At 70.3% G+C, this 57,671-nt stretch carries 46 protein-coding genes and 4 pseudogenes (1 of these 50 running past the window's edge); 30 read left to right on the top strand and 20 right to left on the bottom strand.

The annotated features are described in order from the left end of the window. Positions 1-227: pseudogene (locus ACGFYN_RS12760) on the top strand (IS5/IS1182 family transposase); the annotation flags it as partial. Positions 228-1,306: 1,079 nt separating this feature from the next. On the opposite strand, the pseudogene ACGFYN_RS12765 reads toward ACGFYN_RS12760, so the two are convergent. The 3 genes and pseudogenes from ACGFYN_RS12765 to ACGFYN_RS12775 all read right to left on the bottom strand — a co-directional run. Next, positions 1,307-1,604 (bottom strand): annotated as a pseudogene (locus tag ACGFYN_RS12765) (transposase); the annotation flags it as partial. A 43-nt stretch (positions 1,605-1,647) separates the two neighbouring features. After that, entirely contained in the window at positions 1,648-2,673 is a 1,026-nt protein-coding gene (locus ACGFYN_RS12770; RefSeq protein WP_393865827.1) for a hypothetical protein, read from the bottom strand. A 184-nt stretch (positions 2,674-2,857) separates the two neighbouring features. After that, entirely contained in the window at positions 2,858-4,918 is a 2,061-nt protein-coding gene (locus tag ACGFYN_RS12775) for a hypothetical protein (protein WP_393865828.1), read from the bottom strand. A gap of 634 nt (positions 4,919-5,552) precedes the next feature. On the opposite strand from ACGFYN_RS12775, the pseudogene ACGFYN_RS12780 reads away from it, so the two are divergent. Together ACGFYN_RS12780 and ACGFYN_RS12785 are read left to right on the top strand one after the other, a co-directional pair. Continuing rightward, positions 5,553-6,079 (top strand): annotated as a pseudogene (locus ACGFYN_RS12780) (RNA polymerase sigma factor); the annotation flags it as partial. Between the two features lie 590 nt (positions 6,080-6,669). After that, a pseudogene (locus ACGFYN_RS12785) lies at positions 6,670-7,917 on the top strand (hypothetical protein). An 89-nt stretch (positions 7,918-8,006) separates the two neighbouring features. Here the strand turns inward: ACGFYN_RS12785 and ACGFYN_RS12790 are convergent. Both ACGFYN_RS12790 and ACGFYN_RS12795 read right to left on the bottom strand, forming a co-directional pair. Beyond that, on the bottom strand, positions 8,007-8,762 hold the full coding sequence (locus ACGFYN_RS12790; protein WP_393865829.1) for an aminoglycoside phosphotransferase family protein: 756 nt from the start codon (positions 8,760-8,762) through the stop codon (positions 8,007-8,009). Between the two features lie 293 nt (positions 8,763-9,055). Beyond that, positions 9,056-9,976: an MBL fold metallo-hydrolase gene (locus ACGFYN_RS12795; protein WP_393865830.1), complete on the bottom strand. Its 921-nt coding sequence runs from the start codon at positions 9,974-9,976 to the stop codon at positions 9,056-9,058. Between the two features lie 225 nt (positions 9,977-10,201). Between ACGFYN_RS12795 and ACGFYN_RS12800 the strand changes: the two genes are divergently transcribed. From ACGFYN_RS12800 to ACGFYN_RS12820, 5 genes are all read left to right on the top strand, one after another. Next, positions 10,202-12,004: a methylmalonyl-CoA mutase family protein gene (locus ACGFYN_RS12800; RefSeq protein ID WP_393865831.1), complete on the top strand. Its 1,803-nt coding sequence runs from the start codon at positions 10,202-10,204 to the stop codon at positions 12,002-12,004. Then, positions 12,004-14,187, top strand: a complete 2,184-nt coding sequence (gene scpA / locus ACGFYN_RS12805; protein WP_393865832.1) for a methylmalonyl-CoA mutase — start codon at positions 12,004-12,006, stop codon at positions 14,185-14,187. Before ACGFYN_RS12800 ends, scpA begins: the two co-directional genes overlap by 1 nt. Then, the gene (gene meaB / locus ACGFYN_RS12810) at positions 14,184-15,182 is read left to right on the top strand and encodes a methylmalonyl Co-A mutase-associated GTPase MeaB (protein WP_393865833.1); all 999 of its coding nucleotides are present in this window, start codon (positions 14,184-14,186) and stop codon (positions 15,180-15,182) included. Before scpA ends, meaB begins: the two co-directional genes overlap by 4 nt. A 184-nt stretch (positions 15,183-15,366) precedes the next feature. Then, on the top strand, positions 15,367-15,831 hold the full coding sequence (locus ACGFYN_RS12815) for a hypothetical protein (protein WP_393865834.1): 465 nt from the start codon (positions 15,367-15,369) through the stop codon (positions 15,829-15,831). An 8-nt stretch (positions 15,832-15,839) separates the two neighbouring features. Then, positions 15,840-16,094, top strand: coding sequence for a hypothetical protein (locus ACGFYN_RS12820; RefSeq protein ID WP_393865835.1), 255 nt, complete (start codon positions 15,840-15,842; stop codon positions 16,092-16,094). Positions 16,095-16,103: 9 nt separating this feature from the next. On the opposite strand, the gene ACGFYN_RS12825 is transcribed toward ACGFYN_RS12820, so the two are convergent. Further along, positions 16,104-17,081, bottom strand: a complete 978-nt coding sequence (locus tag ACGFYN_RS12825; RefSeq protein WP_393865836.1) for a Ku protein — start codon at positions 17,079-17,081, stop codon at positions 16,104-16,106. Between the two features lie 53 nt (positions 17,082-17,134). Here ACGFYN_RS12825 and ligD point away from each other — a divergent pair, with 53 nt between their 5' ends. After that, positions 17,135-18,016, top strand: coding sequence for a non-homologous end-joining DNA ligase (ligD, locus tag ACGFYN_RS12830; protein ID WP_393865837.1), 882 nt, complete (start codon positions 17,135-17,137; stop codon positions 18,014-18,016). Between the two features lie 6 nt (positions 18,017-18,022). Here ligD and ACGFYN_RS12835 read toward each other — a convergent pair whose 3' ends face one another. Then, entirely contained in the window at positions 18,023-18,826 is an 804-nt protein-coding gene (locus ACGFYN_RS12835; protein WP_393865838.1) for a nuclease-related domain-containing protein, read from the bottom strand. 100 nt (positions 18,827-18,926) lie between these two features. Between ACGFYN_RS12835 and ACGFYN_RS12840 the strand changes: the two genes are divergently transcribed. From ACGFYN_RS12840 to ACGFYN_RS12870, 7 genes are all read left to right on the top strand, one after another. After that, positions 18,927-19,433 (top strand): dual specificity protein phosphatase family protein, encoded by a 507-nt coding sequence (locus ACGFYN_RS12840; RefSeq protein WP_393865839.1) that lies wholly within the window; start codon positions 18,927-18,929, stop codon positions 19,431-19,433. A gap of 69 nt (positions 19,434-19,502) precedes the next feature. Then, positions 19,503-20,243 carry a hypothetical protein gene (locus ACGFYN_RS12845; protein ID WP_393865840.1) on the top strand — a complete coding sequence of 247 codons (741 nt, stop codon included), beginning with the start codon at positions 19,503-19,505 and terminating at the stop codon, positions 20,241-20,243. Next, a complete protein-coding gene (locus ACGFYN_RS12850; RefSeq protein WP_393865841.1) occupies positions 20,240-21,478 on the top strand; it encodes an ATP-binding protein in 1,239 nt (412 codons plus the stop codon). The genes ACGFYN_RS12845 and ACGFYN_RS12850 overlap by 4 nt, the downstream gene beginning before the upstream one ends. A gap of 126 nt (positions 21,479-21,604) precedes the next feature. Continuing rightward, positions 21,605-22,015: an SH3 domain-containing protein gene (locus tag ACGFYN_RS12855; RefSeq protein WP_393865842.1), complete on the top strand. Its 411-nt coding sequence runs from the start codon at positions 21,605-21,607 to the stop codon at positions 22,013-22,015. Next, positions 21,961-23,379 (top strand): FtsW/RodA/SpoVE family cell cycle protein, encoded by a 1,419-nt coding sequence (locus ACGFYN_RS12860; protein WP_393865843.1) that lies wholly within the window; start codon positions 21,961-21,963, stop codon positions 23,377-23,379. Before ACGFYN_RS12855 ends, ACGFYN_RS12860 begins: the two co-directional genes overlap by 55 nt. Continuing rightward, entirely contained in the window at positions 23,379-24,839 is a 1,461-nt protein-coding gene (locus ACGFYN_RS12865) for a peptidoglycan D,D-transpeptidase FtsI family protein (RefSeq protein WP_393865844.1), read from the top strand. The genes ACGFYN_RS12860 and ACGFYN_RS12865 overlap by 1 nt, the downstream gene beginning before the upstream one ends. A gap of 48 nt (positions 24,840-24,887) precedes the next feature. Further along, entirely contained in the window at positions 24,888-25,394 is a 507-nt protein-coding gene (locus ACGFYN_RS12870; RefSeq protein WP_393865845.1) for a DUF3291 domain-containing protein, read from the top strand. On the opposite strand, the gene ACGFYN_RS12875 is transcribed toward ACGFYN_RS12870, so the two are convergent. Continuing rightward, the gene (locus ACGFYN_RS12875; RefSeq protein WP_393865846.1) at positions 25,391-26,491 is read right to left on the bottom strand and encodes a ferritin-like domain-containing protein; all 1,101 of its coding nucleotides are present in this window, start codon (positions 26,489-26,491) and stop codon (positions 25,391-25,393) included. The two genes, ACGFYN_RS12870 and ACGFYN_RS12875, sit on opposite strands and share 4 nt — an antisense overlap. A 125-nt stretch (positions 26,492-26,616) precedes the next feature. Here ACGFYN_RS12875 and ACGFYN_RS12880 point away from each other — a divergent pair, with 125 nt between their 5' ends. From ACGFYN_RS12880 to ACGFYN_RS12895, 4 genes are all read left to right on the top strand, one after another. Then, complete coding sequence (locus ACGFYN_RS12880) at positions 26,617-27,555, top strand: diiron oxygenase (RefSeq protein WP_393865847.1); 939 nt, start codon at positions 26,617-26,619, stop codon at positions 27,553-27,555. A 33-nt stretch (positions 27,556-27,588) separates the two neighbouring features. Next, on the top strand, positions 27,589-28,275 hold the full coding sequence (locus tag ACGFYN_RS12885; RefSeq protein WP_393865848.1) for a TetR/AcrR family transcriptional regulator: 687 nt from the start codon (positions 27,589-27,591) through the stop codon (positions 28,273-28,275). Positions 28,276-28,441: 166 nt separating this feature from the next. Further along, on the top strand, positions 28,442-28,753 hold the full coding sequence (locus ACGFYN_RS12890; RefSeq protein WP_393865849.1) for a hypothetical protein: 312 nt from the start codon (positions 28,442-28,444) through the stop codon (positions 28,751-28,753). A 103-nt stretch (positions 28,754-28,856) separates the two neighbouring features. Continuing rightward, positions 28,857-29,921 carry an NlpC/P60 family protein gene (locus ACGFYN_RS12895; RefSeq protein ID WP_393865850.1) on the top strand — a complete coding sequence of 355 codons (1,065 nt, stop codon included), beginning with the start codon at positions 28,857-28,859 and terminating at the stop codon, positions 29,919-29,921. Here ACGFYN_RS12895 and ACGFYN_RS12900 read toward each other — a convergent pair. Genes ACGFYN_RS12900 through ACGFYN_RS12920 form a run of 5 tightly spaced genes read right to left on the bottom strand, consistent with a single transcriptional unit; the run spans position 29,894 to position 35,401 of the window. Next, the gene (locus ACGFYN_RS12900; protein WP_393865851.1) at positions 29,894-31,147 is read right to left on the bottom strand and encodes a styrene monooxygenase/indole monooxygenase family protein; all 1,254 of its coding nucleotides are present in this window, start codon (positions 31,145-31,147) and stop codon (positions 29,894-29,896) included. The two genes, ACGFYN_RS12895 and ACGFYN_RS12900, sit on opposite strands and share 28 nt — an antisense overlap. A gap of 25 nt (positions 31,148-31,172) precedes the next feature. Then, the gene (locus ACGFYN_RS12905) at positions 31,173-31,817 is read right to left on the bottom strand and encodes an ATP/GTP-binding protein (protein ID WP_393865852.1); all 645 of its coding nucleotides are present in this window, start codon (positions 31,815-31,817) and stop codon (positions 31,173-31,175) included. Continuing rightward, entirely contained in the window at positions 31,798-32,208 is a 411-nt protein-coding gene (locus ACGFYN_RS12910) for a DUF742 domain-containing protein (protein WP_393865853.1), read from the bottom strand. Before ACGFYN_RS12910 ends, ACGFYN_RS12905 begins: the two co-directional genes overlap by 20 nt. Further along, a complete protein-coding gene (locus ACGFYN_RS12915) occupies positions 32,205-32,708 on the bottom strand; it encodes a roadblock/LC7 domain-containing protein (protein WP_393865854.1) in 504 nt (167 codons plus the stop codon). The genes ACGFYN_RS12910 and ACGFYN_RS12915 overlap by 4 nt, the downstream gene beginning before the upstream one ends. Then, positions 32,705-35,401, bottom strand: coding sequence for a nitrate- and nitrite sensing domain-containing protein (locus ACGFYN_RS12920; protein WP_393865855.1), 2,697 nt, complete (start codon positions 35,399-35,401; stop codon positions 32,705-32,707). The genes ACGFYN_RS12915 and ACGFYN_RS12920 overlap by 4 nt, the downstream gene beginning before the upstream one ends. A 378-nt stretch (positions 35,402-35,779) precedes the next feature. Here ACGFYN_RS12920 and ACGFYN_RS12925 point away from each other — a divergent pair, with 378 nt between their 5' ends. Beyond that, positions 35,780-36,565, top strand: a complete 786-nt coding sequence (locus ACGFYN_RS12925; RefSeq protein WP_393865856.1) for a protein phosphatase 2C domain-containing protein — start codon at positions 35,780-35,782, stop codon at positions 36,563-36,565. Positions 36,566-37,837: 1,272 nt separating this feature from the next. Here ACGFYN_RS12925 and ACGFYN_RS12930 read toward each other — a convergent pair. Continuing rightward, positions 37,838-38,329, bottom strand: a complete 492-nt coding sequence (locus ACGFYN_RS12930) for a MarR family winged helix-turn-helix transcriptional regulator (protein ID WP_393865857.1) — start codon at positions 38,327-38,329, stop codon at positions 37,838-37,840. Positions 38,330-38,602: 273 nt separating this feature from the next. Here ACGFYN_RS12930 and ACGFYN_RS12935 point away from each other — a divergent pair, with 273 nt between their 5' ends. Beyond that, complete coding sequence (locus ACGFYN_RS12935; RefSeq protein ID WP_393865858.1) at positions 38,603-39,430, top strand: lysozyme; 828 nt, start codon at positions 38,603-38,605, stop codon at positions 39,428-39,430. An 81-nt stretch (positions 39,431-39,511) separates the two neighbouring features. Here ACGFYN_RS12935 and lon read toward each other — a convergent pair whose 3' ends face one another. Further along, a complete protein-coding gene (lon, locus tag ACGFYN_RS12940; RefSeq protein WP_393865859.1) occupies positions 39,512-41,932 on the bottom strand; it encodes an endopeptidase La in 2,421 nt (806 codons plus the stop codon). Positions 41,933-42,299: 367 nt separating this feature from the next. Between lon and ACGFYN_RS12945 the strand changes: the two genes are divergently transcribed. Beyond that, positions 42,300-42,695, top strand: a complete 396-nt coding sequence (locus tag ACGFYN_RS12945; protein WP_393865860.1) for a sulfatase-like hydrolase/transferase — start codon at positions 42,300-42,302, stop codon at positions 42,693-42,695. Here the strand turns inward: ACGFYN_RS12945 and ACGFYN_RS12950 are convergent. The 4 genes from ACGFYN_RS12950 to ACGFYN_RS12965 all read right to left on the bottom strand — a co-directional run bounded on the left by ACGFYN_RS12950 (position 42,670) and on the right by ACGFYN_RS12965 (position 47,655). After that, on the bottom strand, positions 42,670-43,425 hold the full coding sequence (locus ACGFYN_RS12950; RefSeq protein ID WP_393865861.1) for a rhomboid-like protein: 756 nt from the start codon (positions 43,423-43,425) through the stop codon (positions 42,670-42,672). The genes ACGFYN_RS12945 and ACGFYN_RS12950 overlap by 26 nt on opposite strands. Before the next feature lie 156 nt (positions 43,426-43,581). After that, positions 43,582-43,995 carry a hypothetical protein gene (locus tag ACGFYN_RS12955; protein WP_393865862.1) on the bottom strand — a complete coding sequence of 138 codons (414 nt, stop codon included), beginning with the start codon at positions 43,993-43,995 and terminating at the stop codon, positions 43,582-43,584. Beyond that, on the bottom strand, positions 43,992-44,366 hold the full coding sequence (locus tag ACGFYN_RS12960) for a hypothetical protein (protein WP_393865863.1): 375 nt from the start codon (positions 44,364-44,366) through the stop codon (positions 43,992-43,994). Before ACGFYN_RS12960 ends, ACGFYN_RS12955 begins: the two co-directional genes overlap by 4 nt. Positions 44,367-44,451: 85 nt before the next feature. After that, positions 44,452-47,655, bottom strand: a complete 3,204-nt coding sequence (locus tag ACGFYN_RS12965) for an ATP-binding protein (protein ID WP_393865864.1) — start codon at positions 47,653-47,655, stop codon at positions 44,452-44,454. Positions 47,656-47,808: 153 nt separating this feature from the next. On the opposite strand from ACGFYN_RS12965, the gene ACGFYN_RS12970 reads away from it, so the two are divergent. From ACGFYN_RS12970 to ACGFYN_RS12990, 5 genes are all read left to right on the top strand, one after another. Further along, entirely contained in the window at positions 47,809-48,486 is a 678-nt protein-coding gene (locus ACGFYN_RS12970; protein WP_393865865.1) for a spermidine synthase, read from the top strand. A gap of 133 nt (positions 48,487-48,619) precedes the next feature. After that, complete coding sequence (locus ACGFYN_RS12975) at positions 48,620-49,357, top strand: response regulator transcription factor (protein WP_393865866.1); 738 nt, start codon at positions 48,620-48,622, stop codon at positions 49,355-49,357. After that, entirely contained in the window at positions 49,354-50,460 is a 1,107-nt protein-coding gene (locus ACGFYN_RS12980) for an ATP-binding protein (RefSeq protein ID WP_393865867.1), read from the top strand. Before ACGFYN_RS12975 ends, ACGFYN_RS12980 begins: the two co-directional genes overlap by 4 nt. Positions 50,461-50,751: 291 nt before the next feature. Beyond that, positions 50,752-54,558, top strand: a complete 3,807-nt coding sequence (locus ACGFYN_RS12985; protein WP_393865868.1) for a multifunctional oxoglutarate decarboxylase/oxoglutarate dehydrogenase thiamine pyrophosphate-binding subunit/dihydrolipoyllysine-residue succinyltransferase subunit — start codon at positions 50,752-50,754, stop codon at positions 54,556-54,558. Positions 54,559-54,643: 85 nt separating this feature from the next. Then, positions 54,644-54,823, top strand: a complete 180-nt coding sequence (locus tag ACGFYN_RS12990; RefSeq protein WP_003992906.1) for a DUF6104 family protein — start codon at positions 54,644-54,646, stop codon at positions 54,821-54,823. A gap of 51 nt (positions 54,824-54,874) precedes the next feature. On the opposite strand, the gene ACGFYN_RS12995 is transcribed toward ACGFYN_RS12990, so the two are convergent. Beyond that, positions 54,875-55,726, bottom strand: a complete 852-nt coding sequence (locus ACGFYN_RS12995) for a hypothetical protein (protein ID WP_393865869.1) — start codon at positions 55,724-55,726, stop codon at positions 54,875-54,877. Positions 55,727-55,872: 146 nt separating this feature from the next. On the opposite strand from ACGFYN_RS12995, the gene ACGFYN_RS13000 reads away from it, so the two are divergent. Both ACGFYN_RS13000 and ACGFYN_RS13005 read left to right on the top strand, forming a co-directional pair. Then, entirely contained in the window at positions 55,873-56,913 is a 1,041-nt protein-coding gene (locus ACGFYN_RS13000) for a DUF4097 domain-containing protein (RefSeq protein ID WP_393866254.1), read from the top strand. 1 nt (position 56,914) lies between these two features. Then, a protein-coding gene (locus ACGFYN_RS13005) for a helix-turn-helix transcriptional regulator (RefSeq protein ID WP_393865870.1) crosses the window boundary here: on the top strand, positions 56,915-57,671 show its 5' portion. Its footprint extends 299 nt past the window's final position; only the first 757 of its 1,056 coding nucleotides appear in the window; it begins with the start codon at positions 56,915-56,917; the stop codon falls past the right edge of the window.

The following is a 57,671-nucleotide window of genomic DNA, read 5'->3' on the forward strand; positions in this document are numbered from 1 at the left end:
AGGGTGCCGGCGCCACCGTCCGCACCCCCTACTACCACCATCACGAACAGCCCGAGCACTACCAGCAGTTCAACCGCGACCATGCCCGGCTGCGGACTCCCGGCGAGCCCGCCTTCGCACAGCTGAAGTCCTGGCGACTGTTACGGCGAGCCCGATGCTCAACCCGACGTATCGGCACCGCCGTCCAAGCCATCCACACCCTCTTGACCTGCGACTATTTAGGATGAAAGAGGTTCAGTGCCTCTTTGTAATGGAATGTAAGTATGGCCATCGTCGTGGTTCTCGGCATGCTGGAAATGGCCAGGCCGATACGAACAGGGTGCGGAGAGGGTAACGGTCAGCCTGGCCCGCTCAAGAGTCCCAGTGACTGGCCGGTGGCCGGCCTCATCTCGCATACAGGCGCCGCCACGAACAACGGCTCGCTCGACGTGGACGGAGTCCGAGGAGAAAATCCAGGAGTTCAGCGAGATTCTCCTCCCTATAGTGCGAGAAGTCGGTCTACCGGATGCGCAACCGCCGATATGCCCCGCTTTTCAACGTAGTCACCCGCTAGAGATCTTTAACCTCGATCTTTCGTGACGGTCTGCTGACGTAGTCGGCGGACCGTTTCGCGTTCCGTGGCTTTTGGCGGGCAGGCTGGTGGCCCGACTGACGTGTCGGGTGGGCGCGGGGTACCACTGCTCCGGAGACGTGGTGCTGCTCGCAGGGACGGGAAACTACTGGTCAGACTGGGTGGGCAATTGGTCGAGGCGTCCGAGGGCGCTGGTGATGATACGGGTCCATGGCCAGTGGTGAGCGGGGCGGAGGATCTGGCGGCGGCCGGTGGCGACGAGCTGGCCGGCCGGGCTGAACAGGCGGAGCCGCTGGCGGCGGGGCTCCCAGAGCCGGGCCCGGGGTGAGTCCGTGTCCGTGGTGAGCGCTCTTCCCGACATCCAGGCCCAGAAAGACGCCTATCTCGTCGTGCTCGTTCAAGCCGTCCTCCCGAACGGGGCATACGGTGCTGGCCTGGGCGTTGGCGTCGTGCGCGCATCCACGTTATGCAGACCTGTCGCCCGTGTGCGGCCGGGCATTGCACTCGGCCGGGCGGTAGTCGGACCTCTCATCAGCGTCTCCAACGGCGCCTCTCGGGCCCGGTGGCACCTCCCCCAGGTCATCGGTTCGATAGGGGGGACCAGCCATGCCGGGCCCGGAGGCCAGCGGCCCTCTTGCAGGACCGCGGAAAACATAACTCGGGGGAGAGAGGCGCGGTCGTGGCAGGTGTCGTCGTGGGTAGTGTCCTGGATAGGGCGCGCTCCGGGCAGGCAGGCTTCATGATCTTCGGTTCGAATGTTCCGTCCCGGTCCCGGGGCACGGCGATCTCGACCGGCCCGACCTCGGTCAGCACCGTTTTGGAGCGTGTTCCATTGCGGGAGTTGTCGCCGTTCTTGCCTACCGGATCATGCCGGTTATAGCCAAGGTGATCGGTGACCTCGCCCTCCAGAGGGTTTGGTGAGTTGCTGCAGGAGACCTCCCTGACCGGTCAGCTGCAGGCCCTCGGCCTGGGCCCGGCCCACCGACTCCTCGATCAGCTGGTCATCCACCGCCGCTTTCGCCGACTGCGGCACGGCTGCCTCTGAACTCTGGTCCACAGGGCGGTCGTTACTCGTCTCAATGCATGGAGGCCGCGCTGGCGGCGATGGCTTCCATGAGTGTGATCATGTCGTCGGGGGTGAGCTTGGCTGCCTCTTCAGGGTGTTGTCTCAGTTGCTCCGACAGGATGTCGGCCAGCGTGTCTGTAGCCTCGTCGAGGCTCCCCGCGTTGGATTGAGGCGGAGTGGGGGCGGGTTCGTTTCCGACTGGTTGTGTGGTGGTTTCCAACGGGGGTGCGGGTGGGACATCGGACCAGCCGGCTGTGTGCGGGCTGGGCGGGGTGGCGGAGTGCAGGTAGGTGTAGGTGCCGTCGGCGGCAGGCAGGGCGTGCCAGTTCTGGGCCCATGTCTGGTCGGCGAGTGATTCCCAGCCTGGGATTCGGTAGATGGGGATGACCTGGCCGGCCACGGGCGTAGGGATTTGACTTGCCTGGGGCTGCTGGTCTGGGTGTTGTGACCCCCAGGGGCCGCTGTCGCCCTTCCGGTACTCGTAGGCAGTGCGGGCGTCGCCGGTGGTGACGCGGTAGAACCAGTTCGGGTGGCCGTCCAGGGCATAGGCCTTGGTCTGTGTCGTGCTCACGTCCGCACGCGGGCTGCGGGGATCGTGGTCCTGCACCTCGCCCCAGGCCCCGTCCCGGTAGGGCCGGTACCGGAAGGTGTCCTTGTCCAGCTGGTAGTACCAGCGCGTAGAGCCGATGGCTTCCAGGAGGGACCAGCCTTCCCCGGCTTCCGGCTCGGCAGTCGGCCGGTCTTCCTCGGCGGGGGTGATGACCTCGAGGAGCCAATCGATCTGCTCGTCCTCGGGAAGTTCCGTCTTGGCAAAGTCGCTGACGAGGGAATGCACACTGTCTTGCATTGGCGCGTCCTTGAGGAACTGCTCCCGGTCAAGATTGTCCTCGCACCATTGCAGGACTACTTTCCACGTACGCTCCGTCTCGACCAGGCCCTCGAGAAGTTCGTGGTGCTTTTGCAGTTCCAGCAGGAGCCTGGGGTAATTGTCCCGGTCCATGTACCGGGCCAGGCCTTCGGGGATGTTGGTACTCATCTTCCGCCTCCGGGTGCCCCTTCAATGTGGTTGCCCGCAACGGTCGCCCTGTGTGACCATGCCGCGCGGCCACGCACGTCTCCTTGAACAGGACCTGCGGGCTCGTGAGCCGCGTTCGCCTGTGCCCATCATGCGTGAACTGGCCCGGTCCCCTCGGGGCTCAACGGAAGCCGCTGAGCAGTGGTCACAAGAATTCCCTGAGGGGCAGGCCTTGAGGGCTCAGAATTTCGTGAGCAGATTGTCCGGTTCGCGTCTTGATCGCCCCCTTTATGAAGTCCATCCGGCCGCTGCTCGCGTGGATCAGGACAAATGTATTCGGATCCTGGGTTCGATACCATTTCCCCTGGGTTCCCGTAGTGCTGCCGCTGCTGTAGTCCGTGTAGCCTTCCATGGCCAGCACACAGTTGGCCCAATTGGGTGCCGTGACGGGGTATATCCTGATGTCGGAAAAGTCGGGAAATTCCGCGAGCGCTGCTTCCCCTTCCTTTTCGGCTTTCCTTTTCTTCGTTTGCTTCGCAGTGACCGAAATCCTCACCCCCATCGTGGGCACATTGAAGGTGATGCGGTTCTCGACTATCACGGATTCTTTCGTTCTTTCATCGATACCGGTGTAGTCCATCCGTGCAACGTCCCAACCTTGATGCGCTTCCAAAAAGCCTGTGAGGATTACCTGCCTCTCGAGACTGATGCTCTTCTCCTCCGGCGGCTCGTCGGGTATCGAGGGCACCCCACTCACCGAAACTGCTTTTTCCTCGGCTTGAAGAACAAGGGTCAGGTCCTTGCCCGTCACTATTTGCGCGGCTGTTACAGGTAGCCGTTTGACCAGTTCTCGGGCGAGGGGACGTATGAGGACGTTTGGGAGTTTTTCGGCCCACGCTGATGCAACCGACCCGCCTTCTGCGAGAATTCCGAGAGTTTTACCATAATTCGCTGAAGTCAAGAACTCTTCCTCGAAGTCGCTAACTTTGATCGGAAAGGCACCTTCAACGTCCACACTCTTCGATTCTTGCATCATTAGGCTTATCTTCTCATTCCACCACTCCTCCGCAAATTTCTTCACAAAGGATATGACGGGTGCGGATACTTTCGTGAACCCGCCAGCCGCCATCATTGGAGATAGGACTCGATCCGCGATAATCGCGACTCTCCTGTTGAAGACTGCGCCCTGGATCTGCGCCATCAGCGTGGGATCCTTGTCGAGGCCCTTGACCCACTCTCTGGAAAGCTGGCCCTCCTCCGCCTTCTTCATCAGCCCCTCAACCAGGCGACCGTCGATAATGTCACCAACCACTCCCCTGCAGACATTTGCCACCTCCATGAAGACGTCCCATGGGGGTGGAATGAATGTTTGAGCAAACTTGGTGACGCCTTCGATTACGCTGCTGATGGTTTGAACGTAAACCCGGCTCTGATCTTCTTTGGTCTGGAAGGAGATGAGCTCGCGGAAATAACTGGTCCACTGTCCGTCGACCAGTGCTTGGATCGCTCTGCTCGCCCCAGCGTAATCTTCCTCGCCGGCCCTGACCAGTGCTGCGCTCGCCACCCGGGACTCATGAATGCCCTTGTGCAGATCATGCCTACGCCGCAATTTTGGTACCGCGGAGTCCCGGGCTTCTGCGGCCTGAAGGTGGATCTTTTGTATTTCTGTCCGCACCAGCACTTTTCGATCCGCTATTTTACTCCGCGCGTCACGTACCGCTGCTAGTGCCACAGCGGTACGTCCGCCGTCGTTCACTGTTGTCGCGAATTCCCAGACTTTCTGAATGCGGGTGAGGACGTCCGCTGCCCGGTCGAGTCGAACACTCCATTCGTCGATAGCCTTGAGAGCATTCTCGAGAACCTTCGCGTTATCTTCCAGCATGTCCGCGGCCGCCGAGTAGGCCACATGCTTTGCCGCCTTGCGCGCCTCGACTTTCACAGACGGCGCTCGTTCAATTTTTTCTCCGAGTTTCACGATGGCCGATTCGTAGAACTCCTGCCCCCTGAAATGGTGAATCGGTGCTTCTGAGGCCGGCGCGTCCCGCCATGCCCGCATGACACTGTCGTAGAGAGTGCGCAGGTCACCATGCAGTATGTCAGGGATTTCCTTCACCGCCGCATCGAACCCCTGAATTGTTTTGGTTTCCCCAAACCGGGGCGGGCCCGACAGGGACTCAGGGGAAACCTTTTTCTTTTCACGTTCACCTTCAACTTCAGGTCGAAGTTCTTTCTTCTCGACTTTTTCAACTCCGCTGTCTTCGCTCATGATCCGAATCTCCAGTAGCTGGACGGAATGTTCCGGACACCGTTCGCTCCGACACACCCAGTTTTCTTGAGCATTGACACTGATCGCGCTGCGTTGCCACAGATCTTCTCAAGGTCAGCATGCCCGATATGTCGGGCATGCGCGCTCGCTGGCATTGGTGCAGCGGTGAATCTGCTCGCGTGGGCAAGCAGACGTGCAACAGGGCCTGCCCAGCCCCGTCTCGGGGCAGAGGTGATCGGCGCTGCTCGGGGCTATGGGAGCGAGCCGTGCGAGGGGCCGGACGAGGCCACCAACGGCGAACTCGCGCACTAACGAGCACTGCGCGACGGACGCCAACGTGGGATCCAGGTAGCTAAGACACCGCCGGCTCCTGGCACCACTGGAGCTTCCGCGGCGGACTGTGCTGCCGCCCGGCGGCACCGCCTGACAGTAGCTATGACCTTCGCCACACCTCCACACTTTCGTTGCACTGCGGCATCACACGTTCCACACACATGTGTCTGTGGCGCACCTGTCCGAAGAACTTTTATCCAGGGCCCTCCGAACCATCTCCGAGGTGTCGGGGCAGGATCGTTCGGCGTCGAGGACGGGAAGTTTTCATGAGAATAAGCGCGCGGGGGAGGCGACGGCCCTGGTGGCCGCCGCCCGAGAAGGCGATGCGGAGGCTCAGGACGCTCTGGTCGGTGCGTGTCTCCCACTCGTCTGCAACGTCGTGGGGCGGGCGCTGAACGGTTTCGGTGGACGTCGAGGACGTGGTCCAGGAGACCATGCTGCGGGCCCTGGACGGCCTCGGTGGACTGCGTACTCCGGAGAGCTTCCATACCTGGCTCGTCGCGATTGCCATGACCGAGGTTTGCAGGCACTGCAGGACCGGCAGCTCGCGGCGGGCGGGGTGGAGGAGGCCACGGACCTCGCCGATCCCGGCGCCGACTTCGTCGACCTGGCCCTGATGCAGCTCCAGCTGTCCGGCCAGCGCCGTCGCCGCAGCACACGGCGGTACGGGTGCAGCGGATGAAGGCGCAGCTGGAGGCGGCCCGCGTGGTCGTGCGGGCACTCGACGCGCAGCCGCGATGCGGGGAACTGTGCGTCGTGCTCGCCACCTGGGACGGCCAGCCCTCGGCGCTGTGGCGCACCGGCCCCAGCCGGTGCGAACGGCATGCCACTTCGCCGAAGGCGGTCGAACATCTCCATCCCGAGACGTTGCTCCACGCTCACTACGTCGAAGAAGCGGCCGGTCGACAGTAGGCAGGGCCTGCGGGGATCGTCAGCCCAGACTTGCCGACAATCGGCGGGGTTGTCCGCCGACGCACACAGCCACTCCATGCCGCTCCTGGTCATCCTCTGCACGTCATCTCACCTCGGTCGGACTCAGTTGCGGCCGCAATGCCGCCCTGTGTCCAGACTCAGGGGCGCCACCCTGGCCGGGGCAGATGACGAGGGGTGACGGGGGATGACGTGGCCCGCACGGACTCGTCATCCCCCGTCACGGGTCAACGGCCCCCGATCTTTGGTTACTTGCAGTGCACGGCAGGGAACAACGCGTACATTCGGTCCCGAGGCCGAAGAGTCATGAACCTCAGGCGTCGTACCAACGCCCAGGTGGGGAGGGAACGGTCACGTCTTCGCTGGAGCCGATCAGTGTTCACTTACGGCAAGCCCGTGTGGGCCGAGGCTGGAGTCAGCCGCGGTTGGTGCGCGAGCTGCGTCAGGCTGCGTTGCGTCGCGGCCATCAACTGCCGTCGGACGCCAGCGTGAAGCGACGTATCGCCAGTTGGGAGAACGGGCACAGCGCACCGGACGACTTCTACGTCCCGTTGCTGTGCGAGGCGTACGACCTGAGTGCCGTGAGCTGGGGCTGAACCACGAGGGTCAGCGGGACACGGGCCTCTTGGACGCCAGCTATCCAGTGAGCCCCGAAGGCGCGATCGATACAGTCGGCCAACTGTGGCGTGCTGATCTCAACCGGTACGAACCCCTCTTGCAGGCCGAGCCGTCCGAGCCCGCGTGGAACGAAGCCTCGCTTCGGTGGCTGGTCGCACCCGAGCCAGCCGTACCTCGGCAACGCCGGAACGGAATGCGCGTCGGTTTCGTGGACGTAGCCGCCATCAAGACCACCGCGGACATGTTCGCCGAGTTGGACGACCGGTTCGGCGGCGACCACGCTCGGCACTCGGCCGTCCAGTACCTCAGCACCGAGGTGACGCCGCTCCTTCGAGGCCAATACAGCGAGCAGGTTGGACGGGCCCTGTTCTCCACCGTGGCAGAGGCAACCCTCCTGGCCGGTTGGATGTCCTACGACGCCTGCCGTCACGGCTTGGCACAGCGCTACTTCCTTCAGGCTCTCCGGCTGGCTCAGGATGCCAATGACCGTCGGCTCGCTGGAAGCATCCTGTCCGCCATGAGCCATCATGGCGACGTTCCTCGGCCGCTATACGCAAGCCGCAACGCTCGCCCGCGCGGCTCTCATGGGTATCTCCCCTGTGGCCACCCCAACGCTCCGCGCTCAGTTCCACGTCATGGAGGCCCGCGCTCTGGCCCGCACTGGTGACGTACGGGCCTGCGAAGCCGCTCTCACAGCAGCCACGAAAGCGCTGGAGAGCAGGAACAACGACGACGAGCCCGAGTGGATCAGTTACTTCGACGAAGCTGAGTCGGCCGCTGAGGCAGCTCACTGCTTCCGAGACGTCAACAGCGCCCGAAAGGCCGTCGCCCACGCCGAGAACGCCATGAGCGGCACCCACGTACGAAGCGACTTCTTCGCGACCATGGTGCTGGCCGACGCTCACCTACGTGTCGGCGACGTCGAGGAAGCGTGCCGCGTGGCGCTGGATGCACTCGACCTGGGCGAGCAACTCAAGTCAGCCCGTTGTGTCAGCTACCTTGCCGAGTTCAGGCAGGACCTTGCAGGGGTCGGCGACAACAAGGACGTACTGATCTTCACTGAACAGGTCAGAGAACACAGACTGTGGATCGCCTCGGATGATCATGTCGACGCCTGAGCGGTACCGATTGGCGCGTGATCAACCATCATCAGTTCGCGCAGGTCCGCCAGGGTCTCGTACCCAGGCCAGTTCATGACGTCGAAGCCCTACCGGTGCACGAACTCTGCGTACTCCGCCTCGGTGTGCCAGGCGTACCGGTCGTAGAACATCGCCGTCTGGATCAGGTCCCACTCACGTGGGGCGAGAGTGAAGCCGTCCAGGTCGATGAGCACCGCGTGACCGTCTCGGTGGCGGAGGATGTTCCCGATGCTGGCATCTCCGTGGATCATGCCGAAGGGGAGGACGAAGTCCAGCCGGTCGTAGTCCTTACCGAGGCTGGCTGCTCGCTCCTCCAGGAATGTTCGGTCCTCCGTCGAGACGCCGCCATCAAGCCCTTCGAGGGACGCCGCCACTTTGGCCAGCGGGTCGAAATACGGCAGGCGCAGAGACTCGGGTTCTTCGAGCCAGTGCAAGCGGCGCAGAAGGTCGGCGAGTTCCGCGACCGTCGCATACTCCTCGCGCTCCTGGACGCTCTCCCAGAAGGTCACCACGAGGCCGCCGACGACGAGCGGTTGGGCGACCGACGCCGGCACGCGCATGGCCGGGAAGTCCTGCGTCTCAAGCCACCGGGCCACGCTCACAGCCCGTTCCATCTCGGCGAGCACTGACGGATCACGCGCGATGCGGACGATGACCGGTAACGACGTCAGGCGATAGACCGCGTTCGAGCCGAGCCGCAGCAACTCGGCGCCACGGGAGTCGAGTTCGACCGTCGTACATGCCTCCCGGAGGACAGGCTCCAGGCCCGCCGCCGTGAACTCTGCGCCGCCGCCGTCCGGTCCCCCGCTGCTGCCCGAGATCATGCTTCGACCATACGGGCCGCACCGACCGCTCAACAGGCCGCCCACGCAATAGGGGCGTAATGATCTTCGTCAACGATGACTGCGATCACCCCTCCCTCGCAGGTCAGCTCCCCAAAAGCGCAACGGTCTCCCCTGGCCTCCGGAGCCGTGTGCGCAGGTTCGAATCCTGCCGGGGGCACCCTGTATGAGGTGCCCGAAGACCCCGTCACCAGCGGAGACGCTGAGGCCGGGGTCTTCGCGTATGTGCAGGGGGCGCGTCTTGCCGGGACTCGTCGGATCCGCCGCGTAATGGCTCACGCGATGCCCGCAAGCGGAGCGGTGGGTTGCCAGGCGACGGGCAGGACGACGTCGACGTCGTCGCGGTGGGCCAGGGGGAGTAGTCGGCTCATGGTGGTGGCGAGGTCGTCGAAGAGGTAGGGCATCGGGCGCAGTGGACGGTCCAGGCTCAGGAAGAAGTCGTCCCAGTGCACCAGGACGACCCGCCTGGCCCCGGTGGTGACCACGACCTCGTCCCAGTAGGCGTGGAGGAACTCCGCGGGCAGTTTGCCCAGCATGCCGACGCCCAGGTAGACGACGTCGGCGCGGTGACCGCGCAGTGCGCCGGGCCGGTAGTTGGCGCTGGCTTGCAGTAGTACGCGGCCCTGGGGGTGGGAGACGAGCACGGAGTAGGCGGTGCCGGTCTTCCAGGCGGCGGCGCGGGCCGGCGGGGTCAAGGGCTGATCGACGGTGCCCGGGTAGTGGTCGCCCGGGCTGTGCACGGAGTCCAGGAAGGTCAGGGTGAAGCTGCCGTACGTCGCCGTGTCGCCGTCGCCGACCACCCGCAGGGACGACTCGGGGACCCCAAGGCCGCGCCCGATGTTGGCGGTGGACTCCGATCCGACCAGTTCGGCGCCGGTCTCCAGCGCCCAGACCGGCGCGTCGAGGGCGTGGTCGTAGTGGGAGTGCGCGCACACCACGGCGGCGAGGTCGTCCACCCGCAGCCGCTCCATGGCGGAACGGACCAGCGCACGGTCCGGGGCGATCCTGCCCATGCCCACGCGCAGCATTCCCGGGCGCGTGACGAACCCGTCGCTGAGCACCGAGGTCTGTCCGTCCGACAGCAGTACGGAGCTGGTGCCCAGGAAGTGGGCGCTCAGCCCCCCACCGTGCGTTGCGGTGCGCTGCTGGTAGGGCAGGTAGGGCCGCATGCTCGGACGGCCGATCGGCACCTTCATACGAGCATCCTGGGACCCCTGGGACAGGAGTACCAGCCCAGGGCGGATGTTCATGCGTCCCGATGTGCGTGGCACGAAGGGCTTTTTGCCATCGATCCCGTCCCGGATCCAACCCCTCCCCCGGCCTCCGAACACCCCCGGAGACCCACATCACAACCCGCAGGAGAACAAGGTCACAGCCCTTCCCTCTGCTGCTCCTTTGGACCTCTGGCCTAGCATCCGAGCATGACGGTCCTGCCTGACGACGGGCTCTCGCTGGCCGCCGAGTTCCCTGACGCAACCCATGAGCAGTGGCAACACCTGGTGGCGGGTGTGCTGCGCAAGTCGGGCAAGGACGTCTCGGGTACGGCCGCTGAAGATGCTCTGTCCACTGCTCTGGAGGACGGGTTGCGTACCCGTCCTCTCTACACCGCGCGCGATGCCGCGCCCGATTCTGGTCTGCCCGGGTTCGCCCCGTATGTGCGAGGCGGTCGACCCGAGGGCAGCACCGCCGGCGGCTGGGATCTGCGGCAGCGGCACACGACGGCTGCCGACAACCTCGTGCTCGCGGATCTGGAGAACGGCGTCACTTCGCTCTGGCTGGTCCTCGGCGAGGGCGGCTTCCCGGTGTCGGAGCTCGGGCGGGTTCTCGACGGCGTCTATCTCGATCTCGCTCCCGTCGTTCTCGACGCGGGAAATGAAGTCCCCTCCGCAGCACGCGAGTTGCTGCGGATCTACGAGGAGCGCGGTGTCTCCGGGGAAGCCGTCCGCGGCAACCTCGGTGCCGATCCGCTCGGGCATGAGGCTCGTACGGGGCGAGGTTTCGAGTTCGCCGACGTCGTACCCCTCGCACAGCTCTGCTCCGAGCGGTACCCGGGGCTCCGCGCCCTGACCGTGGACGTGCTGCCCTATCACGAGGCCGGCGGCTCGGCCGCCCAGGAGCTCGGCTGTTCGCTGGCGACCGGTGTCGCCTATCTGCGCGAGCTGACCGCGGCCGGGCTGACCGTCGAACAGGCCACCGCCCAGCTGGAGTTCCGGTACGCGGCCACCGCGGACCAGTTCCTGACCACCGCCAAGCTGCGCGCCGCGCGCCGGCTGTGGGCGCGGGTGACCGAGGTGTGCGGAGCACCTGGTGCGCAGGTGCAGCATGCCGTCACCTCGCCGGTGATGATGACCCGCCGGGACCCCTGGGTGAACATGCTGCGGACGACGATCGCCACGCTGGCCGCCGGCGTCGGTGGTGCCGACTCGGTGACCGTACTGCCCTTCGACGACGCGCTCGGCCTGCCCGACGCGTTCGCGCGGCGCATCGCCCGCAACACGTCGACGATCCTCATCGAGGAGTCGCATCTGGCCCGGGTCATCGACCCGGCGGGCGGCTCCTGGTACGTGGAGCGGCTGACGGACGAACTCGCCCACGCCGGCTGGGAGTTCTTCCAGCGGATCGAGCAGGCGGGCGGTCAGGCCGCCGCGTTGCGCTCCGGGCAGATCGGGCGGGATCTGGCCACGACCTGGGAAGCGCGCACCGGCAAGCTCGCCAAGCGGCGCGAACCCGTCACCGGAGTCAGCGAGTTCCCGTTGCTCACCGAGCCGGCCGTCGTGCGGGAGCCCGCTCCCGAGCCGCGGTCCGGCGGTCTTCCGCGCGTCCGTCGCGACGAGGCGTACGAGGCGCTGCGCGCCCGGTCCGACGCCCATCTCGCCGCCACCGGCTCCCGGCCGCGGATCTTCCTGGCCGCGCTCGGCCCGGCCGCCGCCCACACCGCGCGCCTGACCTTCGCCTCGAACCTCTTCCAGGCCGGCGGCATCGAGGCCGTGGCGGAGGGCACGTTCGAGGAGAGCGGCGCCACCGAGGTGTGCCTGTGCTCCAGTGACGCGCTGTACGAGGAGCAGGCCGCGACCGTGGCCGCCGGGTTCAGGTCGGCGGGCGCCAGGCAGGTGTTGCTCGCGGGTCGCCCCGGGGAGTACGCCGATGTCGACAGTTACGTCTTCGCGGGCTGCGACGCCGTCGCCGTACTGTCCGCCGCCCTCGACCGCATGGGAGTGTCCTGATGTCCGTCCCTTCCATCCCCGACTTCTCCGGGATCGAACTGGGGACTCCGGCCGCCGCCGGCGGAACCGACGAGTGGCGTACGGCCGTCAAGCAGGCGACGGACGGGGACGCGCCGCTGTGGGAGACGCCGGAGGGCATCGCGGTCAAGCCGCTGTACACCGGGCGTGACCTGGAGGGCCTGGACTTTCTCGGCACGTATCCGGGGATGGCGCCGTATCTGCGCGGGCCGTACCCGACGATGTACGTCAACCAGCCCTGGACCATCCGCCAGTACGCGGGCTTCTCGACCGCCGAGGAGTCCAACGCCTTCTACCGGCGCAATCTGGCGGCCGGCCAGAAGGGTCTGTCGGTCGCGTTCGACCTGCCCACGCACCGGGGTTACGACAGCGACCACCCGCGGGTGACGGGTGACGTCGGCATGGCGGGTGTCGCCATCGACTCGATCTACGACATGCGGCAGCTCTTCGACGGCATCCCGCTGGACCGGATGACCGTGTCGATGACGATGAACGGTGCCGTGCTGCCGGTGCTGGCGCTCTACATCGTCGCCGCGGAGGAACAGGGCGTACCGCCCGAGAAGTTGGCCGGGACCATCCAGAACGACATCCTCAAGGAGTTCATGGTCCGCAACACCTACATCTATCCGCCGAAGCCGTCGATGCGGATCATCTCCGACATCTTCGCCTACACCTCGCAGCGGATGCCGCGCTACAACTCCATCTCGATCTCCGGCTATCACATCCAGGAGGCCGGTGCCACGGCCGACCTGGAGCTGGCGTACACGCTCGCGGACGGGGTGGAGTACATCCGCGCCGGGCGTGAAGCCGGCCTGGACGTGGACGCGTTCGCGCCGCGGCTGTCGTTCTTCTGGGCGATCGGCATGAACTTCTTCATGGAGGTCGCCAAGCTGCGGGCGGCGCGCCTGCTGTGGGCGAAGCTGGTGAAGCAGTTCGACCCGCAGAACACCAAGTCCCTTTCCCTGCGCACCCATTCGCAGACCTCCGGCTGGTCGCTGACCGCGCAGGACGTGTTCAACAACGTCACGCGTACGTGCGTCGAGGCGATGGCGGCGACGCAGGGCCACACGCAGTCGCTGCACACCAACGCCCTCGACGAGGCGCTCGCGCTGCCCACCGACTTCTCGGCCCGCATCGCGCGCAACACCCAGCTGCTGATCCAGCAGGAGTCGGGTACGACGCGTTCGATCGACCCGTGGGGCGGCAGCGCCTATGTGGAGCGGCTGACGTACGACCTCGCGCGCAAGGCCTGGCAGCACATCCAGGAGGTCGAGGCGGCGGGTGGCATGGCCAAGGCGATCGACGCCGGCATCCCCAAGCTGCGTATCGAGGAGGCCGCGGCCCGTACGCAGGCCCGGATCGACTCCGGGCGGCAGCCGGTCATCGGCGTCAACAAGTACCGCGTCGAGAGCGACGAGCAGATCGAGGTGCTCAAGGTCGACAACTCCTCCGTACGCTCGCAGCAGATCGAGAAGCTGCGGCGGCTGCGGGCGGAGCGGGACGAGTCGGCGTGCCGGGACGCGCTGGACGCGCTGACACGGGCCGCCGACGGCGAGGGCAACCTGCTGGAGCTGGCGGTGGACGCGGCCCGGGCCAAGGCCACCGTCGGGGAGATCTCGGACGCGCTGGAGAAGGTGTACGGCCGGCACGCGAGCCAGATCCGTACCATCACCGGCGTGTACCGCAACGAAGCCGGGGAGTCGCCGTCCGTGGACCGTACCCGCACCCTCGTGTCCGACTTCGAGGAGGCCGAGGGGCGCCGTCCGCGCATCCTGGTCGCGAAGATGGGCCAGGACGGGCATGACCGGGGGCAGAAGGTGATCGCGACCGCGTTCGCCGACCTCGGCTTCGACGTGGACGTCGGCCCGCTGTTCCAGACGCCGGGTGAGGTGGCACGTCAGGCGGTCGAGGCGGACGTGCACATCGTCGGGGTGTCGTCGCTGGCGGCCGGGCACCTCACGCTCGTGCCGGCGCTCAAGGAGCAGCTGGCGGAGGAGGGGCGCGAGGACATCATGATCGTGGTGGGCGGGGTGATCCCGCCGCAGGACGTGCCCACGCTGCTGGAGATGGGCGCGGCGGCCGTCTTCCCGCCCGGGACGGTGATCCCGGACGCGGCCCACGATCTCGTACGGAGGCTGGCGGACGGACTCGGGCACGAGCTGTGATCGAACTCGACACGTATGTGAAGGGTGTGCTCGACGGGAAGCGTGCGATCGTCGCGCGGGCCATCACGCTCGTCGAGTCCACCCGTCCGCAACACCGGGTGCTCGCACAGCAGTTGCTGACCGAGCTGCTGCCGTACAGCGGGAAGGCGCGGCGGATCGGGGTCAGTGGGGTGCCGGGGGTCGGGAAGTCGACGTTCATCGACGCGTTCGGGACGATGCTGACGGGGCTCGGGCACCGGGTCGCGGTGCTGGCGGTGGACCCGTCGTCCACCCGCACCGGGGGCTCCATCCTCGGCGACAAGACGCGTATGGAACGCCTGGCCGTGGACCCCGCGGCCTTCATCCGGCCCTCCCCCACGGCCGGGACGCTGGGCGGAGTGGCCAAGGCGACGCGTGAGTCGATCGTCGTGATGGAGGCGGCCGGCTACGACGTGATCCTGGTGGAGACGGTTGGTGTCGGGCAGTCGGAGACCGCGGTCGCCAACATGGTCGACTCCTTCTTGCTGTTGACGCTGGCGCGCACGGGCGACCAGTTGCAGGGCATCAAGAAGGGCGTCCTGGAACTGGCCGACGTCATCGCCGTCAACAAGGCGGACGGGCCGCACGAGCGCGATGCCCGCGCCGCCGCGCGGGAGTTGGCGGGCGCGCTGCGCCTGATGCACGGCAAGGACGCCGCGTGGACGCCGCCGGTCCTGCACTGCAGCGCCCGGGAATCGACCGGCCTGGACACGGTCTGGGACCGCGTCGAACAACACCGCACCCTCCTCGACACCACCGGCCGCCTCACCACCAAGCGCCGCGACCAGCAGGTCGACTGGACCTGGACCATGGTCCACGACGAACTCCTCGACCGCCTGCGCACCGACCCCGCCGTACGGTCCCTCGCACCGGACCTCGAACAGCAGGTCCGCAAGGGCGAGTTGACGGCGACGCTGGCAGCGGAACGAATCCTTGGGGCGTTTCGTGGGGTTGAGGGGGGCGGGGCGGGTCTCTGAACGCGGCGCCACGGCACCCACGCCCCGCGAACCACAGCTTGCCCGGGAGCGGGAACGTTCCAGCTGGTCAGCACGCCAGCCCCTTGGTCACTTGACGCAGTGAATCTCTCCGCCCGGCAGCTACCCAACGCCCGCGTGCCGGTTGTCCTGGTGATCTCAACGTGATCCCAGAAGGAGAGCCGCCTTGCTCTTGCAGCACGCCGCCCGTTTCGCCACCGCTCTCACCACGGCGGGAGCCCTCCTCTTGGCTGCTTCCGCGAACGCCTCGGCCGGAGCCATCGGTACGACCCCGGTGAAGACCTTCGACTACAGCGTGGGCGGCATGACGGTGAAGGTGCCGACCGGTTGCCTGTTCACCCATGTCATCCGCGGAAGTGGCAGGAGGATCACCTACCAGAACGCCGGCGTCGACTGCGCGTTCGTCGGGGCGCTCGGGAGCGGGTTCTGCAACTGGCGCATCGACTTCACCTACGACGACACGAGCAACAGGACATACCGCACCTCACGAGGCCGTACGCACAACGAGTGCAAGATCGACCCGATGCGGAACAACTCTCCGCAGACGCTGGCTCGTTACGGAAAGGCGTGCGCCCGCCTCTTCGTCAACGGGGTGCGGCGTGTGAGTCAGTGTCACAGCGTCACGAAGTGAGTGTCCTCATGACCGATCAGCGCCCCGTACCAGGGCCGGAACAGTCGACTCGAAGTCGGGAGACGCGACGGAGGTGGGTCGGGAACGGCGCGTTCCTGGCGGCCTTCGTCGCCTGCATCGCCTTCTTCGGCTTCTTTCCCGGGCTGCCTCATGTCATCGACTGGGGCGCCATCATCGTGTCCCTCATCGTCGGCGGGCTGGCCCGGTGGATGTGCCGGTCACGGATGACGAAGACCGACGACGAGAAGCTCGAACGTAGGTGACGTCACCCATCAAGCCGTGCGCTTGCGTGACGTTGTCTTCTTTGCCGGGGTTTTCTTTGCCGTCGTCTTTTTTGTTGCCGTCTTCTTCGTGGTCCGGGTGGACTTCGAGGCCGTCTTCTTCGCTGCCGTCTTCTTGGCGGGCGACTTCTTGGTCGTCGAGCGGGGGAGGCGTCTGATCTCGGCTTCTTCCGCGGGGGGTTCGCCGCGGGACTCCTTGGCGGCCTTGACGCTGTTCTCCAGGGCTGCCATGAGGTCGAGGACCTTGCCGCCCCTGGCCGGTTCGGGGGACTCCGGGGGTGCCTCGCCGGCGGCCTTCGCGGCCACGACCTCCTCCAGGGCCTCGCGGTACTCGTCGTGGAGTTCTTCGAGGTCGATCTCGCCCAGGGTGTCCATCAGGGCGTCCGCCAGGTCGAGTTCCTTGTCGTTGACGGTGACGTCCGTCTCGGGGGCGACGCCCTCGGGGGTGCGTACCTCGTCCGGCCACAGGAGACCGTGCATGGCGATGGCGTCACCGACCACCCGCAGCATGCCCAGCCGTTCCTTGCCCCGCAGGGCGAACTTCGCGATGGCCACCTTGTTGCTGCGCTTCAGCGCCTCCCGCAGCAGGATGTACGGCTTGGCCGCCGGCACGCCGCCCGCCGCGAGGTAGTACGCCGCGTCCATCTGGAGCGGGTCGATGCGGTCCTCCGGGACGAAGGCCACGATCTCGATCGTCCTGGCGGTGGGCAGCGGCAGGTGGGACAGGTCCTCGTCCGTGATCGGGATGATCGTGCCATCCGCGTCCTCGTACCCCTTGCCGATCTCCGCCCCGCTCACCTCCTTCTCCTCCAGCTCGCAGAACTTGCGGTAGCGGATGCGGCCGCCGTCCTCCACATGGATCTGGCGGAAGGAGATGGAGTGGTTCTCGGTGGCGTTCACGAGCTTGATCGGGATGCTGACCAGGCCGAACGAGATGGCGCCGTTCCATATGGATCGCACGTGCAGCACCCTTTCGGTCTGTATGCACCGTTCCTTGGTGGTTTGCGTGAGATTCTCATCGTATGACGCCGATTACGGAGGTGGAGGGGAGACGCCTCGCGCTCAGCAACCTGGAGAAGGTGCTGTATCCCGCCACCGGATTCACCAAGGGCGAGGTGCTGCACTACTACGCCACCACCGCCGAGGCCCTGCTGCCCCACCTGCGGGATCGCCCCGTCTCGTTCCTGCGGTACCCCGACGGGCCGAGCGGCCAGGTCTTCTTCACCAAGAACGTGCCCCCCGGTACGCCCGACTGGGTCACCACCGCCGAGGTGCCGCGCACGGAGGGCCCGGCGCGGATGGTGCTCGTACAGGATCTGCCGAGCCTGATGTGGGCGGCCAACCTCGTCACCGAGTTCCACACGCACCAGTGGGTCGTCGGGGACCCGGGGGTCGCCGACCGGATCGTCTTCGACCTGGACCCCGGCGCGCCCGCCGACGTCGTCGACTGCTGCCAGGTCGCCCTCTGGCTGCGCGAGCGACTCGCGGCCGACGGGATCGAGGCCTGCGCCAAGACCTCCGGCTCCAAGGGGCTGCATCTGCTCGCCGCCGTCCGGCCGACCCCGTCCGACCAGGTCAGCGACTACGCGAAGAGCCTCGCCGTGGAGGCGGAGCGGGCCATGCCCAAGCTCGTCCTGCACCGGATGACCCGCAGCCTGAGACCCGGCAAGGTGTTCGTGGACTGGAGCCAGAACGCGGCCCGCAAGACCACCGCCACGCCCTACACCCTGCGCGCCCGGAGCGAGCCCACCGTCTCCGCGCCGGTGACCTGGAGCGAGGTCGAGGCATGCGGGGCCCCGGCCCAACTCACCTTCCAGGCCACGGACATCGCCCCCCGCGTCCAGGACTACGGCGACCTGCTGGCCCCGCTGCTCGACGCGGACAGGGCCGGGTCACTCCCCTGACGCGGGTCAGACCCGCCTCCACGTCTTCCTGTCCCGGGCCATCGCGTGCAGCGCCTCCACGTCCGCCGGCTTCAGGACGCCGCCGAGGCGGGTCAGGCCCGTGAGGTCCGTGTCGCGCAGGACGCGGACCTCGCGGAGCGGGGCCGGGACCGAGACGTCCGCCGGTTCCGTGACGACCAGGACCGGGTGGACCTCGGCCGTCAGCGCGTAGGACGCCCGGTCGGCGTCGGCGCGGACGCGGCGCAGCAGCGGCTCGGGCTCGCGGCGGCCCAGCGTGACCATGGGCTCCGCGACCGTCACCCGCAGCTTGCGGGCGTACAGCGTGTGGACGGCGAACAGACCTCCCGGGCCGATCGCCAGATGGTGGATGCGGTCGCCGCCGGGCAGCGGCACCGAGTGCAGGGCGTGCCAGCCCGCGCCGTCGAGGGCGTCCAGTGCCTCGCCGACCGACTGCTCCGCCGCCAGCGCCTTGCGGCGCGGGTCCGGGCGCAGCCGGTGGGCCGGGCCGGGTTCCCGGTCCAGGGCGATCAGCAGCGCCTCGCCGGGGCGGTTGGGCGCCAGGTCGTCGTCCGGGTGGAGGGAGAGCCGGGCCAGCTCGGCCGGGGTCGGGACCGGCGGCGGGCCGACCGTCACCGGTCCGGTGAGGAAGGGGCCCAGCGCTTTGAGCACGCCGTCCTCCTCGCCCTCGCTGAGCAGGTTGACCCGTGCGGCCTCGCGGTCGTACCAGGCGATGTTCCGCCCGTCCGTGTGGCAAACGTAGAGCCGCTCCTGGCCGTGCCGCCAGGACGGTATGACTCGCAGTCCGGTCATTGCGCCATCACCCCTGACCATGGGAACAGGCGGGGTGCTCCCCAGGCAAGAAGACGGCTACCTTTGGGAGGAGTTGGGAGGGGGACTTGGGGAGGCGTTGTTGCGTACCCGCAGGAAGCAGCCCGACGTACCGGCTCCGGACAGTCCATGGAGCGAGATAGTGCCCGGTCTGTGGATGGGTGGGCACCAGTTCAGGAACCGCACGGGCGATCTGGAGTTCGCCGTCGTGCGAGACGAGTTCGACCTTGTCCAGACCCTGCTGAGACTGCCCGGACACGGGCCCGATCCCGGGGTGGAGCACCATGTCTGGGCGATACCGGACGGGCCCCTGGACGGCACGCAGCTCGCGGGCGTGATGCGTCTGGCACAGGCCGCGAGCGAGGCACTGGACGAGGGCCGCAGGGTCCTCGTCCGCTGTTACCACGGCTACAACCGGTCCGGGCTGGTGGTCGCGCACGCGCTGGTGCGTCGCGGGCACTCCGCCGAGCAGGCGATCCGGCTGATCCGGTCCCGCCGCTCGCCGTGGGCGCTGCACAACGAGCTCTTCGTGGACTATCTGCGGGCGGGCCTGCCGACGGCCCGGCTGCTGGAGGAGCTGGCCGAGTAGGCAGGTAATCGTTTCGCCGGACGAATAGGGTGGACCGGGTCACCGATCATTCCCAGCCACAGGAGTACAGTGCTCCGCTCCCGCGCCGCACGCACCGCGCTCGCCGTCGCCGTTCTCGGCGCCCTGGCGGCGGGCTGCGGCGACGCGGGCGAGCTGAAGGGCGCGGGGTCGGCCCCGACCGCGACCAGCCCGGCCAAGCTGTGGCCGAGCCTGACGCCCGCGTCCAGCCCGGCCTGGAAGTACGACAACGGCGACGCCGAGACCATGAAGGGCGTGACGGCTCCCGGCGGCGACCTCCGCAAGGTGGACCCGGCGGCGCTCGTGCGGGCGGAGTTCGCCCAGCACAAGGACGACTACGCCGGCTCGAAGGCGCCGTACCGCGTGACCGTGCGCCGGATGGCCTACTGCGGCAAGGAGCCGGCGGACCCGAGGTGCCCGCTGCTCAAGCCGTACTACCGCGACATCACCGGAGACGGGCGGCCCGACCTGACGCTGGGCTTCCGACTGCTGCCCGGCAACCAGACGGCCGTGCGCGTCTACACCGTCCACGGCGGCCGGGTGATCCAGGTGATGTCCAACAACGACGCCGTGAGCGGGGTCGAGCTGGCCGGGCGGTCCGTGATCATCCACGCGCCGTCCGACCTCTCGGACTACGAGTACCGGTTCCAGTGGACCTGGGACCCGGATCAGCGGGTCATGCTGCTCACGCACGACGAGATGCTGCACATCGGCAAGCGCGAGCGCCCGGTGCAGCCGTCGGCGACGCCCTCCGTGGCCCCCTCCTCCGCCTCCCCCTCGGCCACCCCATGAGGAGACTCGGGCTCCCCCAGTGGGCCGGCACGCTCGCCGTGAAGTCCGCCGTGTTCATCACCGTGATGTGCTGCGCGCTCGCCGCGATGCTCGGCGTGCTCGTGCACGTCTCGGTCACCAACCAGACCGTCGGCCAGGCGCGCAGGCTCGCGCTGTCGCGGCTCGCGGACGCGACGAAGGCGTACGAGGCCGGGGACACGCTGCTGCCGGGCACGGGCGTCGATCCGCCCGGGCTGCCCGAGGCACTGCGGGCGATGGCGGTGGCCGGGGGCCGCGGCACGATGGTCTCCGACCTGCACGGGCATCCCACGATGTGGGCGGCGGGTCCCGCCGACCGGGAGCGGGCGCTGGCCGTCCAGGTCGACTACGCGCAGCAGTCCCGGACGATCGCCGGCCTCGACCGGGCGATCCTGTGGTCGTCGGGGCTGGCGATCGGGGTGACGCTGCTGGTGGGCGCCTTCTCGGTGACCCGGGTGACCCGGCGGCTGCACGCCACGGCGCAGGTGGCCCGGCGGATCAGCGCGGGCGACCTGGACGCGCGCGTCGACGATCCCCGGACCAAGGACCCGACGCACCCCCAGGACGAGGTGGCCGCGGTCGCCGCCGCGCTGGACACCATGGCGGCCTCGCTGCAGGGCAAGCTGCTGAGCGAGCAGCGGTTCACCGCGGACGTGGCGCACGAGCTGCGCACCCCGCTGACCGGACTGCACGCGGCTGCCGAGCTGCTGCCGCCGGGGCGGCCGACGGAGCTGGTGCGGGACCGGGTGGCCGCGTTGCGCACGCTCACCGAGGACCTGCTGGAGATCTCCCGCCTCGACACCGGCCGGGAGCGGCTGGAACTCGACGCGGAGGAACTGGGTGCGCTGGCGGCCCGGGTGGTGCGCGCGTCCGGCACCGACACCTCGGTCGTCGTCCGCGAGGACGCCCGGGCGGAGACGGACCGGCGGCGCCTGGAGCGGGTCCTGGGCAACCTGGTCGCGAACGCGCACAAGCACGGGCGCGCGCCCGTGTCCCTGACGGTCGACGGTCCGGTGGTGACCGTGCGGGACCACGGGGACGGGTATCCGGACTACCTCGTCGAGCACGGCCCGCAGCGGTTCCGCACCGAGGGCGGCGCGAAGGGGCACGGGCTCGGGCTGACCATCGCCGTCGGCCAGGCGGAGGTGCTGGGCGCGCGGCTGGAGTTCGCGAACGCGCTGGACGGCGGAGCGGTCGCCACGCTGACACTCCCGTAGGAGCCGGCACTCCCGCAGGACGGAGGGCGGGCGCCGCTCCACTGGCCCACCACGACGGGCGACCCCCACCCGCTGCTCCTAACGTGGCGGTTAGTCAGCTTCGCCCCGATTGTGGAGGTATCCGCAATGTCCCTGCGCACCGTTCTCACCCGCGTCGCGATAACCACCGCCGCCGGCGCCCTCCTCTCCTCCGCGGCCGTCATGCCCGCGCTCGCGGACGACGACTGGGACGGCGGAGGCGGCGACCCCGCATCGAGTTCGGCCGGTCCGGCCCAGTCCGACGGCTGGGACCAGGACGGCCAGCGTCACTACCAGGGCGTCGTCACCGCGGGCGAACTGCTGCTGCGCAGCGCCCCGAACCGCGGCAGCCAGGTGATCCGCGTGGTCCACCGGGGCCAGCGGGTCTCGATCTTCTGCAAGACCTCGGGCCAGAGCGTGCAGGGCAACCATCTCTGGTACCTCCTCACGGACGGGACATGGGCATGGGGTTCGGCCCGCTACATCGACACGATCGGGACTCCGCCGCGCTGGTGCTGACGCCGCAAAAGTCTCCGGAGCAGACAGGCACCGCCGTTCGCGCCGTCCCTCTGCCCCGGCGCCGCGGCGTCGAACTCGCCCTCGTCGTCATCGCCGTCCTGCTCTCCGTGTACGGCTACTGCGCCGTCGGCCTCGCCAGGACCGGCACCGTCCCGCCCGGCGCCGTCGGCTACGGCGCCGGGCTCGGCGTGCTCGCGCTCCTCGCGCACGGCGCGGTGCGGCTGCGCGCCCCGTACGCCGATCCGCTGCTGCTGCCCATCGGCGTCCTGCTCAACGGCCTCGGTCTGGTGCTGATCTACCGGCTCGACCTGGAGACCCCCCACGACCACGCGGCCCCCACCCAACTCGTGTGGTCCACGCTGGGCATGACCCTGTTCACCGTCATCGTCCTGCTGCTCCGCGACCACCGGCTGCTCCAGCGCTACGCCTACGTCTGCGTCGTCGCCGCCCTCGCCCTGCTGCTGCTCCCGATCCTCTTCCCGGCCGTCAACGGCGCCCGCATCTGGATCCGGATCGCCGGATTCTCCATCCAGCCGGGCGAGTTCGCGAAGGTGCTGCTGGCGGTCTTCTTCGCCGCGTACCTCGCGGCCAACGGCAACGCGCTCGCCTACACCGGCCGCCACATCTGGCGGTTCCGGCGCCTCCAGCTGCCCACCGGACGGGTGCTGGGCCCGATCCTCGCCATCTGGCTGCTGAGCGTCGGCGTGCTGGTGCTGGAGCGCGACCTCGGCACCTCGCTGCTGTTCTTCGGCCTGTTCGTCGTCCTGCTCTACGTCGCCACCGGCCGCACCGGCTGGATCGCCGTCGGCCTGCTGCTGGCGGCCCTCGGCGCGGTGGCCGTCGGCTGGCTGGAGCCGCATGTGCACGGCCGGGTCCAGGACTGGCTGCACCCCTTCGCGTCGATCGACGCCGGCCAGGGCCCCAACCAGATCGCCCAGTCCCTGTTCGCCTTCGCCGCGGGCGGCGTCCTCGGCACCGGCCTGGGCCTCGGCCATGGAATCCTCATCGGGTTCGCGGCGAAGTCCGACTTCATCCTCGCGACGGCCGGCGAGGAGCTGGGCCTGGCGGGCCTGTCCGCCCTGTTCCTCCTCTACGGCCTCCTCGTGGAGCGCGGCTTCCGGGCCGGCCTCGCCCTGCGCGACCCCTTCGGCCGGCTGCTTGCGGTCGGGCTGGCCTCGATCGTGGCGCTCCAGGTGTTCGTGATCGCGGGCGGGGTGACGGGCCTGATCCCGCTGACGGGCATGGCGATGCCGTTCCTCGCGCAGGGCGGCTCGTCGGTGGTCACCAACTGGGCGATCGTGGCGCTGCTGATCCGGGTGAGCGACTCGGCGCGCAGCCGGTACGACGAGGAGGCGGCGCCCTGATGACGAGGCACATCCGCCACGCCGGCTTCTTCTGCGCCCTTCTGCTGGCCGCGCTCCTGGTCAACGCGGCCCGCATCCAGATCGTCAAGGCCCGCTCCTACGACGACAACCACGCCAACCGCCGCTCCCAGATCGCCCGTTACCACCAGCCGCGCGGCGACATCGTGGTCGGCGGCGAGCCGGTCACCGGCTCCCGGGACTCCGGCGAGCAGCTCCGCTACGAACGCACGTACCGGGACGGCCCGTTGTACGCGCCCGTCACCGGCTTCGCCTCGCAGGTGTACGGCACGACCCTGCTGGAGCACGTCAAGGACTCGGTCCTGTCCGGCACCGACCCGGCGCTCTCGCCGTTCCCCCTGATGAACGGTCTGAGGCGGGACCGCAGCCGGGGCGGCGACATCGTGACGACCCTGGACCCGGCGGCGCAGCGGGCGGCGTACGAGGGACTGGACGGGCGCAAGGGCGCGGTGGCCGCGATCGAGCCGGCGACCGGCCGGGTGCTGGCGCTGGTGTCGAGTCCTTCCTACGACCCGAGCGCGCTGTCCGGGAACGCCGCGGCCACGGCCCGCTCCTGGGCCCGGCTGAACGCCGATCCGGACAAGCCGATGCTCAACCGGGCGGTGCGGCAGACGTATCCGCCGGGTTCGACGTTCAAGGTGGTCACCGCGGCGGCGGCGCTGGACGCGGGCGTCGTCACGGATCTCGACAGGCCGACCGACTCGCCCGACCCCTATCCGCTGCCGGGCACCCGGACCACGCTGATGAACGAGGGCGACGGATGCGGGGACGCCCCGTTGCGGGACGCCTTCGAGTGGTCCTGCAACACCGTGTTCGCGAAGCTCGGCGTGGACGTGGGCGTGGCGGACATGGCGAGGACGGCGCAGGCCTTCGGCTTCAACAACACCCGGCAGCGGATCCCCTTCTCCGTGGCGCCGAGCACCTTCGACACCTCGATGGACCGGGCGCAGCTCGCGCTGTCCTCGATCGGGCAGTACAACACGCGGGCCACGCCGCTGCAGATGGCGATGGTCGCGGCGGCCGTGGCGAACCACGGGCAGGTGCGCTCGCCGTACCTGGTGGAGCGGACGACCACGAACGAGGGTGCCACCGTGGCCACGGCGGGTTCGCGTCCCGCGCGCGCGGCGATGCGCCCGGAGACCGCCGACCGGATGAAGGAACTGATGGAGGACGTCGTGACGGAGGGCACCGGCACGAACGCCGCGATCCCCGGCGCGATCGTCGGCGGCAAGACCGGCACCGCCCAGCACGGCATCGGCAACGCCGGCGTCCCGTACGCCTGGTTCGTGTCGTGGGCGCAGGGCGAGGGCGACCAGGATCCGAAGGTCGCGGTGGCCGTGGTGGTGGAGGACGGCTCGGCGGAGCGCGGGGACATCACCGGGGGCGGGGTGGCGGCGCCGATCGCCCGGGACGTGATGGAGTCTGTGCTGAACTCCAGGTAATGAGACGGGGGTTACGGCCCGGACGGCCCTCGACCTAACGTTCGGTACATGACTTCGGCCATCGGACACGAACTCGCCCAGGTGAACATCGCCCGCCTCAAGGCCCCGCTGGACTCCCCGCAGTTGAAGGACTTCGTCGACAGCCTCGACCCCGTGAACGCCGACGCGGACACCGCGGACGGTTTCGTCTGGCGGCTGGAGGGCGAGGGCGGCGACGCGACCGACGTGGCCGTCTTCGGCGACGAGTGGCTGATCATCAACATGTCGGTGTGGCGGGACACGAACGCGCTGACCGCGTTCATGTACCAGGGCCGTCACCGCGAGATGCTGGCCCGCCGGCGGGAGTGGTTCGAGCGGATCGAGGAGGCGATGGTGGCGATGTGGTGGGTGCCGGCCGGACACCGCCCGACGGTCGCGGAGGCCGAGGCGCGGCTGCTGCACCTGCGCGCCAACGGCCCTACGCCGTACGCCTTCACCCTGCGGACGCCGTTCCCGGCGCAGGGCGCGGAGCCCGTGTCGCCGTCGGTCCCGTACGGCCTGGGCTGCTCGGTCTAGCGTCCCGCCTCGATCGCGTCCGTCACCTCTGTGACGCGTTCCTGCTCCTCCACGGCGAAGCGCTCCGCGTCCAGCTGCTCGGCGATCTCCTCGTCCTGGGCCATCAGCAGGTCCAGGTTGGAGTCGCCGAGGTCGAAGACGCCCATGTCGACGTAGGCCTCCTGCAGGCGCTTGCCCCACAGGCCGATGTCCTTGACGCAGGGGACGATGCGGGAGAAGAGCAACTTGCGGAAGAGCGCGAGGAATTCGGACTGCTCGCTGTACTCCTCGGCCTCGGACTTCGGGATGCCGAAGTTCTCCAGGACCTCGACCCCGCGCAGCCGGTCGCGCATCAGGTAGCAGCCCTCGATGACGAACTCCTCGCGCTCGCGCAGTTCGGCGTCGCTCAGCTGCTTGTAGTAGTCGCGCAGCGCCATCCGCCCGAAGGCCACGTGCCGGGCCTCGTCCTGCATGACGTAGGCGAGGATCTGCTTGGGCAGGGGCTTGTCGGTGGTGTCCCTGATCATGCCGAAGGCGGCGAGGGCCAGGCCCTCGATCAGGACCTGCATGCCGAGGTAGGGCATGTCCCAGCGGCTGTCGCGCAGCGTGTCACCCAGCAGGGACTGGAGGTTGTCGTTGATCGGGTAGAGCATCCCGACCTTCTCGTGCAGGAAGCGGCCGTAGATCTCCGCGTGCCGTGCCTCGTCCATCGTCTGGGTCGCCGAGTAGAACTTCGCGTCCAGGTCCGGGACCGACTCCACGATCCGCGCCGCGCAGACCATCGCACCCTGCTCGCCGTGCAGGAACTGGCTGAACTGCCAGGAGGCGTAGTGCTTGCGCAGCTCGCCCTTGTCCCGCTCGGTGAGCTTCGCCCAGTGCTTGGTGCCGTACAGCGACATCGACTCGTCCGGGGTGCCGAGCGGATCGCACGGGTCGACCTCGAGATCCCAGTCGATCCGCTTCTGCCCGTCCCACTGCTTGTCCTTGCCCTTCTGGTACAGGGCGAGCAGCCGGTCCCGGCCGTCGTCGTACTCCCAGCTGAACCGGGCCGCGCCGTTCGCAGGTACCTGCCAGTGGGAGTCACCGGGATCCGTGGCGTACAGGTCGAAAGTCGGCATGCCCGCAGGCTCACACGTGGTAGACGCCGGGTCAACAAGTCGCGCACAGGGGATTGACGAGCTTGCTGACAGGCAGTCTCATAACTGTCGGAGGATGTGACCCCCGGTAACGAAGTGGGAGAAACATGACGACCCTGACGGAAGCAGACGCGCTGGAAGGGCTGCGCGACGCACTCGGAGCGCTCAAGGACCGCGAACAGGTGGCCGAGCGGCTTCTCGCCTCCTCCGCCAAGCACTCCTTCGACCCGGACAGGGAACTGGACTGGGACGCCCCCTTCGAGGAGGGCAAGTGGTTCTGGCCGCCGGAGCTGGTGTCGCTGTACGGCACGCCGATGTGGAAGCGGATGAGCGAGGAGCAGCAGATCCTGCTCTCCCAGCACGAGGCCGCGGCCCTCGCCTCGCTCGGCATCTGGTTCGAGATCATCCTGATGCAGCTGCTGTGCCGGCACATCTACGACAAGGCGGCCACGAGCGCCCACGTGCGGTACGCGCTCACCGAGATCGAGGACGAGTGCCGGCACTCGAAGATGTTCGCCCGGCTGATCTCGCGCGGCGGCACGCCCTGGTACCCGGTCTCCCGGGCACACCAGAACCTGGGCCGCCTGTTCAAGACGGTCTCGACCACGCCCGGGTCCTTCACCGCGACCCTGCTCGGCGAGGAGGTCCTGGACTGGATGCAGCGGCTGACCTTCCCGGACGAGCGGGTGCAGCCCCTGATCCGCGGCGTCACGCGCATCCACGTGGTCGAGGAGGCCCGGCACGTGCGCTACGCCCGCGAGGAGCTGCGGCGGCAGATGATGACCGCGCCGAGGTGGTCGCAGGAGTTCACGCGAGTCACCTCCGGCGAGTTCGCGCGGGTCTTCTCCGTCGCCTTCGTGAATCCCGACGTCTACACGAACGTGGGACTGGACAAACGGGAGGCCATGGCGCAGGTGAAGGCGAGCGGACATCGGCGGGAGGTCATGCAGACCGGCGCGGGCAGGCTGACCGACTTCCTGGACGAGATCGGGGTCCTGCGCGGCGTGGGACGCCGGTTGTGGAGGTCGTCCGGACTCCTGGCGTAGGTGACGTGCAGGCGGGCGGTTACGCTGCGAGGCATGACCCCGCCGTCGGCCGCCACCCCCGCCTACCGTCGTCTGAGCGTCGAGGAGCGACGCAGTCAGCTCCTCGACTCCGCGCTCGGACTCTTCGCGCACCGCGCCCCCGAGGAGGTCTCCCTCGACGACGTGGCGGAGGCGGCCGGGGTGTCGCGGCCGCTGGTGTACCGGTACTTCCCCGGCGGCAAGCAGCAGCTGTACGAGGCGGCGCTCAGGTCGGCCGCCGAGGAGCTGGAGAAGTGTTTCGACGAGCCCCGGGAGGGCCCGCGCATCGCCCGGCTGGCGCGGGCCCTGGACCGCTATCTGGCCTTCGTCGACGAGCACGACGCCGGATTCAGCGCGCTGCTCCAGGGCGGCAGCGTGGTCGAGACCTCCCGTACGACCGCCATCGTGGACGGCGTACGCCGGGCCGCCGCCGAGCACATCCTCAGCCACCTCGGGGTCACCGACCCCGGACTGCGGCTGCGTATGACCGTGCGGATGTGGATCACGGCGGTGGAGGCGGCCTCCCTGATCTGGCTCGACGAGGACAAGCAGCCGCCCCTGGACGAGCTGCGGGACTGGCTGGTCGACCAGTTCGTCGCCGTGCTCTCGGTGACCGCGAGCCGGGACGCCCAGACCGCCACGCTGGTGCAGGCGCTGGAGCTTGCCCGGCGGGCCAGGCCGGCGGAAGGCAACGGCACCTGATGCACACAGGTGAGCGGGGCTTGGTGGGTGCAGCTGCAAGGCGGAGGAGGGCGTCGACGCGGAGCGTCGGCAACCGACGACAACGCCGCAGATGCTCGCACCAAGCCCCGCGCCCCCGGCATGGCCCGCCGGGCAGGCTCCAAGAAGGATGTCTGACACTGGTGCCGTGAAGAGCGAAGACACCCCGTTCGTGGGCGGGCCGATGGACGGCCGCGTCCTGCCCGTCCTCGTGGGCCCCACCGGGCACCCTCCGAAGACGTACCGCATCCCGGTCCCGGACGCCGCCGGCGGCCCGCCCACCGACGTCGTCTACCGGCGCGCCCCGCGCGGCCACAGCAAGCGGCTCGGCCTGCCCCAGGGCTGGAAGTACGAGTACGACCCCACCGGCAAGGTCGACAAGCTCAAGTGGCCGTGGTCCAAGCCGGACGCCGAGCCGGACGCCACGCCGGGCGGCGGCCGGGACGACACCGACGGGTGACGAGGTTGCGCCGAACCGCGCACACCCGGCGCGTGTCGGCGGCGCGGCCGTCAACACCTCACTGTGCGGAGCGGAAGGGCTGCCCCGCACCGGAGGTGATGACGTGTCAGGAAAGGTTCCGCGCCTGGTGTGCACGGCGGCAGTGGCCGCCGGCTGCGTCCTCGCGCCGCGGCCCGCCACGGCGGCGCCCACGCCCGGTCCCGACGCCCGCGGCGTCGCGGAGCAGCTGACGGACCTTCAGCAGCTGTACCGGCAGGCCGAGCAGGCCACCGAGACCTACGACGCCACCGCGGAGAAGCTGAGGAAGCAGCGCGCCGAGGTGGCCCGGCTGGACGGCGCGCTCGCCAAGGCCCGCCTCTCGCTCCAGGACAGCCGGGGCGCGGCGGGACGGCTGGCCCGGCAGCAGTACCAGAACAGCACCGACATCTCCCCGTACGTACGGCTGCTGCTCGCCCGTGATCCTCAGCAGGCGCTCGACCAGGGGCATGTGCTCGGCCGGCTGGCGCGGGAGCGGGCCGAGACGGTGGGCCGGCTGACCGGCACCGAGAAACAGGCCGACACGCTCGCGCGTGCGGCCCGCAAGGCCCTCGACCAGCAGCTCTCCCTCGCCGCACGGCAGAAGAAGGACCGGGACGACGTCCAGGGGCGGCTGAGGAAGGTCGAGGAGCTGCTCGTCTCCCTCACCCCCGAACAGATCTCCGCGCTGGGCGAGTTGGAGAAGAGCGGGACCGACAAGGCGCAGCGGCAACTGGTGGCGTCCGGCGCGCTGAGCGACAACCGCCCGCCGTCGCCGGAGGGGAACCGGGCGGTGCGCTACGCCGTGCGGCAGCTCGGCAAGCCGTACCAGTGGGGCGCCGAGGGCCCGGCGTCCTACGACTGCTCGGGCCTGACGTCCCAGGCCTGGGACCGGGCGGGCACCCCGATCCCGCGCACCAGCCAGCAGCAGTGGGCACAGCTGCCGCGGGTTCCCCTCAAGCAGCTGCGCCCCGGTGACCTGGTGGTCTACTTCCCCGAGGCCACGCACGTCGCGATGTACCTGGGCCGGGGCATGGTCATCCAGGCCCCGCGCACGGGCGAGAAGATCAAGGTCTCGCCCATCGCGGCCTTCCCCGTCCTGGGAGCCGTCCGGCCGGACGGCGGTCAGGCACCCGTGAGCGAGGCGAGGTAGGCCTCCGTCTTCTCCGGCTCATAGAAGAAGTTCTCGAAGTCGGCCGGGTTGTTGAACGCGTTGGCGAAGCGGTCGGCCGCCGGCTGGAGCTGGCCCGCGGCGCCGATGAGGTTGAGGATGTGCTCCGGGGGCGGCGCCAGCATGGCGTTCGTCCACTTGGTGACGTGCTGCGCCGTGTCCCAGTACCGGTCGAAGGTGCCGCGCATCCAGCTCTCGTCGAACTCCTTCTCGCCGTGCTCCAGGATCGAGGCGAGGTACGCGGCCGCGCACTTGGAGGCCGAGTTGGAGCCCTGGCCGGTGATCGGGTCGTTGGCGACGACGACGTCCGCGACGCCGAGCACCAGGCCGCCGCCGGGGAGCCGGCCGACGGGGTTGCGGACGGTGGGCGCGTAGCGGCCGGCCAATGTGCCGCCCGCGTCGGTCAGTTCGACCTTGGTCGCCCGCGCGTACTCCCAGGGCGTGAACTTCTCCATGAGTTCCAGGGTCAGGGAGAGGTGCTCCGCCGGGTCCTTGACGCCGTTGAAGACGTCGAGCGGGCCACCGGGTATGCCCTCCCAGAACAGGATGTCCGCCGGTCCGGAGGTGGTGAGCGTCGGCATCACGAAGAGCTCGCCGACCCCGGGGACCAGGTTGCAGCGGACGGCGAGGAAGTCCGGGTGCTCGGGGCGGGGACCCAGACCGTGGACGTACGCCACCGCCAGCGCCCGCTGCGGCTCGCTGTACGGCGAACGGGAGGCGTCCCGGCCGAACATGGACACCAGCTCGCCCTTGCCCGCCGACACCAGCACCAGATCGTACGTACGGGAGAAGTAGTCGAGGTCGGAGACCGCGGCGCCGTGGATGACCAGCTGGCCGCCGCGCTGCGCGAACGTCTCCATCCAGCCGGCCATCTTCACCCGCTGGTCGACCGACTGGGCGAACCCGTCGAGCTTGCCCACCCAGTCGATGGCACGGGCCGCGGGGCCCTCGCCCCAGGAGCCCGGGGCCGCGACCGAGACACCGAGTCCCTCGATCTTCGGGGCCTGGGACTCCCAGAAGTTCAGCTGGAGATCACGCTCGTGCTGCAGCGCCGTGTGGAACATGCACTGCGTGGACATGACCCGGCCGGAACGGATCTCGTCCGCCGTCCGGTTCGACATCAGGGTGACCTCGTACCCGTGCGACTGAAGGCCGAGGGCGAGCTGGAGACCGGACTGGCCGGCTCCGACGACGAGTATCTTCCGCATGCGGGTGAGGGCTCCTAACGGGGGTTCACTCGGGTGTTTCGTCGAGCGCGTGGCCCACGAGGGACAGGAGGGTCTCGATCACCGAGATCCGGCGGCGCGCATCCATGATCATTACAGGTATGTGCGCGGGGATCGTCAATGCCTCCCGCACGTCTGCCGGTTCGAACAGCTCGCTGCCGTCGAAGTGGTTGACCGCCACGACGTACGGCAGCCCGCAGCTCTCGAAGTAGTCGAGCGCCGGGAAGCAGTCCTTCAGGCGGCGGGTGTCCGCCAGCACGACGGCACCGATGGCACCGCGCACCAGGTCGTCCCACATGAACCAGAACCGCTGCTGGCCCGGCGTGCCGAACAGGTAGAGCACCAGGTCGTCGTCGAGCGTGAGACGGCCGAAGTCCATCGCGACGGTGGTGGTCAGCTTGCCGGGCGTCGAGGTGAGGTCGTCGGTCTCCTCGCTCGCCTCGGTCATCAGCGCCTCGGTCTGCAGGGGCGTGATCTCCGAGACGGCGGTGACCAGCGTGGTCTTGCCGACGCCGAAGCCTCCCGCCACGACTATCTTCGTCGCGATCGGGGCGCGGGTGCGGTCCGTCTGCCAGGACTGCAGATTCTCGTCCTCGTCGACGAGCGGGGTGACGCCGGCAGCGGTGGCGGCGTCAGAGACGACGGAGTCCATTCAGCACCCTTTCCAGCAGAGCGCGGTCCGGGCGGCCCGTGCCATGACCGGTCCCGGTGCCGTACACACGGATCTTTCCCTGGTCCGCGAGGTCGCTGAGCAGCACGCGGACCACGCCGAGCGGCATCTTCAGCAGCGCGGCGATCTCGGCCACCGTGCGCATACGGCGGCACAGTTCGACGATGGCGAGCATCTCCGGCATCACCCGGCTGCCGTTGCCGCCCTGTGTCAGTTCCTTGCGCTCCTCGGGGGCCTCCAGCGCGGCCACGAACGTCTCCACGAGGAGCACGTGACCGAAGCGGGTACGGCCGCCGGTGAGCGAGTAGGGGCGTACGCGGGCCGGCTTGCGCTCGGCGCCGCGGACGGGGAGTTTCTTCGGCGAACTGCTCATCGGGCGCTCCCGGCGGACTCCTGCTCGAGGGATTTTCGTAGCTCGGTGCGGAGTTCGGGGGTCAGCACATGGCCGGCCCGGCCGACGAAGAGCGCCATGTGATACGCCACCACGCTCATGTCGCAGTCCGCGGAGCCGTGCACGCCGAGCAGCGAGCCGTCGCTGATCGACATCACGAACAGGCTGCCCTCGTCCATCGCGACCATCGTGTGCCGCACCTTGCCGGAGTCCATCAGCTTGGCCGCACCGATGGTGAGACTGCCGATGCCCGAGACGATGGTGGCGAGGTCGGCGGCCGAGCCCCGGGGGCCGGTCCGCCGCTGCTGGGCCACGGCCTTCGCCTCGGCGTTGCGGCCGGGGTCGGAGGAGAGCAGCAGCAGGCCGTCGGAGGAGACCACCGCGACCGACTGGATGCCCGGCACCTCCTCGACCAGATTGGTCAGCAGCCAGTGAAGATTGCGGGCTTCACTGCTCAGTCCGAAGGTACTGGGCGCGCTCAACTGCTTGCCTCCTCGACAGTGCCCCCCGTGGCTTCTTCGGATACAGCTGTTTCGGTGGTCGGCACCTCGTTCTGGGCCGTCCTTTCGGCGATCTCCGCCTCCACGTCGCGGTAACCGGCCTGCGCGCCCTGGCGGAAGCCGCCGAGTCTCCTGCGGAGGGCTTCCGCGTTGACCGTACGGGGGCGTTGGGGCTGCGTCTCGGTCGGTGCGGTGATCTTGGGTGTGCGCTTGGGGAGACCCTTCGCGGTTACGGGTTCTTCTTCGTCCGGGGTCCGTTGATGTTCCGCCTCGGCCTCGGCATCGACCTCGACCTCGGCGGGTGCGGGTGGCTCCGGTGGCCGCAACGGGTCCGGGTCCGTCGGCTGGAGCGGGATCAGGAGCTCCATCGTCGTCTCGGCCGGGGTCGGCGCGTGCTCGTCGGCCGCCGCGTCGGCGGCCTGCTGCGCGGCCTTCTCCGCCAGGGCGACCAGCGGGTCGGCCGTCTTGTGGCGTGCGTACAGCTCGTTGGAGTTGGCCTCGGCGTCGGCGCCCGGGAGGGAGAAGGAGTGGGCGGAGCCGGACACCGGTGCGGACGCGGCGGGGACCGCGGCCGACGGAGCCGCCGCCAGCAGGGCGTTCGGCAGGACGACGACCGCCGCGACGCCGCCCTGCTTCTGCTCGCGCAGCTGCACGCGGACGCCGTGGCGGTGGGCGAGACGGGCGACGACGTAGAGGCCGAGTCCGAGGCCCTCCTCGCCCTCGTGGTCGTAGGGCGAGCCCTGGTCGAACTCGGCGAGGCGGGCGTTGAGGCGGGTCATGCGCTCGCCGGTCATGCCGATGCCCTCGTCCTGGACGGAGAGCATGACCTCGCCGTTCTCCAGGAGCCAGCCGGAGATCTCGACGGGCCGGTCGGGCGGGGAGAACGTGGTGGCGTTCTCCATCAGTTCGGCCAGCAGGTGGGACAGGTCGTCGGCGGCGAAGCCCGCGATGTGCGCGTGCGGCGGCAGCACGGCGATGCGGACGCGCTCGTAGCGTTCGATCTCGCTGACCGCGGCGCGTACGACGTCGACCAGCGGCACGGGGTGCGCGCTCTGCTGGACGTGCTCGGTGCCGGCGAGGACGAGGAGGTTCTCGCTGTGCCGGCGCATCACCGTGGCGAAGTGGTCGAGCTTGAAGAGGGTGGCGAGGCGGTCCGGGTCGTGCTCGCGGTCCTCCAGGCCCTCGATGACGCCCAGCTGACGCTCGACCAGGCCGAGGGTGCGCAGGGCGAGGTTCACGAACGTGCCGCCGATGCTCTCCCGCAGCCGCTCCAACTGGGCGGCGGAACCGGCGAGTTCGGCGCGCAGCTCCTCGCGGGCGTCGGCCATCTTCTGGCGCTGCCCGACCAGGTGTTTGCGGTCGGCCTCCAGCGTGGCGATGCGCTCGTGCAGGGCGGCGGCGTGCGCGTGCAGGGCGTTGACCGAGCGGACGACCTGCGCGAACTCGTCGTTGCGGCCGGTGAAGGTGACCGGTTCCTCGGCGGCGGGGTTCTCCGCCTGGGCGAGGCGGGCCGAGCCGCGGCGCAGGACGGAGAGCGGTCGGGTCAGGCTGCGCGCCATGGCCGTGGCCATGCCGACGGCGACCAGCATCAGGACGCCGAGGACGGCGATACGGAGCTCCAGCGCGCTGACGTCGTCGTCGCGCAGCTGGGCCAGGTCCTTGGTACGGCGGTCGTAGAGGGCGGACTCCGCGCCGCGCATGGCGTCGATCCGGGCGGAGAGCGCGGCGTCGACCTTCGAGGCGCTGGTGCCGAGTTCGGAGGTGGAGAGCGTCGGCTGGTCGGTCAGCGAGCCGAGGTACCTCTCCGCGGAGTCGACCTCGGGGCCGGTGACCGTGGAGTCGTAGGAGTCGCGGGCGGACTTGGGCGCGGTGTCGCGGAAGTCGGCGAGGGCCGAGTCGGAACGCAGACGGGCCTGCTGGGCCGCGGCGGTCAGCGCGTCGCGCTGTTTGGCGTCGGCCGCCGTGGAGGTGGAGGTCCGCACCGGCAGGCCGGTGGTGGGGCTGATCACCGTCTGGGTGGACGAGGGGACGTTGAGGGCCGCGACGAGAAGCCCGCGGGCGGCGGCGGACTGCTGCACGGCGGAGTCCAGCTCGGCGAACGAGTACGCGCCCGATCCGGCGCGGGGCGGCATCTGCTCCGCCAGCTGCTCGGCGAGCCGGTGCAGTTCGGTGATGGCGGTGGAGTACGCGCCGTGCGCCTCCAGGGCACTGCTCTTGCCCGTGAGCGCGGAGCGGCGCAGCGCGGCGATGCCGTCGAGGTCGCCGCGGAGGGAGGAGGAGATGTCGGGGTCGTTGAGCAACTCCTCGACCTGGCGGTCGACGCGCGCGCTCGCCTGCTCGCCGGGCGCCTTGGACCTGGGGCGGCCGGCGGCGATGTACAGGGTCACCTCGTCCCGCTCGTCGGCGAGCGAGTGGGCGAGCACCAGGGCGTTCTGGGTCTGCCCGGCGAGCGTCACCAGGTCCTGCGAGTCCGAGAGTTGCCCGGAGGCGGCGAGGACGGAGGGAAGACCTGCCCCGGCGATGGCCGCGGCCACGACGGCCACGGCGACGACGAGACGGTTGCGGACGTGCGTGGGGCGGCCCTTTCCGGTGGTGGTGCTGCTGCCGGGCGTGCGCTCCGCTTCCGTTGCGGGGTCCGTCTGCTTGCCTGTGCGACGAGGCCGCGTCTTCTGCACCGGTGCTCGCATTCCTGACTCGTGATACTCATGGGCCCGGGTGACGCTCCGTCAATTCACGCCGACCGCGCGCTCCCTCGGTACGGTCCCCGACCCTCCCAGTGCCGGTGGGCAGTGGCCGAGCATCACCTGACCCGCCACCCGAAGGAGTGAACATCGGAGGGGAGTTGGCGAGCAAGTTCCACGGGCGCGTGCAGCGACCGTGCGCGGCGGGCCGGTTGGACGTCCGCGCGAGACGGTGGCAATATTCGCCGACACGCATTCCCGGAACAACGGATTCCAACTCAAATCAGACGTCTGACCTGCGCGAGTGCACCCATCCGGCAACCAGTGTCAGCCTTTTGCGAACCTTGTGAAGACGTCGTGCAGACTGGCCGAATGCATACGGAAGTTGTATCGGAACCCGGCGACCCGGCCCGCCCCAACGAGGACTTCGCGGCTGTCGCGCTGCCTGCTTCCGGCCAGGGCGGTGTCGCCGTCGTACTGGACGGGGTGACGCCTCCGCGCGGCGGGACGGGCTGTCTGCATTCCGTTCCCTGGTACATCGCGCGGTTGGGCGGGGCGCTGACCGAACTGACCGTTTCCCTCCCGGATGTTCCGCTGTCCGAGGCGCTTTCCCGTGCGATCGCCCGCACAGCCACGGCACACGTCGCCACCTGTGACCTTTCTCACCCACGCACCCCTCAGGCAACGGTGGTCGTGGCGCGTTGGGGGACGGAGACCGTCGAGCACCTGGTCCTGTCGGACTCCGCGCTGCTCGTGGAGTCGTCGGAGGGCTCGGTGACGGCGATGCTGGACGACCGCCTGTCCCGCCTTCCGCGCTCGGCCCTGGCCACGGACGCGATCGTGGACTCGACGGTCCGCAACAAGGAGGGCGGCTTCTTCACGGCGGCGGCGGATCCGGCGGTCGCGGACCGCGCGGTCACGGGCACGCTCCCCCGCCGCGACGTGCGCGCCCTCGCGGCCCTCACCGACGGCGCCACCCGCTGGGTGGAGAAGTTCCACGAGGGCAGCTGGGAGGACTGCTTCCACCTCCTCCGCAAGGAGGGCGCCCGCGCCCTGGTCCAACGGGTCCGCACCCTGGAAACCGCCGACGCGGAACGGGTGTTCCTACGCAGGAGCAAGACGCACGACGACGCGACGGTGGTCCTGGTGGAACTGTGAGCGGAACGCGGCTACGACGGCCTCCTGAGCGGAGCGCGGCTACGACGGCCTCATGAGCGGAGTGCGGGCCGACAGCCGCGGACGCGAGACCCCGCGGGGCGGGGGCCCCGGGGTCCGCAGACCCGTGGGCCGGAGAGCCCCGGACGGAGATCCTCGAACCGGCCAGACCCGGACGGCAGTCCCCGCGGACCGGAGACCCGTGAACCGGACACCCCGCAGACCGGAGGGCCCCGGACCGAAGATCCGCGAACCGGCCAGCCCCGGGCGGGAGCCCCCGCGGACCGGAGACCCGTGAACCGGACACCCCGCAGACCGGAGAGCCCCGGACCGAAGATCCGCGAACCGGCCAGCCCCGGACGGGAGCCCCCGCGAGCCAGGGGCTCATGCCCGATCAGCCGTGTCCGGGCGGGCCCAAGTGCAGCGACCAGGAAGGCAGCAGGCCGGAGGGGCAGGCCCCGATCAGCCGTGTCCGGGCGGACCAGGCGCCGCTACAGCGCGGCAGCAGGCCGGGGGCTAAGGCCCGATCAGCCGTGATCGGACGCGCCCAGTCGCAGCGGGCAGCAGCCCGGCGGCTCAGGCCCGAACAGCCGCGTCCGGGCTGACCAGGCGCCGCGACCAGAGGGGCAGCAGGCCGGAGGGGCAGGCCCCGATCAGCCGTGTCCGGGCGTGCCCGAGCGCCGCGGCGACCAGGACGGCAGCAGGCCGGGGCCCCGGCCCGAACAGCCGTGTCCGGGCGGACCAGGCGCCGCTACAGCGCGGCAGCAGGCCGGGGGCTAAGGCCCGAACAGCCGCGTCCGGTTGACCAGGCGCCGCGACCAGAGGGGCAGCAGGCCGGAGGGGCAGGCCCCGATCAGCCGTGTCCGGGCGTGCCCGAGCGCCGCGGCGACCAGGACGGCAGCAGGCCGGGGCCCCGGCCCGAACAGCCGTGTCCGGGCGGACCAGGCGCCGCTACAGCGCGGCAGCAGGCCGGGGGCTAAGGCCCGAACAGCCGCGTCCGGTTGACCAGGCGCCGCGACCAGAGGGGCAGCAGCCGGAGGGGCAGGCCCCGATCAGCTGTGTCCGGGCGGACCAGGCGCCCCTACAGCGCGGGAGGCCGAGGGCTCTGGCCCGATCAGGCGTGCCCAGGCGCCGCGGCCAGGACGGCGGCAGGCCGGGGGCACAGGCCCGAACAGCCGTGATCGGGCGGGCCCAAGCGCCGCGACCAGGGCGGCAGCAGGCCCGGCCGCCGGGATCGCAGCGGCCCGGACCCGCGTCGCGGCGAGGCGGTGTTCGCTACTTCTCCATGCCTCGGTTCAACTGGCTGAGCAGGCGTGCCAGTTCCGCGACCTCGTGGCGGTTCCAGTGGTTGAGCTGGCTGACGTAGCGGGCCCGGCGGGCGTCGCGGACCTTGCGGACGCGGTCGTGGCCCTCGTCCGTGAGGTGGACCAGCCAGGCGCGGCCGTCGGCGGGGTCGGGTTCGCGGGCGACCAGGCCGAGGTCCTCCAGGGCACGCAGCTGGCGGGACATGGTGGCCTTGCCGACGCCGATGTAGGCGGCGAGTTCCGTGGCGCGCTGGCGGCCGCACTCGTCGAGGCGGATCAGCAGGCCGTACGCCGCCGACTCCAGATCGGGGTGGACCTCACGGGCCATCTCCCCCTGGTTGGCGCGGGCGCGCCGGAAAAGGATCGTCAACTCGCGCTCCAGGGACAGGTATTCCTGGTCTGCACCACTCGGTGACGGTTGAGCCGGGAGTCGGCGCTCGTCCCCGTTTTCGCCTTCGTGCACGTCAGTCCCTGCCTCGGTTTTCCTGAGCCTGAAAGTTTCCGCCGAACCCCGCCGTTGCCGCAGCTCCCCAAGTATTTCGCAGGGCTAGACCAACGGCAGACTCCGACCCCTCTTCCACGCACTCTTCTACGTGCGTAGCTTCGATACCAGGCACCGACTGACATGCCCACACCATCCCTCCCGATGGCGGGGCACCGGCCTCGTACGGCCCTGCACTCCCGCCGTACGGGCGCCCTCCCCCACAGAGCATCACCGAGCTTTCGGAGGCACGCCATGCCCGTGCACAGACCCGGACCGGTACACCCCCGGCGCCCCTTGCTCGCCGGACTCCTGCTCGCCGCCCTCTCGCTCGTCCTCGCCGTCCCCGCCGCCCCCGCCTCCGCGGCGGACACCCCCGCCCGCGGCTCCGCCCGCATGGGCGTGGGCGTCGCCGCCCACGACGGCAGCGGCGGCACCCCCTCCTCCGCCGACGCCACCCAGACCGAGGGCGTCGACGTCTCCGGCTACCAGGGCAACGTCGCCTGGTCGACCCTGTGGAGCAGCGGCGTCAAGTGGGCCTACACCAAGGCGACCGAGGGGACGTACTACACGAACCCCTACTTCGCCCAGCAGTACAACGGCTCGTACAACGTCGGCATGATCCGCGGCGCGTACCACTTCGCCACCCCCGACACCACCAGCGGCGCCACTCAGGCCAACTACTTCGTCGACCACGGCGGCGGCTGGTCCAAGGACGGCAAGACCCTCCCCGGCGTCCTCGACATCGAGTGGAACCCCTACGGCGCCGAGTGCTACGGCAAGTCCGCGAGCGCGATGGTCGGCTGGATCGCCGACTTCCTGAACACCTACAAGGCCCGCACGGGACGGGACGCCGTGATCTACACGGCCACCAGCTGGTGGACCGACTGCACCGGCAACTACGGCGGCTTCGCGGCCGCCAACCCGCTGTGGATCGCCCGGTACGCGTCGACCGTGGGGACGCTTCCGGCCGGCTGGGGCTACTACACGATGTGGCAGTACACCTCGTCCGGGCCGACCGTCGGCGATCACGACAAGTTCAACGGCGCCCTCGACCGCGTCGTCGCCCTCGCCAACGGCTGACGTACGACCGACACCAGGCGCGAGAAGAAGGCCCGGGCCTCCCTCACGGGGCACGGGCCTTCCCTCACCCGATGGCGTCCGTCACGCCGCCACCGGAACCTCCGGCGCCGCCTCGCTCGTGGCGGGCGCCAGCGCCAGCTCCAGGACCTGGCGGACGTCGGTCACGGCGTGGACGTCGAGCTTGTCCAGCACCTCGGCCGGGACGTCGTCCAGGTCGGCCTCGTTGCGCTTGGGGATGATCACGGTCTTCACACCGGCGCGGTGCGCGGCGAGCAGCTTCTGCTTCACGCCGCCGATCGGCAGCACCCGGCCGGTCAGCGAGACCTCGCCGGTCATGGCCACGTCCGTGCGGAGCAGCCGGCCCGACAGCAGCGACGCCAGCGCCGTCGTCATCGTGATGCCGGCGCTCGGGCCGTCCTTCGGGACCGCGCCCGCCGGGAAGTGGATGTGCACGCCGCGGTCCTTCAGGTCCGCGACCGGCAGCTCCAGCTCGGCGCCGTGGCTGCGCAGGAAGCTCAGCGCGATCTGCGCCGACTCCTTCATCACGTCGCCCAGCTGACCGGTGAGGGTCAGGCCCGCCGCGCCCGTCTCCGGGTCTGCGAGCGACGCCTCCACGAAGAGGACGTCACCGCCAGCGCCGGTCACCGCGAGGCCCGTCGCCACGCCCGGGACCGCCGTACGGCGCTCCGCCGGGTCCTGCGCGGACTCCGGGACGTGGTGCGGCCATCCGATCAGGGCGCGCAGGTCGGCGTCCGTGATCGTGAACGGCAGCTCGCGGTCGCCCAGTTCGTGCTGCGCCGCGACCTTGCGGAGCAGCCGGGCGATCGAACGCTCCAGGGTGCGCACACCCGCCTCGCGCGTGTACTCGCCGGCGAGCTTGCGCAGGGCGCTCTCGTCCAGGGTCACCTCGTCCTTGTCCAGGCCCGCCCGCTCCAGCTGGCGCGGGAGCAGGTGGTCGCGGGCGATGACGACCTTCTCGTCCTCGGTGTATCCGTCCAGGCGCACGAGTTCCATACGGTCCAGGAGGGCTTCGGGGATTGCCTCCAGGACGTTCGCCGTGGCGAGGAACACGACGTCCGACAGATCGAGCTCGACCTCCAGGTAGTGGTCGCGGAAGGTGTGGTTCTGCGCCGGGTCCAGGACCTCCAGGAGTGCGGCCGCCGGGTCGCCCCGGAAGTCGGACCCCACCTTGTCGATCTCGTCGAGCAGGACGACCGGGTTCATCGAGCCGGCCTCCTTGATCGCGCGCACGATCCGGCCGGGCAGCGCGCCGACGTACGTACGGCGATGGCCGCGGATCTCGGCCTCGTCGCGGACGCCGCCGAGGGCGACGCGGACGAACTTGCGGCCCATGGCGTGCGCGACCGACTCGCCGAGCGAGGTCTTGCCGACGCCGGGCGGGCCGACGAGGGCCAGGACGGCACCGCCGCGCCGGCCGCCGATGACACCGAGACCGCGGTCGGTACGGCGCTTGCGCACCGCCAGGTACTCGGTGATCCGCTCCTTCACGTCCTCCAGGCCGGAGTGCTCGGCGTCCAGGACGGCCTTGGCGCCCTGGATGTCGTACGCATCCTCGGTCCGTTCGTTCCACGGCAGTTCGAGGACCGTGTCCAGCCAGGTGCGGATCCAGGAGCCCTCGGGCGACTGGTCGCTGGAGCGCTCGAGCTTGTCGACCTCCTTGAGGGCCGCCTCCCGGACGTTCTCCGGCAGGTCGGCGGACTCGACCCGGGCGCGGTAGTCGTCGGACTCCTCGGCGGAGTCCTTGCCGTCGCCGTTCAGCTCGCGCAGTTCCTTGCGCACGGCTTCCAGCTGACGGCGCAGCAGGAACTCCCGCTGCTGCTTGTCGACGCCCTCCTGGACGTCCTTGGCGATGGTCTCGGCCACGTCCTGCTCGGCCAGGTGGTCGCGCAGGTGCTGGGTGGCGAGCTTGAGACGGGCGACCGGGTCGGCCGTCTCCAGCAGTTCGATCTTCTGCTCGGTGGTCAGGAAGGGCGAGTAACCGGAGTTGTCGGCCAGCTGGGACACGTCGTCGATGGCCTGCACACGGTCCACGACCTGCCAGGCGGCGCGCTTGCGCAGCCAGGCGGTGGCGAGGGCCTTGTACTCCTTGACCAGTTCGGTGACGTGGCCGGGCAGCGGCTCGGGCACGCTCTCGTCGATCCTCGTCCCCTCGACCCACAGCGCGGCACCCGGCCCGGTGGTGCCGGCGCCGATCTGCACACGGCCGCGGCCGCGGATCAGGGCGCCCGGGTCACCGTCGGCCAGCCGGCCGACCTGCTCGATCGTGCCGAGCACGCCGGTGCTCGGGTAGGTCCCGTCGACACGTGGAACGAGCAGCACCTTCGGCTTTCCCGGTTCCGACCGGGCGGCGGCCTGGGCGGCCTCCACCGCGGCGCGTACGTCGGCGTCGTTCAGGTCCAGCGGTACGACCATCCCGGGGAGGACTACCTCGTCGTCGAGCGGCAGTACGGGCAGGGTGAGCGATGTGGACGTCGAAGCCATGATCTCCCCTTCGGCAGTCAAGTTGAGTTATGCCGACTCAATGCTTGGCGTTCCGCCGTTGTTCCCGGGTCTCCGTGTCGTTCGCTGTCAGCGATCACGGAGCCGGGAGGCATCGCGTGCGCACCGGCGTTCACAGGCAGACTCCGCACACTGCAAGCTCGTACGACGGAACGACGGGGGACTTGGGGAAGCCGATGAGCGAGGAACGGCGGCGGGGACCGCGGTTCCCCTGGTGGCGCGGGGTACGGGACTCGGCGACACAACGGCCCCGCCGACCGCCACCGCACGTAACGCCGTCGCCCGCAGGACTGTTCCGCCGACGCCGTACCGGCGGCCCCGCTCCGACGACCGGCCCAGCATCCTTCTCGTGCTGACGGACGACCAGCCGAAGGAGACGGACCGGGCGATCCCCCGGACACTCGACCGACTGGGCGGACAGGGCGTCACCTTCGGGCGGGCGCACACTGGCACCCCGCTGTGCGCGCCGTCGCGCGCCTCGATCATGTCGGGCCGGTACGCGCATCACCACGGTGTCCTCGACACCCGCCACCCCTACCACCTCGACCAGCACACCACCGTGCAGCGGCAGCTGCGGGCGGCCGGCTACCGCACGGGGCTGTTCGGCAAGTACCTCAACTACTGGCACACCGGCGACGATCCGCCGCACTTCTCGGTGTTCCGGGGCTGGCCCGGAAGCTGGCCGCGGCGCGCGGGACCGGTTCCTAGGGGGCCGGGGCCTACGCCTCCCGGTGCCAGCGCCTGATCAGCGGCCAGGTGGCGACGCCTATCCCGAGCGAGATCAGATGGCCCCAGCTGGTCATCGGGTCGGTGAACTCGAGCAGGCCCTGGACCAGCATGCCGCCGAACAGGACCAGCACCGGCCAGCGCAGCCACGGCCTCAGCAGTCCCGCGAGAGCGCCCACACTGGCGGCCACGCCGAAGCTGATGCCATAGTCGAGGCGGTGCAGGGAGCTGTCGGGGAGGTGGCCCACCAGGACCGCGAGGCCGACGGTGCCCTCGGTCGCGAGGGTGGCGAGGACCTGCCCGGCGAGGAAGACGACGGCCGTGCGGGCCCCGCCTATCCGCCGCTCCAGCGCGGTCAGGACGAGCAGGAAGCAGACGACGTACGGCGAGACGAGGCCGCCCGCAACCCACATCGCGCTCGCCAGCAGCACCAGCGCGGGTGACTGCACCAGGTGCGCCACATCGGTGCTGGACGCCTGTTGCAGGGATTGCACCAGGGACGAGGAGCCGTACGTGCTGAGCACCGAGGTGAGCGCCAGGACGGCCGCGTAGCCGAAAGTGAACGGCGTGCCGGCGGGCGTCGGCAGCAGGCGCCAGGGACGGCGAAGGGCCCGGGCGAAGGGGGCGGGCGCGAGAGGGCCCGCGAGGTGCGGCCCGCCGCGCTGACGCGGCATCCCGTCCAGGAGTTCGGACACATCGGGAAGGGGCGCGGCCGAGGGGTCTGTTCTGGCCGTCGCGGTGGGTTCCACGGTGGGGCGCTCCTTCCGTCGCGCACCACCCTTGGCAACCACAGGGGCCTCTGTCTGTGACCGACACCACGCGAGAGCCGATTCACAGCAACCTCTCAAGCTTTTCGTGCGTCCGGCTTCCCGTGCGTCCGCAGGCGGCTCACGGCCCGAGCAGGGTCACGGCCTGAGGAGAGCCACCTCCTTGGCGTGGGCGGTGCGGGTCGCCGTGTCCCAGTCGCCGGTGCAGTAGATCGATGCCTCGCCGATGGCGCCGTCGCGCACTTCGGCGCGCATCAACTCCCGGCAGTACCAGGCACCTTGCCCGTCCACCCAGGACTCCTCGAACTCCAGGACGAACCCGGTGGGGGTGGGGTCCACGCGGTGGCGCGGCACCGTGCCGCGAGCGGGGTGGCTGCGCCGGCGCAACGCGACGACTTCGTCGCGCCCCCGGGTCTGCAGCCGCCACTGCGGCAGGGTCAGATCGAGGAAGACGTCGTCCGTGAACAGCCCCTCGGGGGCGGTGCCGGTCTCCAGGAACTGCACGAAGAGACGGGTGAGTTGCCCGATCCGGGTGTCCGTCCCGGTGGTCATGACGTCGCCCCCGCGAGGTTGCGGCCGACGACCTCCATCGTGCGGTTCAGCTCCGCGGTGGGGCTGAACTCGACGACCTCGGTACCGGCGAAGACGAGCGGGAGGTGGCCGGGTGCGCCGTAATAGGCGTCGCCCGCGTGGAAGACCTCGTCGTGGTCGGCGTACCGGAACACGATCCGGCCGGAGAGGACCTGGCCCCAGTGCGGGCACTGGCAGCGGTCGTCGGGCAGGCCCCGGAAGAGCGGGGCGGGGTCCATGTCCTGCTTCATGGTCTCGTAGGCGACCGTGTACGGGCCGATCTCGGCGTAGCGCCCCTCGATGACGGGCTCGTCGACCTTGAGCTCGGCCTCGGCCTTGGTGGTGCGCGGCATGGTGTCCTGCCTTCCCTCGGAGCCTCGCGCTTCAGCGCTTCACCCAGGAGGCGTGAGATCGCACGGCACGGTGTGAGGTGTGGCCTCACAGCCGCCACGCGGGCGGCTGTTCGGGCTCGTAGACGCAGAGGGTGCCGGTGCGCAGGGCCGTCGCGAGGTGGCGGCCGAGTTCGGGGTGGACGTCGGTGACGCGCCGCACCGCGGCCCGGATGCGGGCGGTGACGGCGGTGCGGGCACGTTCGGCGTGCGAGCCCGTGCGGCGCACCCGGCCCCCGATGCCGTACGCGGCCGCGAGCTGCCCGACGAGAGCGTCCCGCTCCACGGCGATCCGCTCCGAGCGTCCGGCGTCCCCGGCCTGGTCGGCGTCCCGGCCCTCCTCCTCCAGCTCCCGCAGCCTGCGCCGGTAGGCGGCCCGGGCGGTGGCGTCGACGACCTCGCCGGTGTCGCCCTGGGGATGCAGACCTCCGGCGTCCTGCCCCCGGCCGTCCGCTGCCGCCAGTTCCACGGCGGGGACCGGCGTGCCCGGACGGGCGAGCAGGACGGCGATGTCGTGCAGGCCCTTGCTGGCCGGGAGCCGCACGTCGCGGCCGGCGTAGCGGAGATGCCAGAGGGGCCCTTCGCGGCGGAAGAGAGAGGTGTCGTCAGCGGATGGGCGCGGCCGGGGCGCGGTCCCCGCGCCGGATGCTCCCGGGTGCCCCGGATCCGCCGTCTCCGCCGCGATGCGCTCCGCCAGCGCCACCGCGCCCACCGCCTCGGCGGCCTGCAACGCCCGCTCCCGGTGCTCACGGGTGCGGTGCGGGTCCCCGAGAGCCGCCGCGAGCAGGGCGAGATGACGGTCGACCGGGCCGCGGACCGCCGCGCCGATGCCTTCCACCACGAACAGGCCGGCGTACGGGACGAGCAGGTCGTAGAGGAGGGAGGCGCTGCGGTGGGAGCCCACGGCGGCCACCGTCTCCGCGGCCTGCGCCACCATCGGGAGCCACTCGCTGTCACGGGGCGCCCCGGCGAGCCGGGGTGCGACGGCCGAGAGGCGGCGGGCCGCCTCGTCGGGACGGCCGAACTGCGCCGCCAGGAGGGCGAGCGTGACGTGGGGCCACAGCATCGGGGACCGCTCCAGAACGGACGCCGCGGCGCGCACCCGTTCCAGTCCTGCCGTGTCGCCCATGTCGGCGTACAGGCACCAGCGCTGGGTGACGGCGAGCAGGTCCGCGTTGCCGCTGCCGGCCTTGCGCCCCAGCTCCTCCACCTCGTCGAGCGCGGCCGCGCAGTCGTCGTAGCGGCCCTCCATCAACGCGCGCGTGCCGCGCCACAACGGCACGTACCAGGCGTACAGGGGACGCCGGAGCGGGCGCACGGTCGTCTCGTACGCCGCCGCCTCCGCGTCGGCCTCGGCGAACGCGCCGGTCTCCATCAGGGCGACCAGCCGCAGCCGCCGGCCGAGGAGTTCGAGCACCGGGTCGCGCAGGTCGCGGGCGGTCCCCACGATCTCCGCGGTCCAGGCGAGCCGGTCCCGGCAGTGGTCGGGACCGGGCCGCGCGTCGCACAGTGCGGCCAGCGCCGGGCCGATCGTCGCGGGGTCGCCCGCCTCGCGGGCGGTGCGGACAGCCTCCTCGGCGAGCGCGATCCGGTGCTTCTCCGGTTCCACGAGCCCGGCGGCGAGCGACAGCCGCGCGGTGACGCCGGCGCGCAGGGCGGTGTACCGGGGCTCGGCGGCGAGCGCGGCGCGCGCCTCGGTCAGCAGATCGAGCTGCTCACGGTCCTCCAGGTCGACCTCGAACCCCACTGCCCCGGTCCCCAGCCCCAACGCGGCGCGCGCCACCAGATCAGCCCGCCCCGCCTCCCGCGCCATCCCGGCGGCCCTGAGCAACGCGTCCCGCGCCGCCTCGCGCTCCCCGGCCCCGAGCCGCGCGGAACCCAGCCCGAGCAGCGCCTCGGTGATCTCGACACGTACGGCGGGAGGCGCGGCCGTTTCTCCGTCCCCGCTGCCCACCTCCCCGCTCCCCGTCTCCCCGGCCGCCTCCCATGCCTCCACCGCCCGCTCGTACCACCGGGCCGCGTCCTCGAACGCGCACAGCCCCTGAGCCCGGACCGCCGCCTCGCGCGCGTACCCGGCGGCTTCCCCGGCCTGTTCGGGCCCGGAGAGCAGGAGGTGGTGGGCGACCTCCGCGGGAGCGGTGTCGCGGCCGCGGCGGGCGTAGCCGGCCAGGACCTGGGCGGCGGCGCGGTGCAGGGCGGCGCGTTCGGCGGGGGCGAGGGTGTCGTGCACCGCGTCGCGCAGCAGGTCGTGCCGGAAGGCGCCGCGGTCGGCCTCCGCCTCGGCCAGCAGCCCGGCCCCGGCGGCCTCGCCGAGCAGCGCCCGCACCTCGCCCAGCGGCACCTCCGCGGTCTCGGCGAGCACGTCGAGCCGGAAGCGGGTGCCGAGGACGGCGGCCACGTCCAGCACCCGCGCGGCCCGCGGGGTGAGGTCGCCCAGCCGGTCGCGTACGGCGTCGCGGACGGCGACCGTGGAGCGGGCGGGACCGTCCCACCGGCCGCTGCGCAGCAGTTCGGTGACGAAGAACGCGTCGCCGCCCGTCCGCCGTACCAGGGAACACAGCGCGTCCGGCGCGGGCGCCGCCCCCGTGACCGCCTCCACCAGCGCCGCGACGTCCCGTTCGGCCAGCGGCCCGAGCGGCAGCGACCGCCCACGGCGCAGCAGCTGCGCACGGGCCCGGCCACGGCCGCCGTCCATGCCCTGCCGCCAGGCCGTGTCGTCGTCGCGGGCCGTCGCCAGGAGCAGCACCCCGCAGGTGCGGGCCGCGTCCGCGGTCTCCAGCAGCAGCCGCAGCGAGGACGCGTCGGCGGCGTGCACGTCGTCCAGCACGAGGAGCAGCGGCCCGCGCCGGGCGGCCGTGGCAAGCACCTCGGCCACGTCGCCCGCGAGTCGCAGCCGTGCCGTCTCCGGGTCGGCGCCGCGCGGTACGCCCGGGGCCGACCCGGCCACCAGGGCTCGCAGCGGCGGCGAGGCGGTCACCAGCCGCCCGCAGCGCACGTCGTCGGCGACCAGCTCGCGCAGCAGCCGCGACCACGGGCGGAAGGCTCGCCCGGCCGTCTGCGGCGGGCACCAGGTCCACCGGGTGCGGAACGCGTCCGCCTGCGCGGCGGCCTCCTCGGCGGTACGGGTCTTGCCCGCGCCGGCGGGTCCTATGAGGGTGACGAGTCCGCCCCGCCCGGACGCGGCGCGGTCCAGGGCGGCCCGCAGCTCGCCCAGCACGTCCTCGCGTCCCACGAACGGGTAATTCGCGGCCATGGCAGCCACCACGCACTTCTCGCCGGCCTCGCGGGCCTCCCGCTGCTTCGAGCGTAGGCACGAGCGGCGGCCCGCGCGAGGCGCACGCCGCACCCGCCCCGGTCCCCCGGAAATCCCCCTGGCCGCAACCCCTGGTTCAGGCAGGATGGGCCCATGACCGCCACCTACGACACCCCTGTGGTCCTGGACCGTCGTCAGGGCCCGTTCGGCGAGGTCGTGCTGCGCCGGCACGGGGCGCTGCTGCAGATCATCGCCAACGGCTGCTTCCTGATGGACACCTCGGACGGCCGCTCGGAGCGGTTGCTGATCGACGCCGCGCGCGACGCCGTGGGCCCCCGCCCGCGGCCGCACGTGCTGATCGGCGGGCTCGGCGTGGGGTTCTCGCTCGCACATGCGGCGGCCGACCCGTACTGGGAGGCGATCACGGTCGTGGAGCGCGAGCGCGCCATCGTCGACTGGCACCGCGACGGACCGCTCGCCGCCTTTTCGGCGCGGGCCGTCGCCGACCGGCGCACGGAGATCGTCGAGGCGGATCTGATCACGTACGTGAATGAGACATCCGCCACGTACGACGCCCTGTGCCTGGACATCGACAACGGCCCCGGCTGGACCGTCACCGAGGGCAACGAGGGGCTCTACTCGCCGGCCGGACTCACAAGCTGCGCAAGGGTGTTGAAGCCGGGCGGCATATTGGCCGTCTGGTCGGCCCAGCCCTCTCCGGATTTCGAAGAAACCTTGTGGAATGCCGGGTTCCAGCGGGTGCGTACCGAAGAGATCCCGGTTGCCCGGGGCGTTCCGGACGTCGTACACATCGCCGTCCGACCTGGATAGCCGCGGGACGGTGACTCCCCGTACTCTGCTTCTCTGACGCGGATCATTCAAGCGTCAATCGCAAGCATGCGCAGGCAAAGCCAGTCAGAAGGAATGACCCCACGCATTCCGGAAAGCAACTCAGGGGCGGGCGATGGAGCAGACCCACACATCCCACAACGGCACGACGGCGACGCCGGGCGCACAGCGCCGGGTTCTGGTGGTCGAGGACGACCCGACCATCGTCGAAGCCATCGCGACCCGCCTGCGCGCAGAGGGCTTCCTCGTGCAGACCGCGGGCGACGGCCCGGCCGCCGTCGACACCGCCGAGGCCTGGCAGCCCGACCTGCTGATCCTCGACATCATGCTGCCCGGCTTCGACGGTCTGGAGGTCTGCCGCCGTGTGCAGGCCCAGCGCCCGGTGCCGGTGATGATGCTCACCGCGCGCGACGACGAGACCGACATGCTGGTCGGCCTCGGGGTCGGCGCCGACGACTACATGACCAAGCCGTTCTCCATGCGGGAGCTGGCCGCACGCGTGCACGTGCTGCTGCGCCGGGTCGAGCGGGCCGCGCTGGCGGCGGCGACGCCCAGGAGCGGCATCCTGCGCCTCGGCGAGCTGGAGATCGACCACGCACAGCGCCGGGTGCGCGTGCACTCGGAGGACGTGCACCTCACGCCCACCGAGTTCGACCTGCTGGTGTGCCTGGCGAACACCCCGCGCGCGGTGCTCTCCCGTGAGCAGCTGCTGGCCGAGGTGTGGGACTGGGCGGACGCCTCCGGCACCCGCACCGTCGACAGCCACATCAAGGCGCTGCGCCGGAAGATCGGCGCCGAGCGGATCCGCACGGTGCACGGCGTGGGCTACGCGCTGGAGACCCCGACGCCATGAGCGGCGGTCCAGCCGCAGGGCGAAGCCCCGGGGAGCCCTGGGGCGGGCTGCGCCCGTTCTCGATCAAGACGAAGCTGGGCGCACTGGTCGTCATCGCGGTCCTCATCACCACCGGGCTGATGATGATCGCGATGCGCACGGCGACGGAGCTGCGCTTCATCACCGTCTTCTCGATGGTCGCCACCCTGCTCATCACGCAGTTCGTGGCCCATTCGCTCACCGCGCCGCTGGACGACATGAACGCCGTCGCCCGCGCCATCTCGCACGGCGACTACACCCGCCGGGTGCGGGAGAACCGCCGCGACGAACTGGGCGACCTGGCTCAGACGATCAACCGCATGGCCGACGACCTGGAGGCCCAGGAGCGGCAGCGCAAGGAGCTGGTGGCGAACGTCTCGCACGAGCTGCGCACCCCCATCGCGGGCCTGAGGGCGGTCCTGGAGAACATCGTGGACGGCGTCTCGCCCGCCGACCCCGAGACCATGCGCACGGCGCTGAAGCAGACCGAGCGGCTCGGCCGGCTGGTGGAGACGCTGCTGGACCTCTCCCGGCTGGACAACGGCGTCGTGCCGCTGCGCCGCCGCCGCTTCGAGGTGTGGCCGTACCTGTCGGGCGTGCTGAAGGAGGCCAACATGGCCGTGCCCGCGCGCGCGGGCATCGCCTCCGGCTCAGGCACCCACACGCGTACGGACGTCCATCTGCACCTCGACGTCTCCCCGCCGGAGCTGACCGCGCAGGCGGACCCCGAGCGGATCCACCAAGTAGTGGCAAATCTCATCGACAACGCGGTCAAGCACAGCCCGCCGCACGGCCGGGTGACCGTGAAGGCGCGGCGTGGCGTGCAGCCCGAGTCGCTGGAGCTGGAGGTGCTCGACGAGGGCCCCGGCATTCCCCGCTCGGAGTGGCACCGCGTCTTCGAGCGCTTCAACCGCGGCAGCGCGGGCGCGTCCAACGGACAGGGCGGCGACGGCGGTACGGGGCTCGGGCTGGCGATCGCCCGCTGGGCCGTCGACCTGCACGGTGGCGCGATCGGCGTGGCCGAATCGGAACGGGGTTGCCGGATTCGTGTCACTCTTCCAGGAGAGACATCCGTTCAAAGTTGACGTAAGGTCCGAATCGGAGCCCCAAGATCCACGAGTGTCCGCGCTGACGGACACGTGTGATCAGGCACACGCCCGCAAGCTGGGCGCGACGGGCCTACTCAGGCGTTTCCCGCCCCCCGCATTTCGAAGCGGAACCCCGCTTGTTTCCCGCCATTTCCAGGCCCGAAACACGGTTTCCGGTGTGACTTACACGACGATGAACCTGCCCGGCCTCACCTTCGGGGTCTGGGGGGCGTAGCCTTTATTCCCGCTGTCCATCACCTTGTGAAGCGGAAGAGGGCGGTTGCCGCCGTGTCGCCACAGTCCCCCAGTAACTCGAGCATCTCGACCGACGCCGACCAAGCGGGCAAGAACCCCGCGGCCGCGTTCGGCCCCAACGAGTGGCTCGTCGACGAGATCTATCAGCAGTACCTCCAGGACCCGAATTCGGTAGACCGAGCCTGGTGGGACTTCTTCGCCGACTACAAGCCAGGGGCTGCCGCCTCGGCTCCGGCGGGTACTGCGGCCGCGGGGGCCGCAGAGACCACCTCCCCGGCGCCCGCGCCTGCCGCTCAGGCCCCGGCCGCCCCCGCGGCTCCGGCTCCCGCGCCGGCCCCCGCGGCCCCGAAGCCCGCGGCCGCCGCACCGGCGCCCGCGCAGCCGGCCGCCGCGAAGGCCCCCGCTCCGGCGCCGGCCAGGCCCGCCGCCGCCAAGCCCGCCGCCAAGGCCGAGCCCGCGACGGCGTCCGCCGGCGGCCCCGAGCTGGTGACCCTGCGCGGTCCCGCCGCCGCCGTGGCGAAGAACATGAACGCCTCGCTGGAGCTGCCCACGGCCACGTCCGTGCGCGCGGTCCCGGTGAAGCTGCTGTTCGACAACCGCATCGTCATCAACAACCACCTGAAGCGCGCCCGGGGCGGGAAGATCTCCTTCACGCACCTGATCGGCTACGCGATGGTGCAGGCCATCAAGGCCATGCCGTCGATGAACCACTCCTTCGCGGAGAAGGACGGCAAGCCGACCCTGGTCAAGCCGGAGCACGTCAACCTCGGCCTCGCCATCGACCTGGTGAAGCCCAACGGCGACCGCCAGCTCGTCGTCGCGGCCATCAAGAAGGCCGAGACGCTGAACTTCTTCGAGTTCTGGCAGGCCTACGAGGACATCGTCCGCCGCGCCCGCGACGGCAAGCTGACGATGGACGACTTCTCCGGCGTGACGGTCTCCCTGACCAACCCCGGCGGCCTCGGCACCGTCCACTCGGTCCCGCGCCTGATGCCCGGCCAGTCGGTCATCATGGGCGTCGGCTCCATGGACTACCCGGCCGAGTTCCAGGGCACCAGCCAGGACACCCTCAACAAGCTCGGCGTCTCCAAGGTCATGACGCTCACGTCGACCTACGACCACCGGGTCGTCCAGGGCGCCGCCTCCGGCGAGTTCCTGCGCCAGGTCGCGAACCTGCTGCTGGGCGAGAGCGGCTTCTACGACGAGATCTTCGAGGCCCTGCGCATCCCCTACGAGCCGGTCCGCTGGCTCAAGGACATCGACGCCAGCCACGACGACGACGTCACCAAGGCCGCCCGGGTCTTCGAGCTGATCCACTCCTACCGGGTCCGCGGCCACGTCATGGCCGACACCGACCCGCTGGAGTACCGCCAGCGCAAGCACCCCGACCTGGACATCACGGAGCACGGCCTCACGCTGTGGGACCTGGAGCGCGAGTTCGCCGTCGGCGGCTTCTCCGGCAAGTCCCTGATGAAGCTGCGCGACATCCTCGGCGTGCTGCGCGACTCGTACTGCCGCACCATCGGCATCGAGTTCATGCACATCCAGGACCCCAAGCAGCGCAAGTGGATCCAGGACCGCGTGGAGCGCCCGCACTCCAAGCCGGAGCGCGAGGAGCAGCTGCGCATCCTGCGCCGGCTGAACGCGGCGGAGGCCTTCGAGACCTTCCTGCAGACGAAGTACGTCGGCCAGAAGCGCTTCTCCCTGGAGGGCGGCGAGTCCGTCATCCCGCTGCTGGACGCGGTCCTCGACAGCGCCGCGGAGTCCCGCCTCGACGAGGTCGTCATCGGCATGGCCCACCGCGGCCGCCTGAACGTGCTGGCCAACATCGTCGGCAAGTCGTACGCGCAGATCTTCCGCGAGTTCGAGGGCAACCTCGACCCGAAGTCGATGCACGGCTCCGGTGACGTGAAGTACCACCTGGGCGCCCAGGGCACCTTCACCGGCCTGGACGGCGAGCAGATCAAGGTCACGCTGGCCGCCAACCCCTCCCACCTGGAGACGGTCGACCCGGTCATCGAGGGCATCGTCCGCGCCAAGCAGGACATCATCAACAAGGGCGGCACGGACTTCACCGTCCTGCCGGTCGCCCTGCACGGTGACGCGGCCTTCGCGGGCCAGGGCGTGGTGGCCGAGACCCTGAACATGTCGCAGCTGCGCGGCTACCGCACGGGCGGCACGGTCCACATCGTCATCAACAACCAGGTCGGCTTCACCGCCGCCCCGGAGTCCTCGCGTTCGTCGATGTACGCGACCGACGTGGCCCGCATGATCGAGGCCCCGATCTTCCACGTGAACGGCGACGACCCGGAGGCCGTGGTCCGCGTCGCGCGGCTCGCCTTCGAGTTCCGCCAGGCGTTCAACAAGGACGTGGTGATCGACCTCATCTGCTACCGCCGCCGCGGTCACAACGAGTCGGACAACCCGGCCTTCACCCAGCCGCTGATGTACGACCTGATCGACAAGAAGCGCTCGGTGCGCAAGCTCTACACCGAGTCCCTGATCGGTCGCGGCGACATCACCCTGGAAGAGGCCGAGCAGGCCCTGCAGGACTACCAGGGCCAGCTGGAGAAGGTCTTCACCGAGGTCCGCGAGGCCACGTCCCAGCCGGGCGTCTCCCCGGTGTCGGACCCGCAGGCCGAGTTCCCGGTCCCGGTGACCACCGCGATCACCTCGGAGGTCGTGAAGCGGATCGCCGAGTCCCAGGTCAACATCCCCGACCACTTCCACGTCCACCCGCGTCTGCTGCCGCAGCTGCAGCGCCGGGCGTCGATGGTCGAGGACGGCACGATCGACTGGGGCATGGGCGAGACCCTCGCCATCGGCTCGCTGCTGCTGGAGGGCACCCCGGTCCGGCTGTCCGGCCAGGACTCCCGCCGCGGCACCTTCGGCCAGCGCCACGCGGTCCTCATCGACCGCGAGACGGGCGAGGACTTCACCCCGCTCCAGTACCTCGCCGAGGAGCAGTCCCGCTACAACGTCTACGACTCCCTGCTCTCCGAGTACGCGGTCATGGGCTTCGAGTACGGCTACTCGCTGGCCCGCCCCGACGCGCTCGTGATGTGGGAGGCGCAGTTCGGCGACTTCGTCAACGGCGCGCAGACGGTCGTCGACGAGTACATCTCGGCGGCGGAGCAGAAGTGGGGCCAGACCTCCGGCGTCACGCTCCTGCTCCCCCACGGCTACGAGGGCCAGGGCCCGGACCACTCCTCGGCCCGCGTCGAGCGCTTCCTGCAGCTGTGCGCCCAGAACAACATGACGGTCGCGATGCCGACCCTGCCGTCGAACTACTTCCACCTCCTGCGGTGGCAGGTGCACAACCCGCACCACAAGCCGCTGGTGGTCTTCACCCCGAAGTCGATGCTGCGCCTGAAGGCCGCCGCGTCGAAGACGGACGAGTTCACCTCGGGTCAGTTCCGCCCCGTCATCGGCGACTCCACGGTCGACCCGGCCGCGGTCCGCAAGGTCGTCTTCGTGTCGGGCAAGCTGTACTACGACCTGGAGGCCGAGCGCACCAAGCGCGGCGCCACGGACATCGCGATCGTCCGCGTCGAGCGGCTCTACCCGCTGCCGGGCGCCGAGCTCCAGGCGGAGATCGCCAAGTACCCGAACGTCGAGAAGTACCTGTGGGCCCAGGAGGAGCCGGCGAACCAGGGTCCCTGGCCCTTCATCGCCCTCAACCTGATCGACCACCTCGACCTGGCGGTCGGCGCGGACATTCCGCACGGCGAGCGGCTGCGGCGCATCTCGCGCCCGCACGGCTCTTCGCCGGCGGTCGGTTCCGCGAAGCGGCACCAGGCCGAGCAGGAGCAGCTGGTGCGTGAGGTGTTCGAGGCGTAGCCGCTCTCGAGGGCCGTACGTGACCGGGCCGCACCCTCTTCGGAGGGTGCGGCCCGGCCGTTTGCGCGCACTTATCCTGGACGGCATGTACTTCACCGACCGTGGCATCGAAGAGCTGGAGAAACGGCGCGGCGAGGAGGAGGTCACCTTCGAGTGGCTCGCCGAGCAGCTGCGGACGTTCGTCGACCTGAACCCGGACTTCGAGGTGCCGGTGGAGCGACTGGCCACGTGGCTGGCACGGCTGGACGACGAGGACGACGAGTAGACGGTTCATCTCCGTGGGGCGCCCTTTCGGCGCCCGTTTCCCGTACGCCTCTCAGTCGCGCGGTCTCATCAGCTCGTACGCCACCCCCGCCGCCCCGTGCCCCAGCAACAGCAGCCCCGCCGCGATCCAGCCCCCGCTGCGCCGCCTTACGCCCCACACCGTGAGAGGAAGACCCGTCGCGACCTGGGCGAGGACCAGGGCGCGGGACCGTGGGGTGCCGGACCAGGGCATCCAGGGGGCGAGGCGGCTGCTGTGCACGGCGTCGAGTTCCGTGCGGACCGCTTCGCGCAGGCCGGGGCGTTCGAGGGCGCGGGTGTCCTGATGGGCGCCGGCGGCCTCACGGAGGCGGTCGGCGGGATCGCCGGGGGTGAGGCCGGCGGGCAGGGAGACCCCCGCGCGCGTGAGGACCGCGAGCAGGGCACGCAGGCGCGCGCGTGCGTCGGCGCCGGGGTCGGCCTTGGTCAGGTGGTCCAGGGCCTGTACGTCCAGCACCGGGTCCAGGCCCAGACGGGCCGCGAAGGTGCGCATCGCCTCGTCCTCGCCCGCCGGGGTGCCGTTCGCCAGCCAGACGTAGCCGACGGGACGGCGGAAGCCGGAGGCCAGGGTGTAGCCGGCGCGGTCGGCGTCCCACCACAGCGCGAGTACGGGCCAGGGGGCGCCGACGGCGAGCGCGGTGGCCCAGCCGGTCAGGACGCGGTCGACGGGTTCACCGCCGTCCCGCCACGGCCCGCCCTCGGGGACGAGGACGCTCCAGGTGTCTCCGGCGCCGGCGAGCAGCATCGGCTCGCTCAGCAGACGGGCGGCGAGGGCGACGGATTCGGGTGCCGCCCGGCAGAGCAGCAGGGCGCCGGGTGCGGGGCCGGTGGGACCGGCCGGACCGGTGCGAGGGTGTTCCGTCGACATGCTCACAAACTAGGGCGATTCATACCCTTGGTCATTTTCGGGGAGTCGTGGGTCACCAGAACGGGTGTCTTGACTTTCTCCGTCCGCGATATATCGTGAATTGCAGAAGACGCGATATGGCGCGTTACGACGGGGAGGTCTGCACCATGTCCGAGTGGTCCGTCACGGAACCCAGGAAGCTGACGTTCGACGAGCCGGTGCGAGAGCTCCACGTACGCATCGTCAACGGAACGGTGAACGTGGTGGGGACGGACGAAGGTTCCGCCCGCCTCGAAGTCACCCGGATCGAGGGCCCGCCCCTTCATGTGAGCCAGCTGGGCAGCATCCTCACCGTGGCCTACGACGACCTGCCCTGGAAGGGCTTCCTCAAGTGGCTCGACCGCAAGGGCTGGCGGCGCAGCGCCGTCGTCTCCCTGGCCGTCCCGGCCGACACCCGCGTCGAGGTGGGCGTCGTCGGCGCCACGGCCGTGGTCTCCGGGCTGGAGGGGCGCGCGGAGGTCAAGGGCGTCACCGGCGACACCACGCTGGTGGGCCTGACCGGCCCGGTCCGCGCGGACACCGTCTCCGGGAGCGTGGAGGCGCAGGCGCTCAGCGGGGACCTGCGGTTCAACTCCGTCTCGGGCGATCTGACCGTCGTCGAGGCGGGTTCGTCCGTCAAGGCGGACTCCGTGAGCGGCTCGATGATCGTCGACCTCGATCCGGCAGGCCGCCCGACCGACATCAACCTGACCAGCGTCTCGGGCGAGATCGCCATCCGGCTGCCCCACCCGGTGGACGCGCAGGTGGAGGCGAACACCGCGAGCGGCACGGTCTCCAACGCCTTCGAGGATCTGCGGGTCAGCGGCCAGTGGGGCGCCAAGCGGATCACCGGCCGGCTCGGCTCGGGCAACGGCACCCTGAAGGCGACGACGGTCTCCGGCTCGATCGCCCTGCTCCGCAGGCCCCCGGCCGGGGACGACATCTGGGACGTCGAGCCCGAGGACACCGGCCCCGAGGACAGCGTCCCGGAGGAGATTCCTGCCGAGGACATACGGCCGGCGGAGCGGGACAAGGCCGCCGAGGACGGTCCGGCGAGCACCCCGGCGGACGAACCGCACGGCGACTCGGGGGACAATTCCGGTTCCGGCGCGGGCGACGGTGGGACCGACGCCCCGGCCGACGGCACGACCGACAAGAAGGTGCTCTGACATGCCCCCCGTCTTCGCCCACGGCCGCCTCCGCCTCTACCTGCTGAAGCTGCTGGACGAGGCCCCGCGCCACGGCTACGAGGTGATCCGCCTCCTCGAGGAGCGCTTCCAGGGGCTGTACGCACCGTCGGCGGGCACCGTCTACCCCCGGCTGGCCAAGCTGGAGGCCGAGGGCCTGGTCACCCACACCACCGAGGGCGGCCGCAAGGTGTACGCCATCACGGACGCCGGCCGCGCCGAACTGGCCGACCGCAGCGGCGAACTGGCCGATCTGGAGCTGGAGATCCGCGAGTCGGTCGCGGAGCTCGCCGCCGAGATCCAGGCCGATGTGCGGGGTGCCGCGGGCGATCTGCGGCGCGAGATGCGGGCCGCGGCCAGCGAGGCGCGCCGCGGTGGCACCAAGGGGCGCGGCGAGAAGGATGGCGCCCTGGGCGACTTCGCGGACTACGCCGACAAGGAGTCGTGGCGCGCCGCGAAGGAGGAGATGCGGCGCGTGAAGCAGGAGTGGAAGGAGCAGGCCCGGCGTGCCAAGGACGAGAGCCGCCGCGCCCGCGACGAGGCCCAGCGGGCCCGCCGCCAGGCCAAGGAGGCGCAGGAGCGGGCCCGGGCCCAGGCGCAGGAGGAGCTGCAGCGCATCGGCCGGCGGGTGCAGGAGCAGGTGCAGGACCACTTCACGCGCGGCGACTGGCCGACGGGGGTGCGGGAGGGCCTGACCGAACTGGCCAAGGAGTTCGGCGAGTTCGGGAAGGATTTCGGCA

The sequence above is a fragment of the Streptomyces sp. NPDC048419 genome (assembly GCF_043200415.1).
In the GTDB taxonomy this organism is placed as follows: domain Bacteria; phylum Actinomycetota; class Actinomycetes; order Streptomycetales; family Streptomycetaceae; genus Streptomyces.

Bases quoted from the DNA above. Each gene is read 5' to 3' on its own strand.
- ACGFYN_RS12955 (WP_393865862.1), bottom strand. From the start codon at position 43,995: ATGACCACCGGGACGGACACCCGGATCGGGCAACTCACCCGTCTCTTC.
- ACGFYN_RS12885 (WP_393865848.1), top strand. From the start codon at position 27,589: ATGACCCCGCCGTCGGCCGCCACCCCCGCCTACCGTCGTCTGAGCGTC.
- lon (WP_393865859.1), bottom strand. From the start codon at position 41,932: ATGGCTTCGACGTCCACATCGCTCACCCTGCCCGTACTGCCGCTCGAC.
- ACGFYN_RS12905 (WP_393865852.1), bottom strand. From the start codon at position 31,817: ATGGACTCCGTCGTCTCTGACGCCGCCACCGCTGCCGGCGTCACCCCG.
- ACGFYN_RS12875 (WP_393865846.1), bottom strand. From the start codon at position 26,491: ATGCCGACTTTCGACCTGTACGCCACGGATCCCGGTGACTCCCACTGG.
- ACGFYN_RS12935 (WP_393865858.1), top strand. From the start codon at position 38,603: ATGCCCGTGCACAGACCCGGACCGGTACACCCCCGGCGCCCCTTGCTC.
- ACGFYN_RS12835 (WP_393865838.1), bottom strand. From the start codon at position 18,826: ATGACCGGACTGCGAGTCATACCGTCCTGGCGGCACGGCCAGGAGCGG.
- ACGFYN_RS12790 (WP_393865829.1), bottom strand. From the start codon at position 8,762: ATGATCTCGGGCAGCAGCGGGGGACCGGACGGCGGCGGCGCAGAGTTC.
- ACGFYN_RS12775 (WP_393865828.1), bottom strand. From the start codon at position 4,918: ATGAGCGAAGACAGCGGAGTTGAAAAAGTCGAGAAGAAAGAACTTCGA.
- ACGFYN_RS12900 (WP_393865851.1), bottom strand. From the start codon at position 31,147: ATGCGGAAGATACTCGTCGTCGGAGCCGGCCAGTCCGGTCTCCAGCTC.
- ACGFYN_RS12980 (WP_393865867.1), top strand. From the start codon at position 49,354: ATGAGCGGCGGTCCAGCCGCAGGGCGAAGCCCCGGGGAGCCCTGGGGC.
- ACGFYN_RS12855 (WP_393865842.1), top strand. From the start codon at position 21,605: ATGTCCCTGCGCACCGTTCTCACCCGCGTCGCGATAACCACCGCCGCC.
- ACGFYN_RS12865 (WP_393865844.1), top strand. From the start codon at position 23,379: ATGACGAGGCACATCCGCCACGCCGGCTTCTTCTGCGCCCTTCTGCTG.
- ligD (WP_393865837.1), top strand. From the start codon at position 17,135: ATGACGCCGATTACGGAGGTGGAGGGGAGACGCCTCGCGCTCAGCAAC.
- ACGFYN_RS12970 (WP_393865865.1), top strand. From the start codon at position 47,809: ATGACCGCCACCTACGACACCCCTGTGGTCCTGGACCGTCGTCAGGGC.
- ACGFYN_RS12975 (WP_393865866.1), top strand. From the start codon at position 48,620: ATGGAGCAGACCCACACATCCCACAACGGCACGACGGCGACGCCGGGC.
- ACGFYN_RS12910 (WP_393865853.1), bottom strand. From the start codon at position 32,208: ATGAGCAGTTCGCCGAAGAAACTCCCCGTCCGCGGCGCCGAGCGCAAG.
- ACGFYN_RS12995 (WP_393865869.1), bottom strand. From the start codon at position 55,726: ATGTCGACGGAACACCCTCGCACCGGTCCGGCCGGTCCCACCGGCCCC.
- ACGFYN_RS12820 (WP_393865835.1), top strand. From the start codon at position 15,840: ATGACCGATCAGCGCCCCGTACCAGGGCCGGAACAGTCGACTCGAAGT.
- ACGFYN_RS12870 (WP_393865845.1), top strand. From the start codon at position 24,888: ATGACTTCGGCCATCGGACACGAACTCGCCCAGGTGAACATCGCCCGC.
- ACGFYN_RS12795 (WP_393865830.1), bottom strand. From the start codon at position 9,976: ATGAAGGTGCCGATCGGCCGTCCGAGCATGCGGCCCTACCTGCCCTAC.
- ACGFYN_RS12925 (WP_393865856.1), top strand. From the start codon at position 35,780: ATGCATACGGAAGTTGTATCGGAACCCGGCGACCCGGCCCGCCCCAAC.
- ACGFYN_RS12770 (WP_393865827.1), bottom strand. From the start codon at position 2,673: ATGAGTACCAACATCCCCGAAGGCCTGGCCCGGTACATGGACCGGGAC.
- ACGFYN_RS13000 (WP_393866254.1), top strand. From the start codon at position 55,873: ATGTCCGAGTGGTCCGTCACGGAACCCAGGAAGCTGACGTTCGACGAG.
- ACGFYN_RS12965 (WP_393865864.1), bottom strand. From the start codon at position 47,655: ATGGCCGCGAATTACCCGTTCGTGGGACGCGAGGACGTGCTGGGCGAG.
- ACGFYN_RS12990 (WP_003992906.1), top strand. From the start codon at position 54,644: ATGTACTTCACCGACCGTGGCATCGAAGAGCTGGAGAAACGGCGCGGC.
- ACGFYN_RS12850 (WP_393865841.1), top strand. From the start codon at position 20,240: ATGAGGAGACTCGGGCTCCCCCAGTGGGCCGGCACGCTCGCCGTGAAG.
- ACGFYN_RS12880 (WP_393865847.1), top strand. From the start codon at position 26,617: ATGACGACCCTGACGGAAGCAGACGCGCTGGAAGGGCTGCGCGACGCA.
- scpA (WP_393865832.1), top strand. From the start codon at position 12,004: ATGTCCGTCCCTTCCATCCCCGACTTCTCCGGGATCGAACTGGGGACT.
- ACGFYN_RS12960 (WP_393865863.1), bottom strand. From the start codon at position 44,366: ATGCCGCGCACCACCAAGGCCGAGGCCGAGCTCAAGGTCGACGAGCCC.
- ACGFYN_RS12800 (WP_393865831.1), top strand. From the start codon at position 10,202: ATGACGGTCCTGCCTGACGACGGGCTCTCGCTGGCCGCCGAGTTCCCT.
- ACGFYN_RS12860 (WP_393865843.1), top strand. From the start codon at position 21,961: ATGGGGTTCGGCCCGCTACATCGACACGATCGGGACTCCGCCGCGCTG.